General features: G+C 68.4%; 36 protein-coding genes and 1 other RNA gene. 23 read left to right on the top strand and 14 right to left on the bottom strand.

Features of this window, described 5'->3' with window-relative positions:
- Window positions 1-335: 335 nt before the first annotated feature.
- The 3 genes from dtd to DSM100685_RS08975 form a co-directional block, all read right to left on the bottom strand.
- Window positions 336-815, bottom strand: coding sequence for a D-aminoacyl-tRNA deacylase (gene dtd / locus DSM100685_RS08985; protein ID WP_152351002.1), 480 nt, complete (start codon window positions 813-815; stop codon window positions 336-338).
- The gene (locus DSM100685_RS08980) at window positions 812-1,804 is read right to left on the bottom strand and encodes a DMT family transporter (RefSeq protein WP_152351008.1); all 993 of its coding nucleotides are present in this window, start codon (window positions 1,802-1,804) and stop codon (window positions 812-814) included. The genes dtd and DSM100685_RS08980 overlap by 4 nt, the downstream gene beginning before the upstream one ends.
- A 215-nt stretch (window positions 1,805-2,019) precedes the next feature.
- Complete coding sequence (locus DSM100685_RS08975; RefSeq protein WP_152351001.1) at window positions 2,020-2,886, bottom strand: Bax inhibitor-1/YccA family protein; 867 nt, start codon at window positions 2,884-2,886, stop codon at window positions 2,020-2,022.
- A gap of 201 nt (window positions 2,887-3,087) precedes the next feature.
- Between DSM100685_RS08975 and DSM100685_RS08970 the strand changes: the two genes are divergently transcribed.
- A complete protein-coding gene (locus tag DSM100685_RS08970) occupies window positions 3,088-3,930 on the top strand; it encodes an aldo/keto reductase (protein ID WP_152351000.1) in 843 nt (280 codons plus the stop codon).
- A gap of 221 nt (window positions 3,931-4,151) precedes the next feature.
- On the opposite strand, the gene DSM100685_RS08965 is transcribed toward DSM100685_RS08970, so the two are convergent.
- A complete protein-coding gene (locus DSM100685_RS08965) occupies window positions 4,152-4,886 on the bottom strand; it encodes a GTP pyrophosphokinase (RefSeq protein WP_152350999.1) in 735 nt (244 codons plus the stop codon).
- Window positions 4,887-4,987: 101 nt separating this feature from the next.
- Between DSM100685_RS08965 and miaB the strand changes: the two genes are divergently transcribed.
- The 9 genes from miaB (at window position 4,988) to DSM100685_RS08920 (ending at window position 15,444) form a co-directional block, all read left to right on the top strand.
- Window positions 4,988-6,445 (top strand): tRNA (N6-isopentenyl adenosine(37)-C2)-methylthiotransferase MiaB, encoded by a 1,458-nt coding sequence (gene miaB / locus DSM100685_RS08960; RefSeq protein ID WP_163201129.1) that lies wholly within the window; start codon window positions 4,988-4,990, stop codon window positions 6,443-6,445.
- Window positions 6,429-7,430 (top strand): tRNA (adenosine(37)-N6)-dimethylallyltransferase MiaA, encoded by a 1,002-nt coding sequence (gene miaA / locus DSM100685_RS08955; RefSeq protein WP_152350998.1) that lies wholly within the window; start codon window positions 6,429-6,431, stop codon window positions 7,428-7,430. The genes miaB and miaA overlap by 17 nt, the downstream gene beginning before the upstream one ends.
- 619 nt (window positions 7,431-8,049) lie before the next feature.
- Window positions 8,050-10,845 carry an FtsK/SpoIIIE family DNA translocase gene (locus DSM100685_RS08950; RefSeq protein WP_152350997.1) on the top strand — a complete coding sequence of 932 codons (2,796 nt, stop codon included), beginning with the start codon at window positions 8,050-8,052 and terminating at the stop codon, window positions 10,843-10,845.
- 67 nt (window positions 10,846-10,912) lie between these two features.
- Entirely contained in the window at window positions 10,913-11,635 is a 723-nt protein-coding gene (gene pgsA / locus DSM100685_RS08945) for a CDP-diacylglycerol--glycerol-3-phosphate 3-phosphatidyltransferase (protein WP_152350996.1), read from the top strand.
- Window positions 11,636-11,644: 9 nt separating this feature from the next.
- Window positions 11,645-12,202, top strand: coding sequence for a CinA family protein (locus tag DSM100685_RS08940; RefSeq protein WP_152350995.1), 558 nt, complete (start codon window positions 11,645-11,647; stop codon window positions 12,200-12,202).
- Between the two features lie 109 nt (window positions 12,203-12,311).
- The gene (locus DSM100685_RS08935; protein WP_239512743.1) at window positions 12,312-12,842 is read left to right on the top strand and encodes a helix-turn-helix domain-containing protein; all 531 of its coding nucleotides are present in this window, start codon (window positions 12,312-12,314) and stop codon (window positions 12,840-12,842) included.
- A gap of 88 nt (window positions 12,843-12,930) precedes the next feature.
- On the top strand, window positions 12,931-13,179 hold the full coding sequence (locus DSM100685_RS08930) for a DUF3046 domain-containing protein (protein ID WP_152350994.1): 249 nt from the start codon (window positions 12,931-12,933) through the stop codon (window positions 13,177-13,179).
- 232 nt (window positions 13,180-13,411) lie between these two features.
- Window positions 13,412-14,578: a recombinase RecA gene (recA, locus tag DSM100685_RS08925; RefSeq protein WP_152350993.1), complete on the top strand. Its 1,167-nt coding sequence runs from the start codon at window positions 13,412-13,414 to the stop codon at window positions 14,576-14,578.
- Window positions 14,579-14,889: 311 nt separating this feature from the next.
- Complete coding sequence (locus DSM100685_RS08920) at window positions 14,890-15,444, top strand: regulatory protein RecX (RefSeq protein WP_240811900.1); 555 nt, start codon at window positions 14,890-14,892, stop codon at window positions 15,442-15,444.
- A gap of 399 nt (window positions 15,445-15,843) precedes the next feature.
- On the opposite strand, the gene rnpB is transcribed toward DSM100685_RS08920, so the two are convergent.
- An RNA gene (gene rnpB, locus DSM100685_RS08915) (RNase P RNA component class A) lies at window positions 15,844-16,210 on the bottom strand.
- Window positions 16,211-16,387: 177 nt separating this feature from the next.
- Between rnpB and hpf the strand changes: the two genes are divergently transcribed.
- The 3 genes from hpf to trpD all read left to right on the top strand — a co-directional run bounded on the left by hpf (window position 16,388) and on the right by trpD (window position 21,437).
- On the top strand, window positions 16,388-17,056 hold the full coding sequence (gene hpf / locus DSM100685_RS08910) for a ribosome hibernation-promoting factor, HPF/YfiA family (protein WP_152350992.1): 669 nt from the start codon (window positions 16,388-16,390) through the stop codon (window positions 17,054-17,056).
- Between the two features lie 210 nt (window positions 17,057-17,266).
- Window positions 17,267-20,185 carry a preprotein translocase subunit SecA gene (gene secA, locus DSM100685_RS08905; RefSeq protein ID WP_152350991.1) on the top strand — a complete coding sequence of 973 codons (2,919 nt, stop codon included), beginning with the start codon at window positions 17,267-17,269 and terminating at the stop codon, window positions 20,183-20,185.
- A 187-nt stretch (window positions 20,186-20,372) separates the two neighbouring features.
- Window positions 20,373-21,437 (top strand): anthranilate phosphoribosyltransferase, encoded by a 1,065-nt coding sequence (gene trpD / locus DSM100685_RS08900; RefSeq protein WP_152350990.1) that lies wholly within the window; start codon window positions 20,373-20,375, stop codon window positions 21,435-21,437.
- A 27-nt stretch (window positions 21,438-21,464) separates the two neighbouring features.
- Here trpD and DSM100685_RS08895 read toward each other — a convergent pair whose 3' ends face one another.
- Window positions 21,465-22,001 carry a hypothetical protein gene (locus DSM100685_RS08895; RefSeq protein WP_152350989.1) on the bottom strand — a complete coding sequence of 179 codons (537 nt, stop codon included), beginning with the start codon at window positions 21,999-22,001 and terminating at the stop codon, window positions 21,465-21,467.
- Window positions 22,002-22,040: 39 nt separating this feature from the next.
- Here DSM100685_RS08895 and DSM100685_RS08890 point away from each other — a divergent pair, with 39 nt between their 5' ends.
- On the top strand, window positions 22,041-22,757 hold the full coding sequence (locus tag DSM100685_RS08890) for a lysophospholipid acyltransferase family protein (protein WP_152350988.1): 717 nt from the start codon (window positions 22,041-22,043) through the stop codon (window positions 22,755-22,757).
- 82 nt (window positions 22,758-22,839) lie between these two features.
- Here DSM100685_RS08890 and DSM100685_RS08885 read toward each other — a convergent pair whose 3' ends face one another.
- Both DSM100685_RS08885 and DSM100685_RS08880 read right to left on the bottom strand, forming a co-directional pair.
- Complete coding sequence (locus DSM100685_RS08885) at window positions 22,840-24,999, bottom strand: Stk1 family PASTA domain-containing Ser/Thr kinase (protein WP_152350987.1); 2,160 nt, start codon at window positions 24,997-24,999, stop codon at window positions 22,840-22,842.
- 94 nt (window positions 25,000-25,093) lie between these two features.
- Window positions 25,094-26,221, bottom strand: coding sequence for a polyprenyl synthetase family protein (locus DSM100685_RS08880; protein WP_152350986.1), 1,128 nt, complete (start codon window positions 26,219-26,221; stop codon window positions 25,094-25,096).
- A 224-nt stretch (window positions 26,222-26,445) separates the two neighbouring features.
- Between DSM100685_RS08880 and DSM100685_RS08875 the strand changes: the two genes are divergently transcribed.
- The 3 genes from DSM100685_RS08875 to DSM100685_RS08865 all read left to right on the top strand — a co-directional run bounded on the left by DSM100685_RS08875 (window position 26,446) and on the right by DSM100685_RS08865 (window position 31,098).
- Complete coding sequence (locus DSM100685_RS08875; RefSeq protein ID WP_152350985.1) at window positions 26,446-27,084, top strand: DUF4192 family protein; 639 nt, start codon at window positions 26,446-26,448, stop codon at window positions 27,082-27,084.
- A 70-nt stretch (window positions 27,085-27,154) separates the two neighbouring features.
- A complete protein-coding gene (locus tag DSM100685_RS08870) occupies window positions 27,155-28,618 on the top strand; it encodes an RNA polymerase sigma factor (protein WP_163201127.1) in 1,464 nt (487 codons plus the stop codon).
- A 149-nt stretch (window positions 28,619-28,767) separates the two neighbouring features.
- The gene (locus DSM100685_RS08865; RefSeq protein ID WP_152350983.1) at window positions 28,768-31,098 is read left to right on the top strand and encodes a DNA gyrase/topoisomerase IV subunit B; all 2,331 of its coding nucleotides are present in this window, start codon (window positions 28,768-28,770) and stop codon (window positions 31,096-31,098) included.
- A gap of 97 nt (window positions 31,099-31,195) precedes the next feature.
- Here DSM100685_RS08865 and DSM100685_RS08860 read toward each other — a convergent pair whose 3' ends face one another.
- Window positions 31,196-32,656 (bottom strand): RNA-binding domain-containing protein, encoded by a 1,461-nt coding sequence (locus DSM100685_RS08860; RefSeq protein WP_152350982.1) that lies wholly within the window; start codon window positions 32,654-32,656, stop codon window positions 31,196-31,198.
- Between the two features lie 89 nt (window positions 32,657-32,745).
- Window positions 32,746-34,218: an aspartate ammonia-lyase gene (locus DSM100685_RS08855; RefSeq protein ID WP_152351004.1), complete on the bottom strand. Its 1,473-nt coding sequence runs from the start codon at window positions 34,216-34,218 to the stop codon at window positions 32,746-32,748.
- Window positions 34,219-34,443: 225 nt separating this feature from the next.
- Here DSM100685_RS08855 and DSM100685_RS08850 point away from each other — a divergent pair, with 225 nt between their 5' ends.
- Window positions 34,444-35,625 (top strand): MFS transporter, encoded by a 1,182-nt coding sequence (locus tag DSM100685_RS08850; protein ID WP_163201125.1) that lies wholly within the window; start codon window positions 34,444-34,446, stop codon window positions 35,623-35,625.
- A 150-nt stretch (window positions 35,626-35,775) separates the two neighbouring features.
- Here the strand turns inward: DSM100685_RS08850 and DSM100685_RS08845 are convergent, their stop codons facing one another.
- A complete protein-coding gene (locus DSM100685_RS08845) occupies window positions 35,776-36,339 on the bottom strand; it encodes a hypothetical protein (RefSeq protein WP_152350981.1) in 564 nt (187 codons plus the stop codon).
- A gap of 95 nt (window positions 36,340-36,434) precedes the next feature.
- On the opposite strand from DSM100685_RS08845, the gene DSM100685_RS08840 reads away from it, so the two are divergent.
- Window positions 36,435-41,186: a DEAD/DEAH box helicase gene (locus tag DSM100685_RS08840; protein WP_152350980.1), complete on the top strand. Its 4,752-nt coding sequence runs from the start codon at window positions 36,435-36,437 to the stop codon at window positions 41,184-41,186.
- A 31-nt stretch (window positions 41,187-41,217) separates the two neighbouring features.
- On the opposite strand, the gene DSM100685_RS08835 is transcribed toward DSM100685_RS08840, so the two are convergent.
- Entirely contained in the window at window positions 41,218-43,875 is a 2,658-nt protein-coding gene (locus DSM100685_RS08835; RefSeq protein WP_152350979.1) for a DNA gyrase/topoisomerase IV subunit A, read from the bottom strand.
- Window positions 43,876-43,983: 108 nt separating this feature from the next.
- Here DSM100685_RS08835 and DSM100685_RS08830 point away from each other — a divergent pair, with 108 nt between their 5' ends.
- Window positions 43,984-45,282, top strand: a complete 1,299-nt coding sequence (locus tag DSM100685_RS08830) for an alkaline phosphatase family protein (RefSeq protein WP_163201123.1) — start codon at window positions 43,984-43,986, stop codon at window positions 45,280-45,282.
- A gap of 156 nt (window positions 45,283-45,438) precedes the next feature.
- On the opposite strand, the gene sepH is transcribed toward DSM100685_RS08830, so the two are convergent.
- The gene (gene sepH / locus DSM100685_RS08825) at window positions 45,439-46,785 is read right to left on the bottom strand and encodes a septation protein SepH (protein WP_152350977.1); all 1,347 of its coding nucleotides are present in this window, start codon (window positions 46,783-46,785) and stop codon (window positions 45,439-45,441) included.
- A 180-nt stretch (window positions 46,786-46,965) separates the two neighbouring features.
- Here sepH and DSM100685_RS08820 point away from each other — a divergent pair, with 180 nt between their 5' ends.
- The 3 genes from DSM100685_RS08820 (at window position 46,966) to DSM100685_RS08810 (ending at window position 50,173) form a co-directional block, all read left to right on the top strand.
- Window positions 46,966-47,259 (top strand): DUF4193 domain-containing protein, encoded by a 294-nt coding sequence (locus tag DSM100685_RS08820; RefSeq protein WP_152350976.1) that lies wholly within the window; start codon window positions 46,966-46,968, stop codon window positions 47,257-47,259.
- A 1-nt stretch (window position 47,260) separates the two neighbouring features.
- Window positions 47,261-47,737 carry a dUTP diphosphatase gene (gene dut / locus DSM100685_RS08815; RefSeq protein WP_152350975.1) on the top strand — a complete coding sequence of 159 codons (477 nt, stop codon included), beginning with the start codon at window positions 47,261-47,263 and terminating at the stop codon, window positions 47,735-47,737.
- 114 nt (window positions 47,738-47,851) lie between these two features.
- Window positions 47,852-50,173, top strand: coding sequence for a RelA/SpoT family protein (locus DSM100685_RS08810; RefSeq protein ID WP_163201131.1), 2,322 nt, complete (start codon window positions 47,852-47,854; stop codon window positions 50,171-50,173).
- A 298-nt stretch (window positions 50,174-50,471) separates the two neighbouring features.
- Here DSM100685_RS08810 and DSM100685_RS08805 read toward each other — a convergent pair.
- A partial coding sequence (locus DSM100685_RS08805; protein WP_152350281.1) for an IS3 family transposase occupies window positions 50,472-50,571 on the bottom strand: 100 nt, incomplete at its 5' end.

The following is a 50,571-nucleotide window of genomic DNA, read 5'->3' as shown; positions in this document are numbered from 1 at the left end:
GCGACTACCAGTACCGCAAACCCATACCCGGCGTCAACGATGCCCCAGGACACATGTAAACCATGCCCCAGGAGACCGTGTCAACAATGCCCCGAGACATACGTCAAGTATGCCCCAAGACAATACAGCGCGCATTCCCGGACCGGGGCGTGTTTTTCCGTTTTTTCCGGACAGGGAGCGGGCACTCCCTGTCCGGGAGGTCTGAAAACGGCGCCGTTGCAGGGAAACGCATTCCGTTGGACGGGGAGTGCCCGCTCCCTGTCCAATGATCCGCTCCCGGTCCAACGGAACGCTCCCGGTCCGGAGACGCGCAAGGACGGCGCGGGAATGGGACGCTACTTGAGCAGCTCGTCGGTGTCCATGACGATCGTGACCGGCCCGTCGTTGACGAGGCCCACGCGCATGTGAGCCCCGAACCGCCCCTCGCGCACCGGAATGCCGCACGAGCGCAGCGCCTCGTTGAACTTGATCCACGTGATGTCCGCGTGCTCCGGCTTGCTGGCCTTCACGAAGCTCGGCCGGTTGCCGCGGCGCACGTCGCCGAACAGCGTGAACTGGGAGATCGACAGGATCTCGCCGCCCACGTCCTGAATGGAACGGTTCATCTTGCCCTGCGCATCCTCGAACACCCTGAGGTTCGCGATCTTGTGCGCCAGCCACGCGATCTCGCGGTCGCCGTCCTCGTCGGACACGCCCACGAGCAGCATGTAGCCGAGCCCGATCTGCTGCGGCTCGAACGTGGGGTCGACCTCGCCGGTCGCCTCGTCCACCACGTCCACGCTGGCCTGGCTGACCCGCTGCAATACGATTCTCATGACCGGTCGTCCTTTCCCGATTGGCCCGTCGCATCCGTTGCGTTCATTGCATCCGATGTGTTCGCCGCCTCCGGCGTGCGGGCCATCCACCGCGGCAGTTTGGCCGGCGCCTGCGCGAGCATGGTGCCCGCGAAGATGAGCGCGCATCCGAGATAGCCGCGCGGCGTCATGACCTCGCCCAGAAACAGCGCCCCGCCGACGACCGAGAAGAACGATTCGAGGCTCATGATCAGCGACGCGCGGGTCGGCGGCACCCACTGCTGGCCCACCACCTGCAATGTGTACGCCACGCCCACCGAACCGAGGCCCGCGTACAGGATCGGGATCCACGCGGCCAGCGCCCCGTCCCAATTCACCGAGCCCTCGATGAACGAACCGATCCAGCTCAGAGCCGCGGTGGTGACGAACTGGGCGAACGACAGTTTGAGCGCGTCCACGGCCGAACCGAGCTCGTCGATCACCAGAATGTGCGCGGCGAACAGGAACGCGGTGAACAGCAGCAGCAGGTCCGCGAGCGTGAGCGAGCCGAACCCGTCGGTGATGCACAGCAGGTAGAAGCCGACCACGGAGACGGCCACGGCCACGCCCACCATGGCGGTGACGCGCCGGCGCAGGAACACGAAGGCCAGCAGCGGCACGAGCACGATGTACAGCGCGGTGATGAACCCGGCCTGCCCGGCCGAGCGCCCGTAGAGGATGCCGTACTGCTGCAGCGTGCTCGCCGTGAAGAGGAACGCGCCGCAGATCGCGCCGACGACGGCCGGGTTCGTCCGCCAGCCGGGTTTCCTCCCGCCGCCCATGCTGCCGGTCGCGGGCCCGCCGCCGCCGTCCTTTTTCCGGCCGGTGACGAGGAGAATCGGCACGAGCGAAACTGCGCCCAGACTGAATCGGACGGCGTTGAAGAACAGGGGCGTCATGGTGTCCATGCCCTGCACTTGGGAGACGAACGCGAAACCCCAGATCAACGCGGTCAGCAGCAGGCACAGCATGCCGCCCAGTTCTTTGCTCTTCATTCGTCCTACGCTAATCCGCCCGTGTGACGGCGCCCGCCCGTCTCCCGCATCGCAGACGAGCGGAAACGGACGGCGGATGGGCGTTGGGAATGGACATTGCGGACGGATGTGAAAAAGCCCGGCCTGAAAAAGGCCGGGCCTTCCGGTGAATCGGCGGCTCAGTCGGCTGGCCGATCGAGCCGCCGATCGCATCAGTCGCGGTTGCCGAACAGCTGCAGCAGGTACAGGAACATGTTCACGAAGTCGAGGTACAGGTTCAGCGCGCAGATGATCGACACCTTCTGGATCATCTCCGGGCCGTCGTTCTGGTACTGGCGGAAGATCGCGCGCGTGGACTGCGCGTCGTACACGGTCATGCCGGCGAACAGGACCACGCCGATCGCGGCGATGAGCTGCATGGCGCCGTCCGAGGGGAAGAGCCACGCCACGAGCAGCTGGGAGACGATGAGCACGACGAGGCCCACAAGCAGGATGGGGCCCGCCTTGAGCATGTCGAACTTCGTGGTGAGGCCGAGCATGGTCAGCGCGAAGAAGAACCCGGCGCACAGGGCGAGGCACACGCCGATGTTGCCCAGACTGTACACCGCGAAGATCGAGCTGAGCGTGAAGCCCATGAGCGCGGCGTACACGTAGAACATCACGCGCGCGGTGGCGGGGGAGATCTTCATGATCCGCGCGCCCATGTACAGGGCCAGCGCGACCTGCACGATGGCCAGGCCGATCCAGCCCAGCACGCCGGTGACGGACAGGAACGCGTACAGCGCGCCGGTCGCCTCGGTGAGCACGGCCACGGCCGCGGTGACGAGCAGGCCGATGGTCATCTCGCCGTAGGCCTTGGCGATGGAGACGCGCTTGGCCTTCTCATAGGACTCGTAGGAATAGGCCGCGGTCGCGTCCATGGCGGCGGTCCCCGCGCCGCCCTGCGCGTAGTTGTAGTTGTTGGGGGCGTACTGCGCCTGCTGCTGGTACTGCGTCTGCTGATACTGCTGCCCGGCGTACGGCTGTCCGTACGGGGTCTGATTCTGATTGCTGTTTTCGGGAATGCGACCGAACGTCATGTTGGCTCCTTCTCGGTATTGGTATTCCCCATGCTATGGGACGAACCTTACAGAAAGATGAATACGCTCTGGGCGCACCATGGGCGGCGCATTCCCCGCGCCCCTCCTGCAACCCGAGGCAAAGCGGACGGCGTCCGCGGCGTCCCGCGGCTATGATGAAAGCGTTCGTACGACCGCATGAACCTGTCAAAGGAGGCAGTCATGACCGATCAGTCCGCCGTCGCCCAGCCCACCGTCACGCTGAACAACGGCATCACCATCCCGCAGCTCGGCCTGGGCGTGTTCCGCACCAAGGAGGGCGAGGAGACCGTCGACGCCGTGCGCTGGGCGCTCGAGGCCGGATACCGCCACATCGACACGGCCCGCGCCTACAACAACGAGGAGTCCGTGGGACAGGGCATGCGCGAATCCGGCGTGAAGCGCCGCGACGTCTTCCTGACCACGAAGCTGTGGAACCAGGACGTGCGCGACGGCCGCGCCCGCGACGCGTTCTTCGAAAGCCTCGACCGCCTCGGCACCGACTACGTGGACCTCTACCTCATCCACTGGCCGGCCAACGGCTGGCAGAAGGCGTGGGAGCAGATGGAGGAGCTGTACAACGAGCGCCGCATCCGCGCGATCGGCGTGAGCAACTTCCACCGCCACCACATCGAGGAGCTGCGCTCGTTCTCCGACCTCACCCCGGCGGCCGACCAGATCGAGTCCAGCCCGCAGTTCCCGAACCAGGAGCTCATCGACTGGGACCGCTCGCAGGGCATCGCCGTGGAGGCGTGGAGCCCGCTCGGCGGCACCGGCGGCAGCCTGCTCGACAACCCGACCGTGGCCGCGGTGGCCGCGAAGTACGGCAAGTCGCCCGCGCAGGCGATCATCCGCTGGCACCTGCAGCGCGGCGTGGTCGTGATCCCCAAGTCCATCCACGCCGAGCGCATCCGCCAGAACTTCGACGTGTTCGACTTCACCCTGTCCGACGACGACATGCACGCCCTGTCCAACCTCGGCATCAACCGCCGTCAGGGCTCCGACCCCGACAACTTCAACTTCTGATCGCATTCTTCGGGCGGCTTCCCAACGGAAGCCGCCCCTTTTGCGCTCCAGCAGCCCATGCCGGCAACTGGTCGCATTGATCGGCTCGTCGCAATCGGCCTCTTCGAGGACCGGAGCGCGTGCGGCGTCCGCGACCGTCAGCTTGGCCGAGCGGCCTCGAGCGTGTCGCGGACGCCGCACGCGCGGAGCGTCCGGAAGTATCAGATCAAGAAGGAGAACCTTCAGCGCCCGGCCGCCGGCGACTGCCCCTCCATGCGCGGAGCCCCGTTGATGTCCCGGTGGATGTTCTGCATCTGCACCTCGATGTTCTGCAGGGACCGCGCGCAGTCGAGCAGCGTCTGCGAATGCTCGTTGAGCTTGGCGTCCGGCAGGTCGGTCTTGTAGCGCAGCGCGTGCTCCAGACTGGCCCAGTAGTCCATGGCGATGGTGCGGAACTGCACCTCCACGGGCGTGTAGTGCGGGCCGGAGGACAGGAACACGGGCACGGCGTAGATCACGTGCAGCGACCGGTAGCCGTTGACCTTGGGGTTCTTGATGTAGTCCTTGACGCGCAGCACCTGGATGTCCGACTGGGCGGACAGGTAGTTGGACACCGAGTACACGTCGTCCCGGTAGTTGCAGATCACGCGGATGCCGGCCACGTCGAAGAGGTGGTCGCGCACGGAGTCCACGGCCACGGGCAGGCCCTTGCGCTCGAGCTTGCCGATGATCGAGTTGACGGACTTGAGCCGCCGCTCCATGTGATGGATGGGGTCGTGGCTGAAGCGCACCTGGAACTCGTCGTCGAGGATCTCCAACTTGGTGCTGATCTCGTACATGGCGCCCTCGTAGATCTGCATCATGTCGATGAACCTGCCGACCTCCTCGGGGTCGAAGCGCTCATCGCCAAGGTTGATGGTCTTCAGTCGGGCTTGGATTTCGGAGGTGTTGATTCGGCTGTGTCGGTCTAAAATCACGCCACCATTTTACCGGAGCGGAACCCGTTTTCCTGAACGATCGCTGGGAAAACCGTCACCGGCATCGGACCTGTTCAAGCCCGCCGATAGGATGGTCGGTTATGGACGAAGCGATGATGACCGAGGCGGAGCGCGCCTCGAAGACCAATGATCCGGCCGATCCGCGGGTGGCGGCCGGGCGCGGCAAAGGCGTGTTCACCGTGCACACGCTGGGATGCCAGATGAACGTGCATGATTCCGAGCGCATCGCCGGCGTGCTCGAGCAGGCCGGCTACGTGGCCGCCACGGATGCGCAGGCCGCCGACTGCGACGTGGACCTGATCGTGCTCAACACCTGCGCGGTGCGCGAGAACGCCGCCGAGCGCATGTACGGCACGCTGGGCCTGTGGGCCGAGCGCAAGCGCCAGCGTCCGAACCTGCAGATCGCCGTGGGCGGCTGCATGGCCCAGCTGGACCGCGAGCGCATCGCCAAAAAAGCCCCGTGGACGGCGGCCGTGTTCGGCACGAAGAACATCGGCAGCCTGCCCGCGCTGCTCGACCAGAACCGCGCCACCGGCCTGCCCCAGACCGAGGTGAGCGACCAGCTGACCGTCTTCCCGAGCCAGCTGCCGGCCGCCCGCGCCTCCAAGGTCAGCTCGTGGGTGTCGATCTCCGTGGGCTGCAACAACACGTGCACGTTCTGCATCGTGCCGACCACGCGCGGCCGCGAGCGCGACCGCCGTCCGGGCGACATCCTGGCCGAGGTGCGCAAGTGCGTGGACGAGGGCGCCAAGGAGGTCACGCTGTTGGGGCAGAACGTGAACTCGTTCGGCTACGCGATGGGCGACCGGTACGCGTTCTCCAAGCTGCTGCGCGCGTGCGGCGAGATCGAGGGGCTGGAGCGCGTGCGCTTCACGTCGCCGCATCCGGCAGCGTTCACCGACGACGTGATCGCCGCGATGGCCGAGACCCCGAACGTGATGCACCAACTGCACATGCCGCTGCAGTCCGGCTCCGACCGGATCCTGAGGGCCATGCACCGCAGCTACCGCACCGCCAAGTTCCTGACGATCCTCAACAAGGTGCGCGAGGCCATGCCGGACGCGCAGATCTCCACGGACATCATCGTGGGCTTCCCCGGCGAGACCGAGGAGGACTTCGAGGAGACCATGCGCGTGGTCGAGCAGGCCCGGTTCTCCTCGGCGTTCACGTTCGAGTACTCGCCGCGCCCCGGCACGCCCGCCGCGTCGATGGAGCAGGTGCCGAAGGACGTGGTGCAGGCCCGCTTCGACCGCCTGCTCGCCCTGCAGGAGCGCATCACCGAGGAGGAGATGAAAAAGTTCGAGGGACGCGACGTGGAGGTGATGATCACGGGCACGCGCGGCAAGAAGGACGCCGCCACCAAGCGCGTCACGGGCCGTGAGCGCACGGGCGTGCTCGTGCACGTCGGCGTGCCGGAGGGGTATCCGGAGCCCAAGGTCGGCGACTTCGTGACCGCCACGGTCACGCACGCCGCCCGTCACAACCTCATCGCCGATCCCGATCCGAAGGCGGGGCAGACCTATGCCGTCCGCCACTGAGCCGCGCGTCGTCTCCATCGTCGGGCCCACCGCCTCGGGCAAGACGGGCCTCGGCATCGCCGTCGCCCGCGCGCTCGCGGACCGCGGCGAGAAGGCCGAGATCGTGAACGCGGACGCCTATCAGATGTACCGCGGCATGGACATCGGCACCGCGAAGCCCACCCCGGCCGAGCGCGCCGCCGTGCCGCACCACCTCATCGATGTGATCGACCCGGACGACGCGATGAGCGTGGCGCGCTTCCAGACGCTGGCCCGCGACTGCATCCGCGATTTGCAGTCGCGCGGCATCCGCCCGATCCTCGTGGGCGGTTCGGGCCTGTACGCCCGCGCGGCCATCGATGACATCTCCTTCCCCGGCACCGATCCCAAGGTGCGCGCCGCGCTGGAACGCCGCGCCGAAAGCGAGGGGCCCGGCCTGCTGTTCGACGAGCTCAAGGCCAAGGATCCCGAGGCGGCCGCGCGCATGGACCCGCATAACGTGCGCCGCACGGTCCGCGCGCTGGAGGTCATCGCGATCACCGGGCGGCCGTATTCGGCGAGCCTGCCGCGCTACCGGTACGTGATCCCGTGCGTGCAGATCGGGCTCGACCTGGACCGGCGCGAACTGGACCGGCGCATCATGCTGCGCACGCGGCGCATGCGCGAGGAGGGCTTCCTCGACGAGGTGCGCGAGCTGCGTCCCCGGCTCGGTTTCACGGCCGGCCGGGCGCTCGGCTACCAGCAGATGATCGACGTGCTCGACGGGCTCATGGACGAGGACGAGGCGTTCGCCGACGTGGCGCAGAAGACCTGCCGGCTGGCCCGCAAGCAGATGGGCTGGTTCGGCCGCGACCCGCGCATCCACTGGCTTCAGGCCCTGAACCCGGCCCTGCTGAGCAACGCCATGGCCATCATCGACCATGCCGACGCCGGCGACTACGATGCCGTCGACGCCTGCGCCGACGAGTACGTCCAGCACCACCTGGGCGACGTCGAAACCAAGTGAGGAACGCCGCCGCGCGGCTATGATGGGCAGCGCGGCGGCACCCGGTTACTTCCGGTTCCGCCGATCCTCGAGCAGAACGTACAGCACGATCAGCCCGAGCAGCGCCGTGACCCATGTCCTGTCGGCATAGGCGGCGAGTGTGATCAATGCAATGATCACCATGGTGGAATTGTTCCCGGAACGACCGGGGCGATTTGAGGAAACCATAGGTGTCCCTTTTCTGAAAAACGCGGTCGGACCGGTTGGCCCGGCCGATCGCCCATGCGTTTTCGGACTCCGGTTCAGTGGAATCCCACCGCGCATGTGCGGTATCAAAAAAACTATCACATGTGGTGTTGGTCCGCTATTGGAGGAACCGGTGCCGCGGCCGTATACTGGCTGTGTCGGCGAAGGATCGGTTCAGCTTCGAAGCTCTTGAAGGCGGCCGCTTTTGAACGTTTGGCTTCGAAGGATCCATCGTCGACGGGGCGGATTTGCGTCCCTCTGAAACGCGAAGGCCGTCGGTGATGCAACACCGGCGGCCTTCGCCGTATCTGCAAGCTCATGGGGATTGATTTTGTGGGGGAATCCGCCCCGTCGTGGCGTCTTGCCTCGCCGGTCGGGTACGCTGGGGGACGTTATGGCACGAGAAGCATCATCATCGAAGAAGGGGAGCGGTTCCGCCGGTCGCGGTCGCGGATCCGCGTCGTCGGGCGCCGCGCAGCCGGCCGAGTCGCTGGGCAAGCGCGCGCTGCTGTTCGTCCCGAGGCAGATCGGGGCGATGGTCCGCTCGCTCACGGGCGTGGGGGAGTACGACCCGGTCTACCGGCGCGACGGCCTGTGCTTCGTGCTCATCGTGCTCGCCATCTTCTTCGTGGCCAGCGAGTGGTTCCGCGTGCAGGGCGCGCTCGGCGTGGCCCTGCACGCCGCGGCCTCCGCGGTGCTCGGCGTGATGAGCGTGGTGCTGCCCCCGCTGCTGGTGATCGTGGCCGTGCGTCTCATGCGCAACTCCGGCAAGGGCTCGGACAACCCGCGCGTGGTGAGCGGCTGGGTGCTGCTGCTGTGGTCCGTGTGCTCGATCATCGACGCGGCCGGCGCCTCCGACGTCCGCGGCTTCGACATCCATGTGCTGCAGAACACCGGCGGCCTGCTGGGCTTCGTGCTCGGCTCCCCGCTCGCATGGGGCCTTTCCAAGGCGTTCGCGATCAGCGTGTTCGTGGTCGTGGCGCTGTTCTCCCTGCTGCTCATCACCCGCTCGCACGTCACCGACCTGCCGGACAAGGCGCACGACATCGCCGAGCGCATCAACCGCGGCCGCTCCGCCTCCGGCGCGCGCAAGGGCGACGACGCGACCGAGCAGTTCCCCAACGAGGTCCGCCTCGGCGACACCACGCTTGCATTGGCGGACGGCGTGCCCGCGCACGACGGCACGGACGAGGGAAACCGCTCCAAGCCGGCCAAGGCCTCCTGGCTGTCGCGCCTGTTCGGCCGCGTGCGCGGGACGGACGAGGACCGCTCCCTCGACCGCTACGCCGGCGACGAGGCCTTCGAGCGCGCGGCCAGCCACCACGGCCAGACCGCCGAAACCGCGCTCGCCCCGCGCACGGCGTCCTCGTCCGGCGCTTCGACCGTCCCGACCGCGGTCCCGGCCGCCGATCCGCAGGAGACCGCCGTGCTGCCGTCCTTCCTCCAACCCGCCGGCCCGTCCGCCCCAATCGCCGAGACGTCCGCCGTCTCCCCGGCCGGGGACGCGGCCCCCACCACCGCGATGACGCCGGGCGCTGCCGCCCCGGCCGCCGACCCGTGGGACCTCGACAACCAGGGCGCGCCGCAGCCCCAGCCGTCGCAGCCCATCCCGTCCGGAGACTCCGGCGAGACCCCGTCCGCCGACCCGGCCGTCTACCACCTGCCGGACCTCAACATCCTCGTCAAGGGCCAGCCGCATCAGGCCCGCACGCCAGCCAACGACCGCGTGATCGCCGCCCTGACCTCCACGTTCGGCCAGTTCAACGTGGACGCCAAGGTCGTCGGCTTCCTGCGCGGCCCGTCGGTCACCCAGTACGAGGTCGAGCTCGGCCCCGGCGTGAAGGTCGAGAAGGTCACCAACCTCCAGAAGAACATTGCCTACGCGGTCGCCAGCTCGGACGTGCGCATCCTGTCGCCCATCCCCGGCAAGTCGGCCATCGGCATCGAAATCCCGAACGTGGACCGCGAGATCGTCCACCTCGGCGACGTGCTGAGAAGCGACAAGGCCATGAACGACCCGAACCCCATGCTCACCGGCGTCGGCAAGGACGTGGAGGGCAAGTTCGTCACCGCGGACCTGACCAAGATGCCGCATCTGCTCGTCGCGGGCGCCACCGGCTCCGGCAAGTCCAGCTTCATCAACTCCATGCTCACCTCGATCATCATGCGCGCCACGCCCGAGCAGGTGCGCCTCATCATGGTCGACCCCAAGCGCGTGGAGCTGTCCGCCTACGCCGGCATCCCGCACCTGCTCACGCCCATCATCACCGACCCGAAGAAGGCCGCGCAGGCCCTCGAATGGGTGGTCAAGGAGATGGACGCCCGCTACTCCGACCTCGAGTTCTTCGGCTTCAGGCACGTCAAGGACTTCAACGAGGCCGTGCGCGCCGGCAAGGTCCACGCGCCCGCCGGCTCGAACCGCAAGGTGGCGCCCTACCCGTACATCCTCGTCGTGGTGGACGAGATGGCCGACCTCATGATGGTCGCCAAGAACGACGTGGAAAGCTCCATCCAGCGCATCACGCAGCTCGCGCGAGCCGCCGGCGTGCATCTGGTGCTCGCCACGCAGCGCCCGAGCGTGGACGTGGTCACCGGCCTCATCAAGGCGAACATCCCCTCGCGCCTCGCATTCGCCACGTCGTCCGCCACCGATTCGCGCGTCATCCTCGACACGGTCGGCGCCGAAACCCTGATCGGCCAGGGCGACGCGCTGTTCCTGCCCATGGGCGAGGCCAAGCCCGTGCGCGTGCAGGGCTCGTGGGTGTCCGAGTCGGAGATCCGCAAGGCCGTCGAGTTCGTGCGCACGCAGCGCAAGCCGCACTACCGCGAGGACATCGAGCAGATGGCCAAGGAGGCGGAGAAGGCGGCCGTCGAGCCGGACGAGGAGATCGGCGACGACATGGAGCTGCTGCTGCAGGCAGCCGAGCTCGTGGTCACCTCGCAGTTCGGCTCCACCTCGATGCTCCAGCGCAAGCTGCGCGTCGGCTTCGCCAAGGCCGGGCGCCTCATGGACCTGCTCGAGTCGCGCGGCGTGGTCGGGCCCTCCGAGGGCTCCAAGGCGCGCGAGGTGCTCGTCCAGCCGCAGGACCTGCCCGCCGTACTCGCGTTCATCCGCGGCGAGACGAGCTCGCTGCAGGCGTCCCCGGCTTCCGGTGCTGCCGGCGCCCCCGCGGCCTCCGGCGCCGAGTGACCGGACGTCCAGGCGGCCGGGCCGCAAACGTATCGCCCCCGCGATACCGTGGAGACGACACTCAAGGATGCGAAAAGGAGACGCCGTGGGCGAACGCAACGGGAAACAGTCGCTGCTCGAAGGCTGGAACAGCGCGCCGAATCTGGTGACGTACGCGCGCATCGCGCTGGTCGTGGTGTTCGTCGTCCTGCTCGTCGCCGCCGGCTCGCAGCCCACCGCGGACCTTGCGGATCCGGGCCGTCTGTCCGACGCGCTGCCCGCGTCCGCGTCCGGCGACGTGGGCCTGCGATGGGCCGCCTGCATCATCTTCCTCGTCGCCGCCTCGACCGACAAGCTCGACGGCTGGCTCGCCCGCCGCACCAACGCGGTCACCGAGCTCGGCAAGCTCATGGACCCCATCGCGGACAAGCTGCTCATCCTCGTCACGCTCGTGGTGCTCTCCGTCTTCGGCGAGGTGGCGTGGTGGATCACCGTGCTGTTCCTCGTGCGCGAGATCGGCATCACCGTCATGCGCTTCTTCGTGATCGACACGGGCGGCAGGGTGATCGCCGCCGCGTGGCCCGGCAAGCTCAAGACCCTGTTCCAGTGCATCGCCCTGACCATGCTGCTCGCCCCGCTGTACGCGACCGGCCTCGCCGCCCGGTGGACGCGCGGCTTCTATGCGCTCGGCATGGCGTTCCTCGTCGTGGCGCTCGTCCTGTGCTGGTATTCCGGCCTCGAGTACGTGATCAAGACCGTGCGCGCCGCCAAGGCCGCCCCGGCGTCCAACGGGCAAACGTCCAAGGAGTAAGGAGTTCCGATGGGGGACGACAGCGCCCAGCCCCGCCGCGACGAGCTCGCGACGATGATCCTCAACATGTGCGAGCGCCGCGGGCTGTACATCGCGGCCTCCGAATCGCTCACCGGCGGCCTGCTCGCCGACGCGTTCGTGCGCATCCCCGGCGCCTCCAAGGTGTTCCTCGGATCGGCCGTCACCTACGACATCGCCGCCAAGGCCGCCATCCTCGGCGTGGATGCGCAGCTGCTCGCCGACGGCGGGGCCGTGCAGGCCGAAGTGGCGGCGCAGATGGCCACGGGCACGGCGGGCCTCTACACGCGTCCCAGCAAGGCCGGCCATGTGATCGGACTGTCCACCACGGGCGTGGCCGGCCCCGGCCCCGACGGCGACAAGCCCGCAGGACTGGTGTACGTCGGCATCGCGCTGCCCGCCGGGGACGGCGCCTTCGACGTGCGCACCTACGAGCTGCACCTCAACGGCTCGCGCGAGGCGATCCGCCTGAGCACCGTGCTGCACGTGCTGCGCCACCTGTCCACGTCCATCCCGTCAGCAGCTCCCGCGCCGGCGCGCCGGGCCTGAACCTTGCGGACCTGAATTGTGAGCTGCGTCACGTTGCCGTTCTCCTTGGGAATAATCTTGAGATATCTCCGGTTGAGCTATGTAGTTCAACCGATGAAAGGGGTATGCGATGACGGCAACCGAGACGATGACGCGTGGCAACGAAACCGTGCAGGTGCTTCCCGCATGCTGCAAGCCCGTGGCGCGGGAGACGGGAACCCGCATGCGTGATCTGACGCCGGCCCAGCAGCGCGCGGTGCTCTACGCCCAGCAGCAGGTGCTGCGTGCGCGCGCGGCCAAGAAGGCCAAGGACGAGCGCGATGCGGCCAAGAACCGCATGTGGGGCCTTGAGGAGGGCGGCGTGCACTCCCCGGCCGGCTCCGCGTCGCGTCAGGGCGCCGAGGAGCGCCGCGGCGACCAGTCCGTGTCCCTGCGCGGGGCGATCGGGCACGTGCTGCGCGACCTGCGCACCAAGGACCGCAAGACCCTGCGCGAGGTCTCCGCGAAGGCCGGCGTGTCGCTCGGCTATCTCTCCGAGGTGGAGCGCGGCCAGAAGGAAGCCAGCTCCGAACTGCTCAGCTCCATCGCCGAGTCGCTGGGCGTGAGCGTGTCGCAGATGCTGCGCATGGTGGCCGACTACCTCGAGTCCTTCGAGGCGTGATTTCGTTTTCGGCGCTTTTCGATTGCCGCGGGCCGCGGCTGCCGTGGCCCGCGGCTTTTTGTTGCTCGGGGCACGTACACTGTCGCACGTGCATGAACGTGAATTCTGGGCGCTGCTGGAGGAGGTGTTCGGGCGGTCGTACGGCCGCTCGCTCGCGCACGACCAGCAGCTGACCGCTTTGGGATCGAGGACCGTGGTGGAGGCGCTCGCCGCGGGGGAGGAGCCGCGCACCGTCTGGAACGTGCTGTGCGACCAGATGGACGTGCCCGACGCGAAGCGCTGGGGCAGGGACCATGACCACGTGGCGCCGCCCAAGCCGTTTGATTTCCGCGGATGAATTGACGTATGGGCGAAGACGCGTCTCGGCGTGTCTGTTCGAACATATGTTCGCACCTTGGGGTATAGTCGGGTATCAGTCGTCCACATGTGGATAAACCGGCGGTGCGACACGCCCGGAACCCGCGCAAGTGGGGCACGTTCGACCACAGTGCCCCGTTCGGCTTGAGCGGGCGGGCCGGGCGCGCGTACCGTGTGAGGACGGTTGCAGACGGAACGTGAAGGAGAGCCGGATGGCACAGCAGACAGACAAGGACAAGAAGGAGCAGGCGGTGGCGGACAAGCGCAAGGCCGCGCTGGACACCGCACTGGCCCAGGTGGAGAAGAGCTTCGGCAAGGGCTCCGCCATGCGCCTGGGCGACAAGCCGCTGCAGAACATCGAGGTCATCTCGACCGGTTCGCTCGCGCTGGACATGGCGCTCGGCATCGGGGGACTGCCCAAGGGGCGCATCGTGGAGGTGTACGGTCCGGAATCCTCCGGCAAGACCACGCTCGCCCTGCAGGTGGTCGCCAACGCGCAGCGCAAGGGCGGTGTCGCGGCGTTCATCGACGCCGAGCACGCGCTCGACCCCGAATACGCCCGCAAGCTCGGCGTGGACACGGACTCGCTCATCGTCTCCCAGCCGGACAACGGCGAACAGGCGCTGGAGATCGCGGACATGCTCATCCGCTCCGGCGCGCTGGACGTCATCGTCATCGATTCGGTGGCGGCGCTCGTGCCCAAGGCGGAGATCGAGGGCGACATGGGCGACAGCCACGTGGGCCTTCAGGCCAGGCTCATGAGCCAGGCCCTGCGCAAGATGACCGGCGCGCTCGCGCAGGCCGGCACCACGGCCATCTTCATCAACCAGCTGCGCGAGAAGATCGGTGTGTTCTTCGGCAGCCCGGAGACCACCACCGGCGGCAAGGCCCTCAAATTCTACGCCTCGGTCCGACTGGACATCCGCCGCATCCAGACCATCAAGAACGGCGAGGAGGCCATCGGCAACCGCACCAAGGTCAAGGTCGTCAAGAACAAGATGGCCCCGCCCTTCAAGGTGGCCGAATTCGACATGCTCTACGGTCAGGGCGTCTCCGAGGAGGGCTCCGTGCTGGATCTGGGCCTGCAGGTGGGCATCATCAAGAAGTCCGGCTCGTGGCTGCTCTACGACGACGGCCAGCTCGGCCAGGGCCGCGAGAAGGCCCGCCAGTTCCTCAAGGACAACCCCGAGCTGTGCGAGGAGCTGGAGAACAAGATCAAGGTCAAGTTCGGCCTGCTGCCCGATCCGGACGCCGAGGCGGAGGCTCCGGCGGACGGCGGCGCCGCGGCGAAGCCGTCCGAGGGAACCGGCGCCAAGGCCGCGGACAAGACGGACAAGGCCGCCGGCAAGACCGACAAGGCCGCCGAAAAGTCCGCATGATCAGCGTCGAGGAGTTTCTCGCCGCGCATCCGGCCGCGCCTTCGACGGAGCGCGTCGGGGAGCGTGCGGACGCGCGGTCGGTCCGACGGGCCGCCGCCGGCGCGACCGCCCCGGACATGCCGGGAGACGCCGCCGCGCCCGGGGCCGGCTTGGGCGTTCCCCCGGTTGGGGATGATGCCGATGACGCCAACGCCGGTGGTTTCGGTGCGGGCATCGGCGTCATCGGCGGGGCTTTCGGCGCGGACGACGACGATCGGGGCCGCCGTGGTGGCCGCGGCGGTTCCGGCGACCGGCGCACGAACGGACGAGGCGTGAAGCGGCGTTCGCCGCGTCGCGGCGGTTTCGCCTCGCGCGGCGGTGCCGTTGCCGCGCTTGCAGGCGATGGAGGCGACGACGGCCCCGACGATCCGCGCGACGCCGACGCGTGCCGCGAGGCCGCGCTGACCCTGCTGGACGCCGCGCCGCGCTCCTCGGGTGCGCTGGCACAGCGGCTGCGGGACAAGGGCTACGCGCCGGACGTGGCCGATGCGGTGGTCGCGCGCCTTATCGAAGTGCGTCTGATCGACGACGAGGCCTATGCACAGTCGGTGCTGCGGGCCTGCGTTGGCAGGGATTTGGGCGCGCGCGGCGCCGTGCAGGAGCTGGCGCGCAAGGGCGTGGACCGTGATCTGGCCGCGCGCGCGGTGGCCGAGGCCTCCGAGCACGGCGTGTTCGAGGAGTGCGCATGGTCGCTGGGCCGTCAGGTCGCCGCCAAGACGGCCGGGTTGGAACGTGATGTGCGTCTGCGGCGCTTCTGGGCCGCCGGGGGCCGTAAGGGCCATAATCCCGAAACCCTGCGCGCCGTCGCCCGCGAGCTCTTCGCCTGAGCGCGGCGGCAACCCCGTCCGTGCCCAAATCGCCACCCATTCCCCACACGGATGCGATTTGGGACTCGGCGATGGGTCTGTGCGTCCCGGTTCGCATCCCATTTTGGAAGTGGATGCGATTTGGGACACAGGAACCTCGCTGTGTGTCTCGGATCGCATCCAATTGCGCTTGCCGATCGGCGTTGCGTGCCGACCGGCGGCAGCGGGCAGTATACCTGCCGGGCGTATGGATGACGGATGCGCGAACGCCGGCACGGGATGCCGTGCCGGGCTGCCGGCACGCGAACTCCGGATGCACGGGTGCGAGCGCCGGCACCCACGCCGATGCATACGCGTCGGGATCATGCGCGCCGAAGTCGCGGACGGGCGCGGGACAGTCGGAAATGAAAATATGAAAATGAAATGAGACCCCTTATACCCCGGGTTCTGTCACGCGCCGAAGCGCGCGGATGGCCATCCATCTCGACCTGACGTCGCCGCCAGGCTCTAGCAGCCTACCCGAGGACGCGGGCGAGCAACCCAATAGTCCTCTGCTTGGCCTTGCTCCCGATGAGGCTTGCCATGCGGCCGGCCGTTACCGGCGGCCCGGTGGTCTCTTACACCGCCGTTTCACCCTTACCGTCCGGCCGAAGCCGGAAGGCGGTCTGTTCTCTGCTGCGCTATCTCTCAGGTCGCCCTGGGCGGACGTTATCCGCCATCGTGCTCTGCGGAGCCCGGAAGTTCCTCAGCCCGTCCGAAAACGGGCCGCGGCCATCAAGGGGTCTCAAACAGTCCAGCATACCATCAGGCGTGCCTAAGCAAAATACCTTCATTTTTCAAGCAAAAAAGGGCGCGTTTTCCCAAGAAGAAACGTGTCGTCGACTACAATGGTCAACTACCCGGACGGCGAAGACGCCGATCCGGCACACATAGCGGGCAACCGCTTGAGCATTAGGAGGTCACCATGGAAATCGTCGTCACCGGCCGTCACACCCAGGTCAAGCAGAGGTTCCGTGATGTCGTCGAAAGCAAGATGAATCGTGTGACCACCATCGCCCCCGACGCCGAGCGCGCGCAGATCGTGCTCACCCATGAGGGCAACCCCAGCCAGGCCGACACCGCCAAGCGCGTGGAGATCACCGTGATCGCCGGCCGCACCGTGGTGCGCGCCGAGGCCTCGAGCGCCGACGAGTTCAGCGCGCTGGACATGGCGCTGGACAAGCTGACCCTGCGCCTGCGCCGCACCCGCGACCGCCGCAAGGACCACCGCCGCGGCTACACCAACCCGGTCCCGGTGGATCTGGGCGTCGTGACCCCGGAGCCGGAGGTCGAGGAGGCCGAGGAGGAGCCGAACAACAGCCCGGCCGCGGCCGTCGCGTCCGATCTGGGCCCCGGCGAGTCCGTGGAGGTTCAGGTGGGCGACACCCCGATCGTCATCCGCCGCAAGCTGCACATCGCCGAGCCCATGACCATTGACGAGGCGCTGTACGAGATGGAGCTCATCGGCCACGACTTCTTCCTGTTCGTCAACAAGGAGACCAACCGCCCGTCCGTCGTCTACCACCGCCACGGCTGGAGCTACGGCGTGTTCGAGATCGACACCCCGGAGAACGTCAAGAAGGCCGGGGAGTGAGTCGCACGGCGTAAGTCGCACATGACCCCGGCGGGCCGTGGAGGCCTGAAACCGTAGACGGCGATGGGCCGGGGGGAGTAAACGGCATCCCGCGTCGCGTTTCGCGCGGCGCGGGATTTTTCATGCCGTGAACCGGCGGGCGCGAAAATCCCAACGTTCGCGTAGTATGGTCGAAGTTTGTGCCTGTCGGACAGCAATGAGGAGCATAACGTGGTAAACATCCTGGACAAGGCCCTGCGCATGGGCGAAGGCCACCAGATCAAGAAGCTCGAGAACGTGGCGAAGGCGGTGAACGCCAAGGAGGAGGAGATCTCCGCGCTTTCCGACGAGGACCTCAAGGCGCAGACCGGCAAGTTCAAGCAGCGCATCGAAAACGGCGAGTCGCTCGACTCCCTGATGCCGGAGGCGTTCGCCACCGTGCGCGAGGTCTCCAAGCGCACCCTCGGCCAGCGCCACTTCGACGTGCAGCTCATGGGCGGCGCGGCGCTGCACTGGGGCAACATCGCCGAAATGAAGACCGGCGAGGGCAAGACCCTCGTCGCCACCCTGCCGAGCTACCTCAACGCGCTCGAGGGCAAGGGCGTGCACGTCGTCACCGTCAACGACTACCTCGCCAGCTACCAGAGCGAGCTCATGGGCCGCATCTACCGCTTCCTCGGCATGTCGGTCGGCTGCATCATCACCGACCAGAAGCCGCCGGAGCGCCGCAAGCAGTACAACGCGGACATCACCTACGGCACCAACAACGAGTTCGGCTTCGACTACCTGCGCGACAACATGGCGTGGGAGAAGGCCGATCTGGTCCAGCGCGGCCACCACTTCGCCATCGTGGACGAGGTCGACTCCATCCTCATCGACGAGGCCCGCACCCCGCTCATCATCTCCGGCCCGGCCGAGGGCGACGTGAGCCGCTGGTACCGCCAGTTCGCCCGCCTCGTCCTCAAGCTCACCCGCGACGAGGACTACGAGGTCGACGAGAAGAAGAAGGTCGTCGGCATCCTCGACCCGGGCATCTCCAAGGTGGAGGACTACCTCGGCATCGACAACCTGTACGAGCCGAGCAACACCGCCCTGATCGGCTACCTCAACAACGCCATCAAGGCCAAGGAGCTGTTCCTGAGGGACCGCGACTACGTGGTCACCGGCGGCGAGGTGCTCATCGTCGACGAGCACACCGGCCGCATCCTGCCGGGCCGCCGCTACAACGAGGGCCTGCATCAGGCCATCGAGGCCAAGGAGGGCGTGGAGGTCAAGGCCGAGAACCAGACCTTCGCCACCATCACCCTGCAGAACTACTTCCGCATGTACGACAAGCTCGCCGGCATGACCGGCACCGCCGAGACCGAGGCCGCCGAGTTCATGGGCACCTACAAGCTCGGCGTGCTGCCCATCCCGACGAACCGCCCGATGATCCGCAAGGATCAGGACGACCTGATCTACCGCACGAAGAAGGAGAAGCTCACCGCGATCGTGCGCGACGTGGCCAAGAGGCACGCCAAGGGCCAGCCGGTGCTGCTCGGCACCGCGTCCGTCGAGTCCTCCGAGGTCGTCTCCTCGCTGCTCGACGTGGCCGGCATCCCGCATCAGGTCCTCAACGCCAAGCAGCACGCCAAGGAGGCCGCGGTCGTCGCGGTCGCCGGCCGCAAGGGCGCCGTCACCGTGGCCACCAACATGGCCGGTCGTGGCACCGACATCATGCTCGGCGGCAACGTCGAGTTCCTCGCCGACGCCAAGCTCAAGGCGCAGGGCTACTCCCCGGAGGACACCCCGGAGGAGTACGAGCGCCTGTGGCCGGACACCCTCGCCGCCGTCAAGGCGCAGGTCAAGGACGAGCACGAGGAGGTCAAGAAGCTCGGCGGCCTGTACGTGCTCGGCACCGAACGCCACGAGTCCCGCCGCATCGACAATCAGCTGCGCGGCCGCTCCGGCCGTCAGGGCGACCCGGGCGAGTCCCGCTTCTACCTGTCCCTCGAGGACGACCTCATGCGCCTGTTCAACACGCAGCTCGTGGCCCGCGTGATGGCCAAGGGCATGCCGGAGGGCGAGCCGATCGAGTCGAAGAGCGTCTCCAAGGGCGTGCGCAACGCGCAGAAGGCCGTGGAGTCCCGCAACTTCGAGATCCGCAAGAACGTCCTCAAGTACGACGACGTGATGAACAAGCAGCGCACCGTCATCTACCAGGAGCGTCAGGCCGTGCTGCAGGGCGAGGACATCCACGACGACATCGAGCGCTTCATCGCCGACACCGTCGCCTCCTACGTGCGCGGCGCCAACAACGGCTCCGACAAGCCCGCCGACTGGGATTGGGATGGCCTGTTCAAGGCGCTCGGCACCGTGTTCCCCGTCAAGGTGGGCGTGGACGACGCCAAGGCCGCCGCCGAGGGCAAGAAGGGCGAGAAGGCCCAGGAGGCCGTCGCGGAGCTCATCGTGAAGGACGCCAAGGAGCAGTACGCGGCCCGCGAGGAGAAGCTCGGCGAGGAGGGCACCCGACAGCTCGAGCGCCGCGTCGTGCTCGCCGTGCTCGACCGCAAGTGGCGCGAGCACCTGTACGAGATGGACTACCTCAAGGACGGCATCGGCCTGCGCGGTATGGGCCAGCGCGACCCGCTGGTCGAGTACCAGCGCGAGGGCTACCAGATGTACAACTCCATGATCGAGGCGATCAAGGAGGAGAGCATCCAGCTGCTGTTCCACGTGGACATCGAGCAGATCGCCCGCACCGAGGACGTCGACTCCAACAAGGACGAGGACGCCGCGGTGGACGCCGCCGAGGCGACCGTGGGCATCGACGAGTCCGCCAAGGCCGCGGCCCCGGCAGCCGAGGAGCTCAGCGCCCCGGCCGAGCCGGACGAGGCCGACGAGGACAAGGACGAGGACGAAGCCGCGGAGGCCCGGGCCGAATCCGAGGCAGCGGACGAGATCAGGAAGTCCGAGCCGGAAACGATCGTCGGCCCCGCGCCGATGAGCCACGCCGAAGGCAAGGTGCCCGCCTCCAAGCGTCCCAAGAGCGAGGAGCTCAAGACGCCGTGGGCCGACGGCCGCACCTTCCCGGGCACGTCGAAGAACGCGCAGTGCCCGTGCGGCTCCGGTCGCAAGTACAAGATGTGCCACGGCCAGAACGAGCAGTGACGCGGAAGCGCAGGGGCGCATAACGCGCAGCGAAGCCGAGGGGCGGTCGCCGGGTCCGTGAAGGGCCGCGGCGGGCGCCCTTCGGCGTATCCGCCATGTGGAACCGCGGGTTGGACGAAACGACGGAACACTACAATGGGCCGCGTTACGTATCACAGCGCGTTTTCGCGCGCGAGGAGGAGGCATCATGGCCGAGTTCACTTGGAAATCGATTCTGACAAAGCTGGTCGGGGGCGACCACCTGTCCGCCGAGGAATCCGAGTGGTTCGTGGACGACCTCATGCAGGGCAACGCCAACCCGGCCGCCGTGGGCGCGGTGCTGGCCACCCAGCAGCAGCTGGGCCTGACCGCCGACGAGGTGCGCGGCGCCGCCAAGGCCATGGTCTCGCACGCCGTGCCGCTCAAGGTCGCCAAGGAGAGCACCGACATCGTGGGCACCGGCGGTGACGGCGCCGCCACCGTGAACCTGTCCACCATGGGCTCCGTCGTGGCCGCCGCGGCGGGCGTCACGATCGTCAAGCACGGCAACCGCGCCGCCTCGTCCAAGTGCGGCGCCGCCGACTGCCTCGAGGCGCTCGGCCTGCCGCTGGACCTCACCCCCGAGGCCGTGGGCAAGGTGGGCGACGAGGTGGGCATCACCTTCGCGTTCGCCAAGACCTTCCACCCGGCCATGCGCTTCGTCGGCCCCATCCGCGCCGCGCTCGGCGTGCCCTGCGTGTTCAACGTGCTCGGCCCCCTGACCAACCCGGCCAACCCGAAGCACGTGGCCATCGGCTGCGCCAAGCGCGAGATGAGCCCGATCATGGCGTCCGTGTACGCCGCCAACGGCCAGACCGGCATGGTCTACACCTCGCACGAGGGCCTCGACGAGATGGCGCCCACCGGCCCGGTGTCCGTGTGGGAGTTCCGCGGCGACGGCAAGGTCACGGAGACCGAATTCGACCCGACCGTCGAACTGGGCCTCGCCAAGGTGACCGTGGCCGACCTCAAGGGCGGCGAGCCGGAGGTCAACGCGCAGGCCATGCGCGACTTCCTCGCCGGCAAGGACGTACCGTTCCGCTCCACCGCGCTGCTCAACGCCGCCTCGGCCATCGTGGCCGACGCGCACCTGCTGCCCGACCCGGACGCTTCGCTTGCGCAGCGCTTCAAGGACGCCTACGCGCTGGCCGCCGACGCCGTGGACTCCGGCAGGGCCGCCGCTCTGCTCGACCGCTGGATCGCCGCCGCGAAGGCCGCCAAGCAGACCGAGTGAGCCGTAGCCCGCGTCAAACGGGATCGTTCACACGCGCGCGCCGTCGTCGAATTCGTCGGCGCGCGTTTGCGTATGCCCCTTGTGCAGCATGAGCAGGCCGGTGCCGCCGATGATGGTGAGCGCGCCGCCGACCGCGCCCAGCAGGCTCGACAGCGAGGGGAGCATCAGACATCCGGCCAGCGCCGCCACGCCCACGACCACCATCGCCCACAGGACGAGCTTCGACGTGCGCACGTGCCCGATCTCCGGGTTCGGCGGCACGAAGTCGGAGCCCTGATCCATCACGTCGTCCGCGTCCAGCCAGCTGCTGCCCGTGAAGTCGCGGGGCCCTGCGGCGCGGGGCATGCCTCCTCCGGCGAAGGCGCTCGGATCGAGGTCGTTCACGCTCAGCAGCGCCTCCTTCTCCCGGCGCTTCGCCTGCTTTTCGAACTTTTTGGCGGCGCGCGAACGCTCCACGGCGTTGAGGTCGTCGCTGTGCCCGGCGACGAAGTCCCTCCACGCCTCGTCGTCGGGGCTCGGGGTTGAATCGTCTCGGGACGCGTTGCTATCCTTGTGGTCGGTCATACCCTCAACTGTAGCCATAATGGGCGCCAAGGAGACGTAATGCTGTACTGGTTCTTTGTGAAACTGCTCGGACCGATCGCGCGCGTGTGGTTCAAGCCCACCGTGCACGGACTGGAGAACGTCCCGAAGCATGGCCCGGCGATCATCGCGGCCAACCACCTCGCCGTCATCGACGACGGCCTGCTGCCGCTCGTCAGCCCGCGCATGATCCACTTCATGGGCAAGGCCGAATACTTCGAGGGCAAGGGCTTCAAGGGCAAGTTCAAGAAGTGGTGGTTCACGTCCGTGGGCGTGTTCCCGGTGGACCGCTCCGGCGGCTCCAAGTCGCTTGGCGGCCTGCTCACAGCGCGCCACATCCTCGAGGAGGGCCACCTGTTCGGCATCCACCCGGAGGGCACGCGCAGCCCCGACGGACGCCTGTACCGCGGCCACACCGGCGTCGCCCGCCTGGCCCTCGAAACCGGCTCGCCCATCATCCCCACCGCCATCATCGGCACGCGCCAGATGCAGGTGCCCGGCCAGGTGATCCCCAAGAAGGGCAAGACCACGGTGATCTTCTGCGAACCCATCCCGGTCGAGAAGGTGCCGGAGGACGAGATCACGCACGAGCAGCTGCGCTCGCTCACCAACCGCATGATGAAGGCCATCGAGGCGCATTCCGGCCAGGAGTACGTGGACGTGTACGCGCAGGGCGTCAAGAAGGAGATGGAGGCCCGGAAGGCCAAGGAATCCAAGGAAACCGCCGCGCAGGCCTGACGCCGCATCGTGCGGCCTGTCTCCGTGCACATCCCAAACGTCCCCGCCGCCCGATCGATCCGGACGGCGGGGACGCGTCGCATCATGCCACGGTGAGGGTGATGACGGTGGCGACGCCGTTCTCGTCGCGCACGCGCACGGTGTCGCCCGCGTTGACGCTCTGCACGCGCACGGTGTGCGTCCAGTCGCCCAGCGGGGAGGACTTCTTCACGTCGAAGCCCAGCGCCTTGAGCGTCTTCTCCGCGTCGTCGTACTGCTGGCCCACCACGTTCGGCACGGTCGCCGTCTGCGGGCCCTTGGAGACGACCAGATCGACCGAGTCGTTCCACTTGAGCTGCGTTCCCGGCTGCACGGACGCGGAGACCACCGTGCCGGCGGGGATCTTGTCGTCGAACGCCTCGGTGACGTTGGCCGTGAGGTTGAGGTCGGACAGCGCCTGCTTCGCGGCCTCCTGCGAGAGCCCCGCCACCGTGGGCATCTCGACCGGCTTGAGGCCCTTCGACAGCACCACGGTGATCGCCTGGTTGTGCGCGTACGTGCGTCCCGGCTCGGCGGAGACGGAGATCGCGGCGCCCTCCGGCACGGTCAGGGAGTACTGGTCGTTCGACGCGTTGTGGGTCACGTTGTCGAAGCCCGCGTTCTTCAGCGCCGTGAGCGGGTCCTTGCCGTTGGTCGAGGACGCGTTCGTGATGTCGCTCGGCACGGTGGCCTGCCTGACGCCCTTGGAGACCACCACGCCGACCTGCTGGCCGTTGCGCTTGGAGACGCGCGAGCCGACCTCGGACGGGTCGGCGCTGATGATCGCGCCGGAGGGGACGGTGTCACTGTAGTCCTCGCTCTGCGTGTACGGGATGCCGGCCACGGTAAGCGTGCTCAGGTAGTTCTGCGCGTTGGCGCCGGCGATCGAGCACGGCTCGTTCTCCACGCACGTGACGTCGGCGGCCGCGGGCAGCGTCCAGTAGCTGCCGGGGCCGAGGTAGTACCACCACGCGTATCCGCCCGCCGCCGAGGCGAGGACCGCCGCGACGAGGCCGGCGATGATCGCGGTCCGCCGCCCGCCGTGGGCCGCCGTGGCCGTGGCGGACGTGGAGGCGTGGGCGGACGTGTGCTGTCCTGCACCGGTTTGGGGCGCGTCCGGTTCGTCGAAGTTCGCGTGCATCACGTCGGCGAAGCTTTGCGTCGGATTGGCGCCCACGCGCTCGGGCGGCATGGCGAAGCGCTGCGTGGCCTGTTCGCCGACCGGCGGCAGGGCGCGGGTTTCGCTGAGTCGCTCGGTCGGGTTGGGCCGTGCGGCGCCGTCGGGCAGTGGCGCCTCAGGTGCCTGTGGTCCGGGCTCGCCGCCGTCGGGCGAAGCGTCCGGCGCGGGCATGCGGAAGAGCAGCTGGTCGGGCGTGAGGGATGCGCGCAGCTCCTCGAGCATCGTGGCCGCGGCGATCGCGTCGGCCGGGCGGTCGGCCACGCCGCGAGCCACCAACCGGGCCACGAACGCGGCCACGCCGGGCGCGACGCCGGGGTAGGCCACGGCGAGCGATGGCACGTCCTCGTGCACGTGCTTGAACACCACGGTCACCGGGTTGTCCGACTCGAACGGCACGTGCCCCGTGAGCATCTCCCACGCGATGATGCCCACCGCGTACAGGTCGCCCTGCGCGGTGGCCTGGTTGTTCTCGATCATCTCCGGCGCCAGATACGCGGCCGTGCCGAGCAGCATGCCCGTGGACGACAGTGTGGCCTGCGAGGCGGCCTTGGCGAGGCCGAAGTCGGTGATCTGCACGTGCCCGCGCTCGTTGATGAGGATGTTCTCCGGCTTGATGTCCCGGTGCACCACGCCGGCCCGGTGCGCGGCGGACAGGCCGTCGAGGATCTCGCCGACGATCCGGAGCGTCTCGCGCACGGTGAACGTCCCCTCGGCGTTCATCTCATGGCGCAGGTTCACGCCGTGCACGTACTCCATGACCAGATAGTCGAGGCCGTTGAACTCGCCCGTGTCGTACACCTGCACGATGTGCGGGTTGGCGATGGCCGCGGCCGAGCGGGCCTCGCGGCGGAACCGCTCCTGGAACTGCTCGCGGTGGGGGCCCTGCGCCAGCTGGACGTGCATGATCTTGATGGCCACGGGACGCGACAGGCGCTCGTCCATCGCCTCGTACACGGTGGCCATGCCGCCTTCGGCGATTTTCCGCACGACGCGGTACCGTCCCTCGATTGCCTGCCCCACGGGCTGATTCGCCGCTTCACTCATGATGTCCATCGTAGGGTTCGCACGTCACAAAACGGTGAAACGCCGTGCGTTCCCGACGAAAAGTCCACGCGGCCCGGCTTGGCCCGGCTGCGGCTCAGCACCCGCGCAGGTCCTTGGGCAGGAAGCACTCGCACGCCCCGAGCAGCAGGTCGCGCGACGCCGGCGACAGCCCCAGCATGCCCGCCGCCTCGTCCAGCGCGGACGCCGCCGTGCGCCACAGCGTGGCGATGCGCCCGCGGGAGCGGTCGATGGCCCCGGTGGACTTGAACAGCGTGATGGCCCGCGCCACGTCGTCCGCGTCGCGCTCCGGCGCCTCGAACATGCGGATGAGCTCGGCGCGGTCGGCCTCGCCCGCCCCGGCGAGCGCGTCGGCGAGCAGCACGGTGCGTTTGCCCTCGCGGATGTCGCCGCCCACGGGCTTGCCGGTGGACGCGCTGGAGCCGATCACGTCGATGAGGTCGTCGGCCAGCTGGAACGCGAGGCCCAGCGGCGTGCCGATCGAGGCGGCGATGGCCTGCGCCTTGGCGGTTTTGGCGCCCGCGGCAAGCAGTCCGAGCTCGATGGGGGCGATGGTGGTGTAGCTGGCGGTCTTCCAGCGGAACACGCCCAGCGAGGAGGACGCCAGCGCCTCGGGCCTGTCCAGCGGCGCCTCCTCGACGGCCAGGTCGAGCACCTGCCCGATCTCCACCTCGCGGTGCATGCGCAGGAACGTGCGCATGATCGATTCGGTCTTCGGCAGCGCGGCGGCCGCGTCGTGCGCGATGGCGACGCTGGCGGTGGCGAGCAGGTCGCCGAGCATGATGCCGAGCCCGCGCCCTACGTGGTCGGCCTGCGGGTCGTCGCCGAGCGCCGCGGCGAGGGCGCGGTGGGCGGACGGCTTGCCCCGGCGCAGGTCGGAGTCGTCGATGATGTCGTCGTGCACGAGCGCGGCGGTCTGGAACACCTCGATGGCGCACGCCAGATCGGCCGCGGCGGCGCGATGGCCCCGCCACGCCTCGTCGTCCCCGTCCGGCTTCGGGCGCAGCGCGTCGAAGGCGGCCAGGGCGAGCCGGGCGCGCAGCCGCTTGCCTCCCTCGCTGGAGGTGACGCCCTGCGAGGCGACGGCGTCCATGACGGACGAACAGCTGCGGGGGACCGCCATCCCGTCCGGAATGCCGGCGTATTGGGCCACCAGTGCGGCGATGCGCGATTCGAGTGCGGGCAGTGCTTCGACGTTATCCATACCTACGAGGTTATCCACAATCCCGGCGGTCGAACGTGATTTCGCCCGAAATCGCGCCAAGGACACGCCGGGGAGCCGAACCGGGGGCCACGTTCGGCCACACCGCCCCGTGCGGCTGGACGGCCCGGACCCCGCCGTGGCATGGTGGAGGGAACCGGCGCGCGGGCAGGGCGCGGCGGCCGAAAACCAACGAAAACAGCCTTGGGGGAGGACGGGATGATGCAATGGAGCAGAGCCGTGAGCGGACGACGTACGTCTGCGAGGAACTGAACGACGATGACATGACGCAGGTGACGGAGCTGTTCCGCGAACAGCGGCGGCAGATGGGCGTGGAGGAATCGGACGCGGCGTGGTTCGCCGATCCCCTGGACGACTGGCTGGCGTGTCTGGAGCGGGGCGGCGACGGGCTGAGCCGCGAATCGGTGGCGTCGCTCGCCGCGGGCATGCGCGAGAAGCTGGCGTTCCGTGACGCGCTGATCGTCTCGCTGCTGTGCCGCGGCGTGGACCGGTCCCAGCTCATGGAGCTGGCGGCCCGGCCGCATCGGCCGGAGAGCGTGCGGTGCCTGTCCCGCGCGCTCAACGACGCGTTCCGCGACGCGGACGCCGCGCCCGACCGGAGGCGCTGCGAGCGCGGCCTCAAAATGCTCGCGCAGATCGCGCGGGCGGTGCCGCCCGGCTGGCGCGTGCAGCCCATGACGCTCGTCGCCTACGTGCTGTGGTGGATGGGCGACCCCCGGGCCGTGGTCTACGCGGTGCGCGTGCTGGCGGACGACGAGCGGTGCACGCTGGCCGGCATCGTATTGTCCGCCATGGAGCACGGGATCGCGCCCGCGTGGATGGGGGACGGCATGCCGGGGGAATAATCGTCCTTGGAACGTGGTTGACTCTATGAGTTGACGATTTGCCCTTGCCAGAAGTGTGCCCATATGCTATATGGGGGTTGGGCGGAAGAGCCAGGAGGATAAGTTGGCCACGAAGAGCACTGCTCAGAAAACCACCGCTGCCGCGAAGACTGCCAGGAAGTCCCGCAAGGCCGTCGACGCCGCGCAGGAGAACGAGGAGCAGGCCGCGGGCGTGCAGGAGGAAGGCACGAAGGCCAAGAAGACCACGCGCAGGCGCGCCACGGCGAAGAAGACCACCGCGAAGTCCCGCAAGGCGGACAAGGCCGAGGAGAAGGACCAGACGGCGCTGGAGTCCGAGGACGACGTGGAGGACGCCGACGATCTGGACGACGTTGACGCCAACCTCGACGCCGACGATCTGGACGACGTGGACGACGACCTCGACGACGTGGACGAAGACGACGATGAGGACGACGACTCGGAGGATGAGGACGTCGAGGACGAGGACGACGAGGAGTCCAAGCCCAAGCAGGAGGAGATCCCCCCGCAGGCCAAGGGCGCGTTCGTCGTGCGCGACGACGATGACGACGACAACCTCACGCCGTCCGGCAACCCCAAGCGCCGCGTGATCGCGGCCGGCGCCACCGCCGACCCGGTCAAGGACTACCTCAAGCAGATCGGCCGCGTGAGCCTGCTCAACGCCGAACAGGAGGTGGACCTCTCCGAGCGCATCGAGGCGGGCCTGTACGCCCAGCACCTGCTGGACACCGAGTCCGACAAGATGGACTTCAAGCGCAAGCGCGAGCTCAAGTGGGCCGCGTCCGACGGCAAGAAGGCCAAGGACCATCTGCTGGAGGCCAACCTGCGACTCGTCGTCTCGCTCGCCAAGCGCTACACCGGCCGCGGCATGCTGTTCCTCGATCTCATTCAGGAGGGCAACCTCGGCCTGATCCGCGCCGTCGAGAAGTTCGACTGGAAGAAGGGCTTCAAGTTCTCCACCTACGCCACGTGGTGGATCCGCCAGGCCATCACCCGCGCCATGGCCGATCAGGCGCGCACCATCCGCGTGCCCGTGCACATGGTCGAGGTGATCAACAAGCTGTCCCGCGTCCAGCGCCAGATGCTGCAGGACCTCGGCCGCGAGCCCACTCCGGACGAGCTGGCCCGCGAGCTCGACATGCCCGTCGAGAAGGTGCAGGAGGTGCAGAAGTACGGCCGCGAGCCGATCTCGCTGCACACCCCGCTCGGCGAGGACGGCGACTCTGAGTTCGGCGACCTTATCGAGGACACCGACGCCATCGCCCCGTCCGACGCCGTCGCGTTCTCGCTGCTGCAGGAGCAGTTCAAGCAGGTGCTCGAAACCCTGTCTCCGCGCGAGGCCGGCGTGATCAAGATGCGCTACGGCCTCGAGGACGGCCAGCCCAAGACCCTCGACGACATCGGCCGCGTGTACGGCGTGACCCGTGAGCGCATCCGCCAGATCGAATCGAAGACCATGTCGAAGCTGCGCCACCCGTCGCGCTCGCAGACCCTGCGCGACTTCCTCGATCAGTGACCGTCACCCGGTGACCGTCGCCGGCCCGCCGTCCTCACGCCGTTTCCGGGCGAAGGCGGCGGGCCGGGGCCGAAGGCTCCGCGGCGGCATACCCTGCCGGCGGGTCCTTCGGCTTTCATCGTTTTATGCAATCCCATGCAAGGAGAACCATGCCCGAATCCTACGGCGCCGACAGTTTGACCGTGCTCGAGGGCCTCGATGCCGTGCGCAAGCGCCCCGGCATGTACATCGGCACCACCGACAGCCAGGGCCTCATGCACTGCCTGTGGGAGATCATCGACAACTCCGTCGACGAGGCGCTGGCGGGGGCCTGCGACCACATCACCGTCACGCTGCACACGGACGGCTCCGTCGAGGTCGCGGACAACGGACGAGGCATCCCCGTGGACGTGGAGCCCAAGACCAAGCTCACCGGCGTGGAGGTGGTGCTCACCAAGCTGCACGCCGGCGCCAAGTTCGGCAACGCCTCCTACAACGCGGCCGGCGGCCTGCACGGCGTGGGCTCCTCCGTGGTCAACGCGCTGAGCTCCCGCCTGGACGTGGAGGTGGACCGCGACGGCAAGACGCACCACATGGCCTTCCACCAGGGCCATCCGGGCGTGTACTCGGACGCCGACCCGGCGCATCCCTCGCCCGACTCGCCGTTCAAGCGCACCCGCAAGAACAAGCCCACCGAACTGGAGATCATCGGCAAGGTGAGCCCCAGGACCACCGGCACGCGCATCCGCTACTGGGCCGACCCGGAGATCTTCAACGACACCGCCGAGTTCGGCTACCGGCAGCTCATCGACCGCGTGCGCCAGACCAGCTTCCTCGTGCCCGGCCTGAAGATCACGGTCGTGGACGAGAACATTCCGGAAACCGGCGACGCGGCGGTGGACGACCTGCGCGAGGTGGACTCGCCGGACGCCTCGGCCGCGCCGGACGCCGGCACCGAGTCCGCTGCCGGCATCGAACCCGCGGTGCTCGACGGCTTCGAGGCCACAGGGGAGACGCCCGCGAACGAATCCGCCCCCGCCGCCCCCGCCGTGCCCGTCATCGCGCAGGCTGCCGGCACCGTGGACTGCGGCCCGTTCGGCATGCAGCCCGCGCACGCCCGCGTGGAGGAGTTCCTGCACACCGGCGGCGTGAAGGACTTCGTCGACTATCTGTCCAAGGGCGCGCCCGTCTCGGACGTGTGGCGCATCCAGGGCGAGGGCACCTACAAGGAGGAGACGCAGGCCGTGGGCGCCGGCGGCGAGCTGCACGCCGAGCAGATCGAACGCAACTGCGCCGTGGACATCGCCCTGCGGTGGACCGACGGCTACGACACCACGCTGGTGAGCTTCGTCAACGTGGTGGAGACGCCCGGCGGGGGCATGCACGTGGACGGCTTTCTGAACGGCATCACCAGGCAGATCCGCAAGGCCGTGGAGGACAACGCGCGCAAGCTCAAGGTGAACCTCAAGGACAACGCCATGAAGGTGGAGCGCGACGACATCATGGCCGGCCTCGTGGCCGTGGTCACCGTGCGCATCGCCGAACCGCAGTTCCAGGGCCAGACCAAGGACGTGCTCGGCACCGCGCAGGTCAAGCCGATCGTCACCCGGCTCACCGACCGCCAGTTCGGCGAGATGATCACCGGCTCCAAGCGCGGCTACAAGGAGCAGTCCGGCCGCGTGCTGGAGAAGATCGTCGGCGAGATGCACGCCCGCATCCAGGCGCGCAAGACCAAGGAGGTCACCCGCCGCAAGAACGCGCTCGAATCCGCGTCCATGCCCGCCAAGCTGTCCGACTGCCAGCCGGGCAACGACGACGTGGCCGAACTGTTCATCGTGGAGGGCGACTCGGCCCTCGGCACCGCCAAGGCCGCGCGCAACGCCGGGTTCCAGGCGCTGCTGCCCATCCGCGGCAAGATCCTCAACGTGCAGAAGGCGTCGCTGAGCCAGATGCTCAACAACAAGGAATGCGCGGCGATCATCCAGGTGGTGGGCGCGGGCTCCGGCGCGAGCTTCGACATCGAGCAGTCGCGCTATCACAAGATCATCATGATGACCGATGCCGACGTGGACGGCGCGCACATCCGCATCCTGCTGCTCACCCTGTTCTACCGCTACATGCGCCCGCTCATCGAGCACGGCTACGTGTACGCCGCTGTGCCGCCGCTGCACCGCATCGCGCTCACCGGCCCGCACAAGGGCGAGTACATCTACACGTACTCCGACGACGAGCTCGCCGGCAAGCTCGCCGAACTGGACGGGAAGCACATCGGCTACGCGGACGACATCCAGCGCTACAAGGGTCTGGGCGAAATGGACGCCGACCAGCTCGCGGACACCACCATGGACCCGCGCACCCGCATGCTCAGGCGCATTCGCATGGAGGACGCCGCACAGGCCGCGGAGATCTTCAGCCTGCTCATGGGCGACGACGTGCCGCCGCGCAAGCAGTTCATCGTGGACAACGCCGACGACTTCGACCGCTCCAAGATCGACACCTGACCGGTGGTGGAACGGCCAAGCGGGGGCAGACGGATTCGATGAACCGCTTGTTATCCGCTTGTTATCCGCTTGTTATCCGCTTGTTATCCGCTTGCCTTTAATTGGAGGTTTTGGTGTAAAAGGTGGCGCGCGCCTGCCCATGCTGATCAAGCAGTCCCTTTTGCATCAATTTGCCGAGCAACGCCCGTACCCGTGGACGGGAAAGTCCCGTGGCTTGGGCGATATCCGCGGTCGTCAAAGAGGGGCGGTCCGCGAATAGCCCCATCACAGCCGCTTCCCTGCCCGTGAGCGCAGGGGCTTTCCCGATCCTATGCGGTTGCGCCGAAGAAGCGGTTATCGGCATGCTAAGCGTTACGCGATCGGGATGCAGCTCCTCCAGCAATGTCGGCTCGGACAGATTTTCCGATCTTGCACCCGCGCGTAAGGTATCGAATCCGCTTCCCGCGCGTTCGCCGATGCCGAGAAGGTTGAACATTTTCATGATGCCGGGATTTCGGGCGTCCGACAGTCCGCCACGTTCGATGAGGGATTGTTCCAGGCGGAGCGATCCCGGATTGCGAAAGTCGATGCGTTCGTTGCCGTATCGGAGAACGACTACGCCTGTTCCTCCGAAGTAATCCGCATGGCCCAGCGCGTTGGTGAATGCTTCGCGCACGGCTTTGCGCAGCGGAGTGTCGTCCAGACGCACAATGCCGTTCGGCAAGTTGAACGGCATCGGCAACCCATCCATCAGTTTGGGCGTGACGCGGGTCCAGAAACCGAAGACGTTGCCGGGCCATGTGCCGTCGGCGGACATGATACGATCATCCCATCGGCGTGCGGATGTGTCCGTGATTAGCCTGAAATCAAGCAGATAATGGGTAAACTCCCCGGTGATGTACCGTTCGTCGCCGAACATCAGCAATCCCGCCCGTGTGGGGTGCAGCTGTCGGCTGCCGGGCACACGTTGCGCGGCGCCAAGTTTCCATAGCAATTCGTCATCCGGCAATTCCAACCAGGGATGTCCGGGCCTTTGAGCCTTGAGCATGTTGCGGTAGGCGTTGAGCGTGGAGATATCTATGGATTCCAGTCCGATTTCCCCGATGACGGTCCCGTCGATTGGTTCGTCGCCTTGATCGCGAACCATGGCGCGGTATTCATCCTGTGAACAGTGGTAGTCACCCTCGCCGTTGCGACGGTACGTTCCGGTCAGCGGGTTGCGCCCGGCAAAGACGGGACGCATCTCACGCGGCGCGCGCGGAATGTCGATGATGATCACGTCCATGCCGCCATGTGATTCCACACGGACATTCTCGTCGACCAAAATGTTGGCACTGACGGTGTTGCCGTCATTCGCATTATTCCAGAACGTCGTCACCAATTCATGCGCATGGGGAACGCCGGTGATACGCAACTGATGGTCCGAGTCCTCCTCCACGCCGAGGACGATTGTGCCGCCGTTGGTGTTGGCGAATGCGCTGTATGTTTCCCACAGGCTATGCGGCAATTTGCCGCTTGCCGCTGACTTCGCCTCAAGGCGACCGTTCTCGAAGGCATTCCGTATGTCCGTCAATTCCATGGTTCACCACCGATCTGACCTTCGTCTCTATTATGCAAGACCTTACCGGTGCTATCTGTACGCCGTGCGCCGTCGGGTTTGCCGCCGGGTCACGCCTCCCGGTGCTCGCGACAGGTTTGACCGAGCCGGCGGGCCAGCGCGGTCGTGTCCAGCAGCGCGTCCAGCTGTTCGGCGGGCAGTCCGGTGCGCTCGCCGGCCACCTCGCGCACGGTCCGGCCGGATTCCGCGGCCTCCTTGGCGATGTCCGCCGCGTGCTCGTAGCCGATCAGCGGGTTGAGCGCCGCCGCGATGGACGGCGAGGAGGCGGCGTAGCGGCGTCCGACCGCCGCGTTGATCGTGATGCCGTCCACGCAGCGCTCGCGGAACATGCGCATCGCGTTGACGAGCAGGTTGATGCCCTTGAGCAGCTCGTGGATGATCACCGGGTCGAACGCGTTGAGCTGCAGCTGGCCCTCGGACGCCGCCCACGTGACGGTCGTGTCCATGCCGAACACGCGGAAGCACACCTGATCCACGCTCTCCGGAATCACCGGGTTCACCTTGCCGGGCATGATGCTGCTGCCGGCCTGGCGCGCCGGCACGTTGAGGTCGTTGAAGCCGTCGTGAGGGCCGGAATTGAGCAGGCGCAGGTCGTCCGCCGCCTTCTTCAAGTGGATGGCGAGGTTCTTGGCGGTCTGCGAGACGGCGATGTACGCGCTCATGTCCGTCATGGCGGCGATCGGATCCGGCGCGGCGGTGATCGGCAGGCCCGTGATGCGCGCCAGATGCTCGGTGGCGGCCTTGCGGAACCGCAGGTCGGCGCAGATGCCGGTGCCGATGGCCGTGGCGCCGAGGTTGAGGCTCGTGAGCTGCGGCACCACGCGCTCCAGCGCCGCGGTGTCGGCCTTGAGGAAGCTGGCGAACGCGTGGAATTCCTGCCCGTAGGTCATGGGCACGGCGTCCTGCAGCTGCGTGCGGCCGATGGTCACGTCGTCGGCGTGGCGGTCGGCGAGGTCGTGGAACGCGCGCGCGAGCTTCCTGGTCTCCTCGGCCAGCGGGCCGATCGCGTCGATGAGCGCGATCTTGCAGGCGGCGGGGTAGGTGTCGTTGGTGGACTGCGAGCGGTTCACGTCGTCGTTGGGATGGATGGTCTCGTAGTCGCCGCGCGGGCGTCCGAGGATCTCCAGCGCGCGGTTGGCGATCACCTCGTTGGCGTTCATGTTCGTGGAGGTGCCGGCGCCGCCCTGCAGCACGTCCACCGGGAATTGGTCGGCGAGCTTGCCGGCCTCGATCTCCTGGCAGGCGGCGATGATCGCGCGCGCCTTGTCGTGCGGGACGAGCCCCAGCTCCTCGTTGGCCTCGGCGCAGGCGCGCTTGACGGTCGCGTAGGCGCGCACAAGCTGCGGGTGCGAGGAGTCCGGCAGACCGGAGACGGTGAAGTTGCCGATCGCGCGCTGCGTGTGGATGCCCCAGTAGACGTCCGCGGGGACCTCGAGCTCGCCGATGCAGTCGTGCTCGAGCCGGGTGGCGGGCCGCGCGGCGGTGGCCGCGGTCGTCGCGGCCGCGTTCGTGGATGCGTTCATGGGTGCGTTCATGCTGTGCCTCGTTCCTCGTGGGAAGTTCAGTGATTGGTTCCTATCTTGTCGTGTTTGCCCGCGGCTCGCCATATTGCGCTCATCGCGAATCGGCGCGCCGGCGCGTTGCCGTGTCGGTGCGCCGGGGCCCGTCGCCGTTGTCGCCGTCGCCCGCTAGGTTGTGTACGTTCGTACGTGACAGGAATCGTATGCGATAGGGAAGGGGATGGCGCCGTGGCCAATCTGCTGCTCGCCGTAATCTACGTGGCCTTCGTCAGTCTGGGGCTGCCCGACGCGCTGCTCGGCGCCGCGTGGCCCACCATGAGCGGCGACCTCGGCGCGCCGGTCTCGTGGATGGGCGGCATCTCCATGACCATCTCCGCCGGCACGATCGTCTCCGCGCTCCTGAGCGACCGCATGACCCTGCGCTTCGGCCCGGGGCGCGTGACCGCCGTCTCCGTGGGGCTCACGGCGGCCGCGCTGTTCGGCTTCTCCGTGGCGCCCAACTACTGGGCGCTCATCGCCATCGCGGTGCCGTACGGCCTCGGCGCGGGCGGCGTGGACGCGGCGCTCAACAACTACGTGGCCGTCCACTACGAAAGCCGGCACATGAGCTGGCTGCACTGCATGTGGGGCGTCGGCGCGTCGCTCGGACCCTACGTGATGGGCTATGCGCTCACGGGCGGCCAGGGCTGGGGCTGGGGATACCGGTACATCGCCATCCTGCAGGTGGCGCTCACCGCGGTCCTCGTGTTCAGCCTGCCGCTGTGGAAGTCGCGCGCGGGGGCCGGCGGGGGCAAGGCCGTGGGCGAGCAGGGCGGGACGCCCGGTCGCAAGCCGCTGGGGCTCATGGGCGTGCTGGCGATCCGCGGCGCCAAGGAGATCCTCATCATGTTCTTCTGCTACTGCGCGATCGAATCGACCGCCGGCTTGTGGGCGAGCAGCTACATGGTGATGCACCACGGCGTGGACGCCACGGCCGCGGCCAGCCTCGCCAGCCTGTTCTACGTGGGCATCACCGTGGGACGCGCGCTGAGCGGATTCCTCACCATGCGCTTCGACGATCCGACCATGATCCGTCTGGGGCAGGCGGTGCTGCTCGCCGGCGTGGTGCTCGTCGCGCTGCCGTTCCCCGGCCAATGGGGCGCGGTGGCCGGACTGGTCACGATCGGCCTCGGCTGCGCGCCCATCTACCCGTGCGTCATCCATTCCACGCCGTCGTACTTCGGCGAGGAGCGCTCGCAGGCCATCGTCGGCGTGCAGATGGCCAGCGCCTACGTGGGCTCCCTCGCCATGCCGCCCGTGTTCGGCCTCGTCGCCCAATACGTGACGGTCTCCCTCTACCCGTTCTATCTGCTCGCCTTCCTCGCGCTCATGGTCTGGATGCACGAACGCCTGCGCGCCAAGCGCGGGTGACGCGAAGGAAAGCCCGACTTGTGGATGGAAGGCGGCGCGGCCTATACTGCATGTGGAGCCAGTCGCCTGCGGGTGGGCTGGAAGTGAGGACCGGTGCCCTGTGTCATGATAGGGCCCGGTCCTCGCGCTTTGAGATATCCGGCTTCGCAGTCAGCATGAGAAGACGTCCTCCAAGGTGATCCGTTCCAGAATGCCGGAAAAATCCGATTCGTGGGAGCGGGTGTCGCCGTAGGCCCCCAATATCTGATCCGGCAGCCAGAGGCATGGTTCGTCGGCGCCGATGGCGTGGCTGAGTTTGATTGCGTGCAGCGTGTGGTTGGTATGCAGATAGGCGACATACTGTCGGTCGCGCTTGTCTTGGATCGGCGTGCGGCTCTCCAATGTCAGCATGGTGATTCCTTGGGCTTCAAGCAGGCGCAGCAGACGTTCGAGGCATTTGCGCCGTGCACGCTCGTCGTTGACGCCGTCGGCTTGTTCGGCGACGATGATAAACGACAGCGTGTCAAGCGATGCGATCGCCTCCATGGAGGCGCTTTTGTCCCGTGTGGTCATTTGGCGCCAATGCAGTTTGCCCGCATTGCGGGGTTTGATGCGCATCAGTGTGTTTCGCGCCTGATCGGGGTCTTCGACGATGCATGCGCACAATAGATACGAGGGGAGGGGCATGCCCTTGTGCCGTATGCTTTCGTCTCCCCAAGCCGTGGATGCGTTCATGATGCCGTCCTTGCCGTCTGCCCGTCATCCCCGCCGGGCGTGTGCTGTTGAGCATAGCAGCGCCCTTGTCCGGGGCGGCGTGCATAATCGAACATATGTACGACTGCTTGGACTTGTTCGCGGAGCCCACGAGGGCATGGTTCAGGCATGCCTTCGGGGAGCCGACCGCGGCGCAGCGCGGGGCGTGGCCGGCGATCCGGTCGGGGAGGGACACGCTGGTGGTCGCGCCCACCGGTTCCGGCAAGACGCTGGCGGCGTTCCTGTCCGCGATCGACCGGCTCATGCGGCGGGGGACGGACGAGGACGGGGGCAACGCCAAGGCACCGCGCGGCGTCACGGTGCTGTACGTCTCGCCGCTCAAGGCGCTGGCGGTGGACGTGGCGAAGAACCTCGAACGTCCACTCGACGGCATCGGCGAGGCATGCCGGGAACGGGGGCTCGCCGCGCCGGACATCCGCGTGGCCACGCGCAGCGGGGACACCGATCCGCGGGCTCGCCGGGCCATCGCCTCCCATCCGCCGGACATCCTCGTCACCACGCCGGAGTCGCTGTACCTCATGCTCACGTCCAAGGCGCGGAGGGTCCTCAAAACCGTGGACACGGTGATCGTGGACGAGGTGCACGCGCTCGCGGGCGGCAAGCGCGGTGCGCATCTGGCGCTCAGCCTGGAACGCCTGGACGCATTGGCCGGCAAGCCGGCGCAGCGCATAGGCCTGTCCGCCACGGTCAACCCGCCGTCGGAGGCCGCGCGCTTCCTCGGCGGCGCGCGCCCGGTGACGGTCGTGGACGCCGGGGAGGGGCCGGCCATGGACCTCAAAGTGGTCGAACCGCTGGAGAACATGCGCGACCTCCAATCGGCAAACGCACCCCGCCGGGCGGGCGGCGCGGAAGGCACGACGGGCGGTTCGGCGCGGCCTCGCATCTCCGGTGTGACGCCCGCCATGCAGCGGCTCGCCGAGCGCAGGGGCCTCGTCCCGGAACGCGAGGATTCCACGGACCTCGTCGGCGCCGCGGGGGACCGGACCGGCGGATCGATCTGGCCGGTCGTGGAACGCAGCGTGCTCGACGAGGTCCTCGCCCACCGCACCACGCTGGTGTTCGTCAATTCGCGCGGACTTGCGGAAAGGCTCACCGCCCGTCTCAACGACCTGTACGCGGAGCGTCTCGGCCACGGCGCCGCCAAGGGCTCGCCGGAGGGCCGCGAGGGGTTCTCCGGCCATTACGACGCGGTGGTCGGCTCCACCACCATGCTCGTCGGCTCGCCCGCTCCCGAGGACGCCATCGCCATGGCCCACCACGGGTCGGTGTCCAAGGACCGGCGCAAGCAGATCGAGGAACGGCTCAAAAGCGGCCGGCTGCGCTGCGTGGTGGCCACGAGCAGCCTTGAACTCGGCATCGACATGGGCTCGGTGGATCTGGTCATCCAAATCGCGCCGCCGCTGTCCGTGGCGTCCGGCCTGCAGCGCGTGGGCCGCGCGGACCATCGGGTGGGAGGCGTTTCGCACGCGCTGTTCTACCCGCTCACGCGCGAGCAGATCATCGGCGTCGCGGCCGGCATCGAAGGCATGCGCGCGGGCGATCTGGAGCCGCTGGCCGTGCCGCGCAACCCGCTGGACATCCTCGCCCAGCAGACCGTGGCCGCCGCCGCGATGGACGACCTCAAGCCAGACGACTGGTACGCGACGGTCCGCCGCGCGGCGCCGTTCGCCGAACTCGACCGGGAGGCGTTCGACGCGGTCATGGGCATGATGACCGGCGTCTACAACACCGAGGAGTTCTCCGCGTTCCGCCCGCCGCTCGCATGGAACCGGGACGACGACGTGATCTCCGCAAGACCGGGGGCGCAGCGTTTGGCCGTCACCAGCGGCGGCACCATACCGGACCGCGGCCTGTACACGGTCGTGCTGCCCGAGGCGGACGCCGGGCGGGGACCCCGCCGCGTGGGCGAACTCGACGAGGAAATGGTCTACGAGTCGCGCGTCGGCGACGTGATCACGCTCGGCACGTCCACCTGGCAGATTCAGGAGATCACGCGCGACCGCGTGGTGGTCACGCCGGCCCCCGGCAGAACGGCCCGGCTGCCGTTCTGGCACGGCGAGGGCGCGGGGCGTGACGCCGGATTCGGACGCGCCCGCGGGCGGTTCGTGCGCGAGGTGGCGCGCGGGCTCGTGGTTGGCGGCGGAGGCGGCGGAGGCGGCGACGAGAACGGCGGCGGAACGGGCAAGCCACGGTTCGACGCCGCAACCGAACGGCGGCTCGCCGGCGACGGCCTAGACGCCAACGCCGTCGCCAATCTCGCCCGTCTGCTGGCCGAACAGCGGGCCTCTACCGGCGTCGTGCCGAACGACCGGGAGCTCGTCGTCGAACGCTGCCCGGACGAGGAGGGCGACTGGCGCGTCATCGTGCATTCGCCGTACGGCCGGCGCGTCCACGAGCCATGGGCCATGGCGATCAGCAACCGTATCAAACAACGTTACGGATTCGACGGGCAGGCGTACGCGGCGGACGACGGCATCGTGCTGCGGCTGCCTGAGGGGGAGAGCGGCATCCCCGTGCGGGACCTGCTGCTGTTCGACCCGGACGGGCTGCGGCGGGCGATCGAAACGCAGGTGGGCGAAAGCGTGCTCTTCGCCGCGCGGTTCCGCGAATGCGCCGCCCGTTCGCTGTTCCTGCCGCGCACCGACCCCGGCCGCCGCGTGCCCCTGTGGCAGCAGAGGCTCCGCGCGGCCCAGCTGCTCAACGCCGCCCGGCTCAAGCGCAACTTCCCGCTGCTGCTGGAAACCGCGCGCGAATGTCTGCAGGACGTCTACGACCTTCCCGCGCTCGATCGTCTCATGCGCGACCTCAACTCGGGTTCCGTCGGCCTGCACGACGTGGAGACGCAGACGCCCTCGCCCCTCGCGGAGAACCTGCTTTTCGGCTTCGTGGGCGCGGTGATGTACCAGTACGACGTGCCGCAGGCGGAGCGCAGTGCGCAGTTGCTGTCCGTGGACCCGGAAGTGCTGGAACGACTGCTCGGCGGCACCGACATGACCACGGTCCTCGACCCCGATGCGATCCGCGACGTGGAGGAGCGGCTTGCCGGACGCACGTTCTGGAACGATCTCGCCGCCGACGACGTGGCCGGGCGCGTCGCACGCTACGCCAAGACCCACGGGCCGTTCACCGCGGACCGGCTCATCGCGGATTTGGAACTGCCCGCGGACGACGCCGTGCACGCGCTGGACGAACTCGCCGCGCGCGGCGAACTCATGCGCGGCACGTTCGTCGCGGACCACGGGGACGGGGGCACCGGCGCGGAGGGTTCCGGCGCCGCGGACGCCCGGCAATGGCTGTACAGGGACGTGTTTGCGCGCATCCGGTCGCTTTCGCTGGCCAAGGCGCGCAAGGCCGTCAAGCCCGTGGAACCGGCCGCGTACCAGGCCTTCCTGCTGGACCGGCAGGGCGTGGGGCCGGTCGGCGGCGAACGGTATGAGGGCGCTGACGGGCTCATGCGCGTCATCGAGCAGCTCGAGGGCGTCGCGCTGCCGGCGGACGTCTGGGAGAACGCCGTTTTCCCGGCGCGCGTGGCCGATTACGCGCCGGCCATGCTCGACGAACTGCTTGCCGGGGGAGAGGCGGTGTGGGTCGGCTCCGACGGCACGGACGCGTCGACGAGGGACGACGAAGGATCCGCCCGTCGTTCCCGTTCCCATTCCCGTTCCCGCAGCGCGCAGGCCGCGGCGACCGGGCGCGTCGCGTTCTACCCCGCCGATTCGCCGCTGATCCCCGTCGAAGGCGCCGGCGCGCCGGACGATACGGAGGAGAGCGAGCTGACCATCCCCGACGCCATCGGCGCCGTGCTGGCCTCCGGCGGCGCCTACCACGCCGGCCAGCTGGAGACTCTGGCGCGCGAACGGTGGAAGGACGCGCCCGGCAACGAACTCGTGGATCCTGCCACCGGGGAAATCCAACCCCCGCAGGCATGGTCGCGCGACCAATTCGCGCAGGCCCTGTGGTCGTTGGTCTGGCGGGGCAAGGTCACCAACAGCTCCTTCGCGCCGGTGCGGGCCGCCTGCACTCCCACGCGAAGCGTCCGCGCCCCGGCCCGCGCCGCGCGCCGGCGCGTTCGGCTGCGTGGCGCCGAGCCCCTGCCCATGACGCTGACGGGCCTATGGTCGGCGGTCGGCCCCTCCTCCGATTCCGGTTCCGGCATGCCGGAGGCGAACGGGGACGATGCGCCCGAGCGGCTGCTCATCGCCCGCGCGGAAACGCTGCTGGACCGCTACGGCGTGATCGCCCAGCCGCTGGTGAACCGGGAGGACCTGCCCGGCGGCTTCTCCGCCCTGTACCCGGTGCTGCGCCGCATGGAGGAGCACGGCCTGCTGACGCGCGGCATGTTCGTGCGCGGCTTCGGCGCCGCCCAGTTCGCCGCCAAGGACACCGTGGACGCCCTGCGGGACGCCAAACAATGGCACAGCGAGTCCAACGTGGCGCTGGACGCCGTCGACCCGGCCAACCTCACCGGCGCGGCGGTGGCTTGGCCGCCGATCCATGGGACGGAAGATCACACAGCCGCCAAGCCGGCGAAACCCGTGCGCCGGGCCGGAACGATCGTCGTCCTCGCCCAAGGCGGTCCGGTGCTCTACGCCGCGCCGCGCAGCCACCGGCTGCTCGCGTTCGACCGCCGCGAGGACGCATTGCGCCCCGCCTGCGCGGAACTGGCCTACACCCTGCAGCGGCGGGGGGAGGGCGCAACCTTCGCGGACCTCAACGGCGAGCCGCTCACCCGCCGCGGCGACGCCACGCGCATCCTGCACGCCGCCGGATTCACCCCGTGCCCGCAGGGCATGAAGTTATACCGGTAGGAAAGCGCGCATAGCCGGAGGAGGCGTCGCGTCACGCCACGTAGGCGATCGGCGCGGCGAGATCCACGCCCGAACCGTCGCGGCGCATGTCCGGCTTCGGCAGCTCCACCGGCTTGCCGGCCGCGGTGGAGGCGTGCAGCGGGTAGGCGCCCACCCGCGCGGCGATGAGCGTGTTCTGGCCCTTGAGGAAGCGCTGCGAGCGCACGCCGCCCGTCGCGCGGCCCTTGGTCGGGTACATCTCCAGCGGCGTCACCTTCGCGGAACCGTTCTCGGTGCCGGGCAGCGCGTCCTCGTCGCCGGCCACGGTGAGCACCACGGCTCCGGAGGCCGAGCTCATGCCGTTGTCGCCCTCCTCGTACGTCCAGCCGACCTTGCCGGCCGGGACCACGTTGAACGACACCACGCGCGCGCCCTCGGCCAGACGGATGCCGGCCATGCCTCCGGCCGTGCGGCCCTGCGGGCGCACGTTGGACGCCTCGAACGTGAGCAGCGACGCGTCGGATGAGATGAACACCAGACGGTCCGCGTCGGACGCGGGGGCCGCGAACAGCGCCTCGTCGCCGTCCTTCAGGTCGATGACCGGCCACGAATCCATGGTCGTGGGCGCCTCGCGGTTCCAGCGCTTCACCACGCCCATCCGCGTGCCGATCGCCAGCGGGGCCTCGCCCTCCGCCATGGACACGGCCGCGATCACGTGCTCGCCGCGCACCGGGTCGGTGTTCTCCGTCGTCGTCACCAGCTCGTCGGCCTTCACGCCGCCCGCCACGGACAGCGCGTCGGACGCGGGCAGGGACGGCAGATCGGCCACGTGCGCGAGCACCAGACGGCCCGCGGAGGTGATCAGCGCATAGGACGCGCGCGTGGTCGTGGCGAAGATCGACGTGATCACGTCCTCGGCGGCGCGCTTGCCGGACGCCTGGCGCGAGCGCCACACGTCCATCGCGCCGGCGCCCGCGCGCGCGATCAGGCCGGTCGCCGTCATCATCACCGTGCACGGCTCGTCGGCCATCTGCAGGAGCGCGGACGCGGCCTCCTCCTCGCCGGCCTTCTTCGCGGCCGCCGCCGCGGCGGCGGCGTCGGCGGCGTCGGACACCGAGCTGACCGTCCTCGCGGCGTCCAGCGCGGACGCGGACACCCCGGATTCGCCGTGCGCCTGCACCGGGCGCAGCGTGCCGTCGGCGTCCTCGTCGAGGATCACCGTGCGCCGCGGCGTGCCCCACGTCTCCACGGCCTTGTCCATTTCCGCGACCACCACGCGGTCCAGCTCCTCGGCGGAGGCCAGAATGCGCGCCAGCTCGTCGATCTGGCGCTTCAAGTCGTCGCGCTCGGCCTCCAGCTCGATGCGGCTCATGCGCGTGAGCCTGCGCAGCCGCAGGTCGAGGATGTACTGCGCCTGGATCTCGTCGAGGTCGAACACGGCCATCAACCGGGTCTTGGCCTTGTCCGCGTCGTCCGAGGTGCGGATCACCTGAATCACCTCGTCGATGTCCACCATGGCGAGCAGCAGGCCCTCCACCAGGTGCAGGCGCTCCAACGCCTTCCTGCGGCGGAATTCGCTGCGGCGGCGCACCACCACGCGGCGGTGGTCGATCCACACCCTGAGCAGCTCCTTCAGGCCCATGGTGTGCGGTCGCCCGTCCACGAGCGCCACGTTGTTGATGGAGAAGTTGTCCTGCAGCGGCGTGTGGCGGAACAGCTGCGCGAGCACGGCGTTCGGGTCGAAGCCGGTCTTGATCTCGATCACCAGACGCGTGCCGTTGTGCCGGTCCGTCAGGTCGATCGCGCCGGAGATGCCCTCCAGCTTGCGGTTCTTGATGCCGTCGGAGATGCGCTCGAGCACGCGCTCGGGGCCCACCATGAACGGCAGCTCGGTGACCACGATCGCCTTCTTGCGCGCGGTCACGTTCTCGATGTGCGTGGCCGACCGGGTGGTGAACATGCCGCGGCCGGACTCGTACGCCTCGCGGATGCCGTCGCGGCCGATGATGATGCCGCCGGTGGGCAGGTCCGGGCCGGGCACGAACCGCATGAGTTCCTCGAGCGTGGCGCCCGGATGCGCCATGAGATGCTTGGCGGCGGCCACCACCTCGCCCAGATTGTGCGTGGGCATGTTGGTGGCCATGCCCACGGCGATGCCCGAGCCGCCGTTGACGAGCAGGTTCGGGATGGCGCTCGGCAGGACGGTCGGCTCCTTGAGCTTGTTGTCGTAGTTCGGCGTGAAGTCGACGGTGTCCTGATCGATGTCCGCGTTCATGCCGAGCGCGGCCGGGGCGAGACGGGCCTCGGTGTATCGGGAGGCCGCCGGTCCGTCGTCGAGCGAGCCGAAGTTGCCGTGGCCGTCCACGAGCGGCAGACGCATGGCGAACGGCTGGGCGAGGCGCACCATGGCCTCGTAGATCGCGGAGTCGCCGTGCGGGTGCAGCTTGCCCATGACCTCGCCCACCACGCGGGCGGACTTCATGTACGGGCGGTCGGGCGTCAGGTTCATCTGGCCCATCTGGTAGACGATGCGCCGCTGCACGGGCTTCAGGCCGTCGCGGGCGTCGGGCAGGGCGCGCGCGTAGATCACCGAATACGCGTATTCGAGGAATGACTTGCTCATCTCCTCGTTCAACGGCGTTTCGACGATATGCTCCTTGACCGTGCGCGGATCATAGCCCGGCGCGGCCGGCTTGCGGTGTGATGCCATGCGTGCGACTCCCTTTGCGTTCCAAACCGGTCCATTTTATCGTGTCGTGCGGCCAAGTGGGGCGGCGGAGGCCTGCGCAGGGCGCAAAACGGCACGCCCAGTGCTTCAATGGGACGCATGGGAATCGAAGTGCCGGATATGGAGGAGCTGCTGCGCATCACCGCGACCGCGCAGTACGGGGACCAAGCGCCCGCAACGTCAATGCAATCGGCAGCGTCGGCAACGTCGGCGGAGTCGGATGCGGGGGAGGGGCCGCACGCGCCCCGCGGCTACGCCCGTCACCTGTCCGCCGTGCTGCCCGCGCTCACCGCCGCGATCGGACAGCCGGTGCCCACCGCCGTGCACGCCGACCCGAAGCGGCTCCAGCGCGAACTCGGACTGCCGGACGCGTCCTCCGCGATCGTCGTACTCGTGGACGGCCTCGGCTTCTGGAACCTTGGCATGCGGCTCGGCCACGCCCCCTACCTGCGCTCGCTCATGAACGAGCCGATCAACCGGCGGCCCGTCTCCACCTGCGCGCCGAGCACCACCGTCGCGGCCATGGCCACGTTCGGCACCGGCACCTGCCCCGGGCTCACGGGCATGACCGGCTACACGCAGCGCAACACGCAAACCGGCGAGCTCGCCCAGCTCATCGCCTTCAAGAACGCCATCCCGCCGCTGGAGCTGCAGCGCCAGCCCACGATCTTCGAGACGCTCGCCGACCGCGGCGTGCGCATCACCAGCTCCGGCCTGCCCAAGTTCGCCGACTCGCCCCTGACCGTCGCGGCGTTCCGCGGCGCCCGCTACATCGGCAACGAGCGTCCGAACGACCGGGTCTTCGCCGCCGCCGAGGCCGCCCGCACGCCGGGGCTCACCTATCTGTACGTGCGCGACGCGGACAAGGTGGGGCACAACTACGGTTGGGATTCCGACCGATGGATCGGCACATTCGAGCGCATCGACGCGCAGCTCGCCCTGCTGCACCGCAGCGCGCCGAAGGGCACGCTGATCGTGATCGTGGCCGACCACGGCATGGTGAGCGTGGACCCGGACGAGCGGATCGACATCGCCGCAGAACCGGAGCTCGCCAAGGATGTGGCCATGGTGGGCGGGGAGCCGCGCTCGCTCATGCTGTACGCCGCCGACGGAGTGGTGGACCCGCGAGACATCGCCGACCGTTGGCGCAACCGGCTGGGCGGCAGGGCGCTGGTGCGGCTGTGCGACGACGCCGTGCGCGACGGCGTGTACGGGCCGGTGGACGAGCGCGTCCGCCCGATGATCGGCGACGTGCTCGTGCAGGCGGCCGGCGCGGTCACCATCGTGGATTCGCGCATTCAGACCGAGAAGGCCACGCACCTGCCGAGCGTGCACGGCTCGCAGACCCTCATGGAGATGGACATTCCGTTCCTCATCGACCTGATCTGAGGGCCCGACGCGATTTCTGACCTAACGCGCCCGCAAAGCGTGGATTTTCCCCGTTGCGGGCATGCTGCGCAATGGCGGAATTCCGCGGAAAAGCGCAGCGGCGCGCAAGGGAGGAACCCGTCTCTTACGGGCGCGTTAGGTCAGAAATCGGCGGGGTCACTCGCCGAAGAGGATTTCGTCCCAGCTGGGGACCGCGGAACGCGTGGATTTGCGCTTCGCCGGGGCCGCGGGCTGGGCGGCGGACGGCTCCTGCTGCCGCACCTGTGCCTGCGCATCCGGCTTGGCGGGGGACTGCGCGGGGTTCTGCGGCGCGGACTGGCCGGGTTGACCAGGCTGGCCGGATTGACCGGACTGCCTGGCGGATGCCGAAGCCGCGGTGGATTGCGCGGTGCCGTGGGAGCTTTCATGGCGCTTGCCGCCGTAGAGCCACGCGGTCATCGGATTGCCGGCGCGCGTGCGGGATTCGTCGGCGGAAGACGCGCCGTGCGTGCTGCGCGTGCCGGCGGCTGCGCCGGACGTTCCGGCCGCGCCGTCTTGAGCCGCTTCGGCGTGATCCGAGGAGCCGGCGGTCTCGGGGGAACCGGCGTCGTTTGAAGCGTCATGGCCGGACTCATTCACGGCCGATGCGGCCGAAGAAGTCGAATCGGCCGCCCGCTCCGCGGCGGCACTTGCGCCCGCACCGTCGCCGGCGCCCGAAGCGGCCTGGGCGGCGCCACCGTCATCCGCGGGAGCGTCCGCAACGTTCCGGGCCCCCGCAGTTTTCTCCGTTCCCGTCGGTTCCGCTGCCTGCGTCGCCCCCGTCGGCTCCGGCGCAACGGTCGCCGCGGCCGCGTCCGTCCAGAACGCCACCGGACGGCCGTCCATGGACGTGCCCCGCGCGGCGGGCCGGTCGTCCAGCACCCCGGGCGCGGGGGCCGCCGTCTCGCCGAGCAGGCGCTTGGCGATGCTGTTGAGCGAGACCACGGTGTTGTCGCGCATGTTCCACGACCAGTCGGCCCTGAGGGTGCGGCTCGCGGACTCGAACGTGGCCTCGATGCGCCACGGCTCGTGCCCGCGCCGGGTGGCCTTCCAATTGAGCGAATCCATGTCGATGCGCGCGGTCTCCAGCGCCTCGGCGATGAGGTCGGCGTTCGACTGCTGGTTGCGCGAGGCCTTCCCCGCGCCCATGGACAGGAACTGGTCGATCGCGTACTTCTTCTCCGTCTCCACGGGGGCCGCGAACCGGCGGACCAGCGCCTCCGACACGTTGAACTGCTGCGCCACCTGCGCGGTGGAGGATCCGGCGCGGATGAGCGACTGGATCTGCGAGATCGGCAGCGCGGCGGCCGCCTGCGGCTGCGGGGTGCCCTCAAGCTCGGCCTTGACCTGCTTGGCCTCCAGAATGCCGCGCTCCAGCGCGTCGGTCACGCGAACGGTGAAATGCCTGTTCAGCGCCTCGAACACCAGATCGCCCTGCTCGTTGACATGGTCGAAGCGGGCTTCCCTCAGCTGATCGTCAGGCATATCGCGCACCTATCCTTCAAAATCGTTCCGTGTCTCCATTGTGCCGCACGCTGCCCCATTTTACGAGCATTTTCGCCCATCGTTCCGCCCGTAAGCGAGTTGACACGCGGAATGGTGCGCGATCGTGTATCCTATGGCGCAGTGCAAGCCGTATCCGTTACTACAGGAGGAAGGAATACGATGGCTCAGGATTACGATTCGCCGCGTAACAAGGACGAGGACGAGGAGTCGCTGCAGGCGCTGGGGAAGTCCGCGCAGAACTCGTCGAGCGACATCGACGACGACGAGAACGCCATCGCCGAGGACTACGAGCTGCCCGGCGCGGATCTGAGCAACGAGGACGCGTCCGTGACCGTCATCCCGATGCAGGGCGACGAGTTCATCTGCTCGGAGTGCTACCTCGTCAAGCACCGCAGCCAGCTGGCGTACACCACGCCCGACGGCCAGCCCGTGTGCGAGGAGTGCGCTGCCTGACATGTCCTTCGACGAGACCTACAACGAACCGGAAAACACCGAGGTGCTGGTCAAGGCGCTGCGCGACGACGTGACGCCGGACCTGCACTACGCGCACGCCGGGGATGCGGGCGCCGACCTCAAAACCGCCGAGGACTTCGAGCTGAAGCCCTTCCAGCGTGCCCTCGTGCCCACCGGGCTCGCCATCGCGTTGCCCGCCGGCTACGTGGCGCTGGTCCACCCGCGCAGCGGACTCGCCGCCAAGCAGGGCGTCACCGTGCTCAACGCGCCGGGGACCATCGACGCCGGCTACCGCGGCGAGGTCAAGGTGCCGCTCATCAATCTGGACCCGGAGCGCACGGCCGTCTTCCACAAGGGCGACCGCATCGCCCAGATGGTCATCCAGCGCTACGTGGAGGCCCGGTTCGTCGAAGCTGACGAACTGCCCGGCTCGGACCGCGCCGAACGCGGATTCGGATCGACCGGAGTCGCCTCCTGACGGAGCCGGGCCGCGCGGAACAGCGGCATGACCGGCGCCGGCGAGGCGTTAGGATAGTAGGACCCACGAGCGAGGGAGGAGCGAGCGATGTCTGGCAAGACGACGGACGATGACATGGCGACCGAGGATTTCTCCGCCCGCACATTGGGCTGCGAGATCAGCGCCGACCCGCTCAACCCGTTGCTGCCCATCTGGCAGGTGTGCGAGTCCCACCATCCCGGCAAGGACCTGTCCATCCTCAGGCGCGCCTACGCCCGCGCGGTCAGGCAGCACGCCGTCCAGCGCCGCAAGTCCGGTGAGCCGTACATCATCCACCCGCTCGCCGTGGCGCAGATCCTCGCGGACCTCGGCATGGGGCCGATCGTGGTGGCGGCCGGCCTGCTGCACGACACGGTGGAGGACACCGACTACACGCTCGAGGAGTGCCGCGACGAGTTCGGCGACACCGTGGCCGGGCTTGTGGACGGCGTGACCAAGCTGTCCAAGATGGAGTACGGCGACTCCGCGCAGGCCGAGACGATCCGCAAGATGGTCGTGGCCATGAGCCGCGACGTGCGCGTGCTCGTGGTCAAGCTCGCCGACCGCGTGCACAACGCGCGCACGTGGCGCTACGTGAAGTCCTCGAATGCGCAGAAGAAGGCGCGCGAGACGCTGGACGTGTATGCGCCGCTCGCCAACCGCCTCGGCATGAACGCCATCAAGACCGAGCTGGAGGAGCTGAGCTTCAAGGTCCTCTACCCGAAGATCTACAACGAGATCGTGGTGCTCGTGGCCCGCCGCGCCGGCCAGCGCGACGTGTACCTGAAGCAGATTCTGGCCGAGATCAACGAGGATCTGGACGAGCAGGGCATCAAGGGGTACGTGACCGGGCGCCCGAAGGACTACTTCTCCATCTACCAGAAGATGATCGTGCGCGGGCACGATTTCGAGAACATCTACGATCTGGTCGGCGTGCGCATCATCGTCGACACGATTCAGGACTGCTACGCCGCGCTGGGCGCGGTGCACGCGCGGTGGAGCCCGGTGCCGGGGCGCTTCAAGGACTACATCGCCATGCCGAAGCTCAACATGTACCAGAGCCTGCACACCACGGTGGTGGGCCCCGGCGGCAAGCCCGTGGAGATTCAGATCCGCACGTGGGACATGCACCGCCGCGCCGAGTTCGGCATCGCCGCGCACTGGAAGTACAAGGAGAACGGGCAGGCCGGCCGCGCGCTGAGCTCCCCGGACAGCGCCGACCGCAAGCGCGAGGGCGGCGAGAACCAGGAGCTTTCCGAGGCGGACAACCTCAAGTGGATCCAGCAGCTCGCCGACTGGACGAGCGAGACCCCGGACTCCAACGAGTTCCTCGGCTCCCTGAAGGAGGACCTCGGCTCGGCGGAGGTGTACGTGTTCACGCCGAAGGGCAAGATCATCTCCCTGCCCGCCGCCGCCACCCCGATCGACTTCGCCTACGCCGTGCACACCGAAGTGGGCCACCGCACCATGGGCGCGCGCGTCAACGGGCGCCTCGTCCCGCTCGACACCAAGCTGGAGAACGGCGACACGGTCGAAGTGCTCACCTCCAAGTCGGACACCGCCGGCCCGTCGCGCGACTGGCTGAGCTTCGTCAAGAGCCCCAAGGCCCGCAACAAGATCCGCCAGTGGTTCAGCAAGGAGCGCCGCTCCGAGGCCATCGACGAGGGCCGCGACGAGCTGACCCGCGCCATGCGCAAGCGCGGCCTGCCGATCAGCACGCTGCTCACCCCCGAGGCGCTGGTGGGCGTGGCCGACGAGCTCAACTTCCCCAACGCGGAGGCCGTGTTCGCGGCGATCGGCGACGGGCAGATCTCCACGCAGAACGTCATCTCCCGACTGGTCAAGGACGCCGGCGCGGACGAGGTGGACGCCGAGGTGGAGCAGGAGGTCCTGCCGCTCAAGGAGGTCGAGCGCAAGAAGACCACCACCAGCTCGCTGGGCATCTCCGTCAAGGGCGTGGGCGACGTGTGGGTCAAGCTGGCCCGCTGCTGCACGCCGGTGCCGGGCGACCACATCATCGGCTTCATCACGCGCAATCAGGGCGTGTCCGTGCACCGCACCGACTGCCAGAACATGGTGGATCTGCAGAAGCACCACCCCGAGCGCGTGGTGGATGTGGCCTGGACCAACACCAAGGGCACGTTCATGGTCAAGATCCAGGTGGAGGCGCTCGACCGCCCGCACCTGCTCTCGGACGTGACGCGCGTGCTGTCGGACCACGGCGTGAACATCATCTCCGGCTCCATCGCCACCGGCCGCGACCGCGTGGCCACCAGCCAGTTCACCTTCGAGATGGCCGATCCGCAGCACCTCAACACGCTGCTCGCCGCCGTGCGCAAGATCGACGCCGTGTTCGACGTGTACCGCCTCACCGGCACCAAGGAGTCCGCCGAGCCGCGCCTGCGCCAGATGCGGTGAGGCGCGCTGCATCGTCGTGTTGAGTTGCGCTGAGGTGCGGCCGGAACGCGGCAGATGGCCGGACTGGGACGCGGCCGAATGCGGAGCAAGCGCGTGATGAACAGCCGGGTGACGCCATCGTACTGGATTCACTCACTCTGCGGTAACCGGTCCGCAGATTGAGCGGAGTAAGTGCGTGACGGGCGGTGTGGCATGGCCGGCGCACTGGATTCGCTCAATCCGTAAGCTTTTGGCAGCAAAGTGAGCGGAATCAATGCGCTGTGACTGTTATCGGGGGTGCGGACTTTTTCTTGGACGGCTACACCGCCAGCCCAAGGTGTCTGCGGTATTGCACCGGGCTCATCCAGCCCAGCGACTTCTTGATACGGGTCCCATTGTAATGGGACAGGTAGGCGGCC

Source organism: Bifidobacterium avesanii (assembly GCF_009299475.1).
Lineage (GTDB): Bacteria > Actinomycetota > Actinomycetes > Actinomycetales > Bifidobacteriaceae > Bifidobacterium > Bifidobacterium avesanii.
Note: the sequence above shows the minus strand (reverse complement) of the source record. Positions and strands in the feature narration are given on the sequence as shown.

Bases quoted from the DNA above. Each gene is read 5' to 3' on its own strand.
- dtd (WP_152351002.1), bottom strand. From the start codon at position 815: ATGAGAATCGTATTGCAGCGGGTCAGCCAGGCCAGCGTGGACGTGGTG.
- DSM100685_RS08980 (WP_152351008.1), bottom strand. From the start codon at position 1,804: ATGCTGTGCCTGCTGCTGACCGCGTTGATCTGGGGTTTCGCGTTCGTC.
- DSM100685_RS08975 (WP_152351001.1), bottom strand. From the start codon at position 2,886: ATGACGTTCGGTCGCATTCCCGAAAACAGCAATCAGAATCAGACCCCG.
- DSM100685_RS08970 (WP_152351000.1), top strand. From the start codon at position 3,088: ATGACCGATCAGTCCGCCGTCGCCCAGCCCACCGTCACGCTGAACAAC.
- miaB (WP_163201129.1), top strand. From the start codon at position 4,988: ATGGACGAAGCGATGATGACCGAGGCGGAGCGCGCCTCGAAGACCAAT.
- miaA (WP_152350998.1), top strand. From the start codon at position 6,429: ATGCCGTCCGCCACTGAGCCGCGCGTCGTCTCCATCGTCGGGCCCACC.
- DSM100685_RS08950 (WP_152350997.1), top strand. From the start codon at position 8,050: ATGGCACGAGAAGCATCATCATCGAAGAAGGGGAGCGGTTCCGCCGGT.
- pgsA (WP_152350996.1), top strand. From the start codon at position 10,913: ATGCGAAAAGGAGACGCCGTGGGCGAACGCAACGGGAAACAGTCGCTG.
- DSM100685_RS08940 (WP_152350995.1), top strand. From the start codon at position 11,645: ATGGGGGACGACAGCGCCCAGCCCCGCCGCGACGAGCTCGCGACGATG.
- DSM100685_RS08935 (WP_239512743.1), top strand. From the start codon at position 12,312: ATGACGGCAACCGAGACGATGACGCGTGGCAACGAAACCGTGCAGGTG.
- recA (WP_152350993.1), top strand. From the start codon at position 13,412: ATGGCACAGCAGACAGACAAGGACAAGAAGGAGCAGGCGGTGGCGGAC.
- hpf (WP_152350992.1), top strand. From the start codon at position 16,388: ATGGAAATCGTCGTCACCGGCCGTCACACCCAGGTCAAGCAGAGGTTC.
- trpD (WP_152350990.1), top strand. From the start codon at position 20,373: ATGGCCGAGTTCACTTGGAAATCGATTCTGACAAAGCTGGTCGGGGGC.
- DSM100685_RS08895 (WP_152350989.1), bottom strand. From the start codon at position 22,001: ATGACCGACCACAAGGATAGCAACGCGTCCCGAGACGATTCAACCCCG.
- DSM100685_RS08890 (WP_152350988.1), top strand. From the start codon at position 22,041: ATGCTGTACTGGTTCTTTGTGAAACTGCTCGGACCGATCGCGCGCGTG.
- DSM100685_RS08885 (WP_152350987.1), bottom strand. From the start codon at position 24,999: ATGAGTGAAGCGGCGAATCAGCCCGTGGGGCAGGCAATCGAGGGACGG.
- DSM100685_RS08880 (WP_152350986.1), bottom strand. From the start codon at position 26,221: ATGGATAACGTCGAAGCACTGCCCGCACTCGAATCGCGCATCGCCGCA.
- DSM100685_RS08875 (WP_152350985.1), top strand. From the start codon at position 26,446: ATGGAGCAGAGCCGTGAGCGGACGACGTACGTCTGCGAGGAACTGAAC.
- DSM100685_RS08870 (WP_163201127.1), top strand. From the start codon at position 27,155: ATGGGGGTTGGGCGGAAGAGCCAGGAGGATAAGTTGGCCACGAAGAGC.
- DSM100685_RS08865 (WP_152350983.1), top strand. From the start codon at position 28,768: ATGCCCGAATCCTACGGCGCCGACAGTTTGACCGTGCTCGAGGGCCTC.
- DSM100685_RS08860 (WP_152350982.1), bottom strand. From the start codon at position 32,656: ATGGAATTGACGGACATACGGAATGCCTTCGAGAACGGTCGCCTTGAG.
- DSM100685_RS08855 (WP_152351004.1), bottom strand. From the start codon at position 34,218: ATGAACGCATCCACGAACGCGGCCGCGACGACCGCGGCCACCGCCGCG.
- DSM100685_RS08845 (WP_152350981.1), bottom strand. From the start codon at position 36,339: ATGAACGCATCCACGGCTTGGGGAGACGAAAGCATACGGCACAAGGGC.
- DSM100685_RS08840 (WP_152350980.1), top strand. From the start codon at position 36,435: ATGTACGACTGCTTGGACTTGTTCGCGGAGCCCACGAGGGCATGGTTC.
- DSM100685_RS08835 (WP_152350979.1), bottom strand. From the start codon at position 43,875: ATGGCATCACACCGCAAGCCGGCCGCGCCGGGCTATGATCCGCGCACG.
- DSM100685_RS08830 (WP_163201123.1), top strand. From the start codon at position 43,984: ATGGGACGCATGGGAATCGAAGTGCCGGATATGGAGGAGCTGCTGCGC.
- sepH (WP_152350977.1), bottom strand. From the start codon at position 46,785: ATGCCTGACGATCAGCTGAGGGAAGCCCGCTTCGACCATGTCAACGAG.
- DSM100685_RS08820 (WP_152350976.1), top strand. From the start codon at position 46,966: ATGGCTCAGGATTACGATTCGCCGCGTAACAAGGACGAGGACGAGGAG.
- dut (WP_152350975.1), top strand. From the start codon at position 47,261: ATGTCCTTCGACGAGACCTACAACGAACCGGAAAACACCGAGGTGCTG.
- DSM100685_RS08810 (WP_163201131.1), top strand. From the start codon at position 47,852: ATGGCGACCGAGGATTTCTCCGCCCGCACATTGGGCTGCGAGATCAGC.